Source organism: Flavobacterium sp. YO64 (genome assembly GCF_004119505.1).
GTDB classification, from domain to species: domain Bacteria; phylum Bacteroidota; class Bacteroidia; order Flavobacteriales; family Flavobacteriaceae; genus Flavobacterium; species Flavobacterium oncorhynchi.
On record NZ_NRQV01000003.1, the window covers coordinates 1 to 57,671 of the forward strand.

Annotated in this window: 45 protein-coding genes (1 of these 45 running past the window's edge); 11 read left to right on the top strand and 34 right to left on the bottom strand. The window is 32.9% G+C overall.

Going from position 1 to position 57,671, the window contains the following annotated elements:
* Positions 1 to 492: 492 nt before the first annotated feature.
* Both BOW57_RS02630 and BOW57_RS02635 read right to left on the bottom strand, forming a co-directional pair.
* Complete coding sequence (locus BOW57_RS02630) at positions 493 to 1,728, bottom strand: ABC transporter permease (protein WP_129052951.1); 1,236 nt, start codon at positions 1,726 to 1,728, stop codon at positions 493 to 495.
* 112 nt (positions 1,729 to 1,840) lie between these two features.
* The gene (locus tag BOW57_RS02635) at positions 1,841 to 2,335 is read right to left on the bottom strand and encodes a YkgJ family cysteine cluster protein (RefSeq protein WP_089054237.1); all 495 of its coding nucleotides are present in this window, start codon (positions 2,333 to 2,335) and stop codon (positions 1,841 to 1,843) included.
* Between the two features lie 74 nt (positions 2,336 to 2,409).
* Between BOW57_RS02635 and BOW57_RS02640 the strand changes: the two genes are divergently transcribed.
* Entirely contained in the window at positions 2,410 to 3,117 is a 708-nt protein-coding gene (locus tag BOW57_RS02640; protein WP_129052952.1) for a bifunctional 2-polyprenyl-6-hydroxyphenol methylase/3-demethylubiquinol 3-O-methyltransferase UbiG, read from the top strand.
* An 18-nt stretch (positions 3,118 to 3,135) separates the two neighbouring features.
* On the top strand, positions 3,136 to 3,681 hold the full coding sequence (locus tag BOW57_RS02645) for a YfiT family bacillithiol transferase (RefSeq protein ID WP_129052953.1): 546 nt from the start codon (positions 3,136 to 3,138) through the stop codon (positions 3,679 to 3,681).
* 81 nt (positions 3,682 to 3,762) lie between these two features.
* Here the strand turns inward: BOW57_RS02645 and BOW57_RS02650 are convergent, their stop codons facing one another.
* The 8 genes from BOW57_RS02650 to BOW57_RS02685 form a co-directional block, all read right to left on the bottom strand.
* Positions 3,763 to 4,395, bottom strand: coding sequence for a 7-carboxy-7-deazaguanine synthase QueE (locus tag BOW57_RS02650; RefSeq protein ID WP_129052954.1), 633 nt, complete (start codon positions 4,393 to 4,395; stop codon positions 3,763 to 3,765).
* Positions 4,396 to 4,497: 102 nt separating this feature from the next.
* Positions 4,498 to 6,165: a tetratricopeptide repeat protein gene (locus BOW57_RS02655; protein WP_129052955.1), complete on the bottom strand. Its 1,668-nt coding sequence runs from the start codon at positions 6,163 to 6,165 to the stop codon at positions 4,498 to 4,500.
* A 16-nt stretch (positions 6,166 to 6,181) separates the two neighbouring features.
* A complete protein-coding gene (locus BOW57_RS02660) occupies positions 6,182 to 7,105 on the bottom strand; it encodes a PstS family phosphate ABC transporter substrate-binding protein (protein ID WP_129025692.1) in 924 nt (307 codons plus the stop codon).
* Between the two features lie 2 nt (positions 7,106 to 7,107).
* Entirely contained in the window at positions 7,108 to 7,338 is a 231-nt protein-coding gene (locus tag BOW57_RS02665; protein ID WP_089054243.1) for a hypothetical protein, read from the bottom strand.
* Positions 7,338 to 8,141: an energy transducer TonB gene (locus tag BOW57_RS02670; RefSeq protein ID WP_089054244.1), complete on the bottom strand. Its 804-nt coding sequence runs from the start codon at positions 8,139 to 8,141 to the stop codon at positions 7,338 to 7,340. The genes BOW57_RS02665 and BOW57_RS02670 overlap by 1 nt, the downstream gene beginning before the upstream one ends.
* 37 nt (positions 8,142 to 8,178) lie before the next feature.
* Positions 8,179 to 8,733, bottom strand: coding sequence for a biopolymer transporter ExbD (locus BOW57_RS02675; RefSeq protein WP_089054245.1), 555 nt, complete (start codon positions 8,731 to 8,733; stop codon positions 8,179 to 8,181).
* Positions 8,734 to 8,752: 19 nt separating this feature from the next.
* Positions 8,753 to 9,379, bottom strand: coding sequence for a biopolymer transporter ExbD (locus BOW57_RS02680; RefSeq protein ID WP_089054246.1), 627 nt, complete (start codon positions 9,377 to 9,379; stop codon positions 8,753 to 8,755).
* A gap of 58 nt (positions 9,380 to 9,437) precedes the next feature.
* A complete protein-coding gene (locus BOW57_RS02685; protein ID WP_089054247.1) occupies positions 9,438 to 10,262 on the bottom strand; it encodes a MotA/TolQ/ExbB proton channel family protein in 825 nt (274 codons plus the stop codon).
* A gap of 379 nt (positions 10,263 to 10,641) precedes the next feature.
* On the opposite strand from BOW57_RS02685, the gene BOW57_RS02690 reads away from it, so the two are divergent.
* A complete protein-coding gene (locus tag BOW57_RS02690) occupies positions 10,642 to 12,159 on the top strand; it encodes a helicase HerA-like domain-containing protein (protein WP_129052956.1) in 1,518 nt (505 codons plus the stop codon).
* A gap of 95 nt (positions 12,160 to 12,254) precedes the next feature.
* On the opposite strand, the gene BOW57_RS02695 is transcribed toward BOW57_RS02690, so the two are convergent.
* Positions 12,255 to 13,598 (bottom strand): NAD(P)/FAD-dependent oxidoreductase, encoded by a 1,344-nt coding sequence (locus BOW57_RS02695; RefSeq protein WP_089054249.1) that lies wholly within the window; start codon positions 13,596 to 13,598, stop codon positions 12,255 to 12,257.
* Positions 13,599 to 13,873: 275 nt separating this feature from the next.
* Between BOW57_RS02695 and BOW57_RS02700 the strand changes: the two genes are divergently transcribed.
* The 4 genes from BOW57_RS02700 (at position 13,874) to BOW57_RS02715 (ending at position 18,963) form a co-directional block, all read left to right on the top strand.
* A complete protein-coding gene (locus tag BOW57_RS02700) occupies positions 13,874 to 14,467 on the top strand; it encodes a GNAT family N-acetyltransferase (RefSeq protein ID WP_129052957.1) in 594 nt (197 codons plus the stop codon).
* Between the two features lie 78 nt (positions 14,468 to 14,545).
* Positions 14,546 to 15,340: an AraC family transcriptional regulator gene (locus BOW57_RS02705; RefSeq protein ID WP_129052958.1), complete on the top strand. Its 795-nt coding sequence runs from the start codon at positions 14,546 to 14,548 to the stop codon at positions 15,338 to 15,340.
* Between the two features lie 78 nt (positions 15,341 to 15,418).
* Entirely contained in the window at positions 15,419 to 16,927 is a 1,509-nt protein-coding gene (locus BOW57_RS02710; RefSeq protein WP_129052959.1) for a serine hydrolase, read from the top strand.
* A 584-nt stretch (positions 16,928 to 17,511) separates the two neighbouring features.
* Positions 17,512 to 18,963, top strand: coding sequence for a serine hydrolase (locus BOW57_RS02715; protein WP_129052960.1), 1,452 nt, complete (start codon positions 17,512 to 17,514; stop codon positions 18,961 to 18,963).
* 136 nt (positions 18,964 to 19,099) lie between these two features.
* On the opposite strand, the gene BOW57_RS02720 is transcribed toward BOW57_RS02715, so the two are convergent.
* On the bottom strand, positions 19,100 to 21,490 hold the full coding sequence (locus tag BOW57_RS02720; RefSeq protein WP_129052961.1) for a penicillin acylase family protein: 2,391 nt from the start codon (positions 21,488 to 21,490) through the stop codon (positions 19,100 to 19,102).
* Positions 21,491 to 21,608: 118 nt separating this feature from the next.
* On the opposite strand from BOW57_RS02720, the gene BOW57_RS02725 reads away from it, so the two are divergent.
* Positions 21,609 to 23,165 (top strand): hypothetical protein, encoded by a 1,557-nt coding sequence (locus tag BOW57_RS02725; RefSeq protein WP_129052962.1) that lies wholly within the window; start codon positions 21,609 to 21,611, stop codon positions 23,163 to 23,165.
* A 181-nt stretch (positions 23,166 to 23,346) separates the two neighbouring features.
* Positions 23,347 to 25,158, top strand: coding sequence for a hypothetical protein (locus BOW57_RS02730; RefSeq protein ID WP_129052963.1), 1,812 nt, complete (start codon positions 23,347 to 23,349; stop codon positions 25,156 to 25,158).
* A gap of 57 nt (positions 25,159 to 25,215) precedes the next feature.
* Here the strand turns inward: BOW57_RS02730 and BOW57_RS02735 are convergent, their stop codons facing one another.
* The 11 genes from BOW57_RS02735 to BOW57_RS02785 all read right to left on the bottom strand — a co-directional run bounded on the left by BOW57_RS02735 (position 25,216) and on the right by BOW57_RS02785 (position 41,501).
* Entirely contained in the window at positions 25,216 to 25,656 is a 441-nt protein-coding gene (locus BOW57_RS02735) for a YMGG-like glycine zipper-containing protein (RefSeq protein ID WP_129052964.1), read from the bottom strand.
* Between the two features lie 212 nt (positions 25,657 to 25,868).
* Entirely contained in the window at positions 25,869 to 27,146 is a 1,278-nt protein-coding gene (kynU, locus tag BOW57_RS02740) for a kynureninase (RefSeq protein WP_129052965.1), read from the bottom strand.
* A gap of 269 nt (positions 27,147 to 27,415) precedes the next feature.
* Positions 27,416 to 28,465 carry a tRNA preQ1(34) S-adenosylmethionine ribosyltransferase-isomerase QueA gene (queA, locus tag BOW57_RS02745; RefSeq protein WP_089054258.1) on the bottom strand — a complete coding sequence of 350 codons (1,050 nt, stop codon included), beginning with the start codon at positions 28,463 to 28,465 and terminating at the stop codon, positions 27,416 to 27,418.
* Positions 28,466 to 28,804: 339 nt separating this feature from the next.
* Positions 28,805 to 30,034, bottom strand: a complete 1,230-nt coding sequence (aroA, locus tag BOW57_RS02750; protein WP_129052966.1) for a 3-phosphoshikimate 1-carboxyvinyltransferase — start codon at positions 30,032 to 30,034, stop codon at positions 28,805 to 28,807.
* Between the two features lie 98 nt (positions 30,035 to 30,132).
* Complete coding sequence (locus tag BOW57_RS02755; RefSeq protein ID WP_012022600.1) at positions 30,133 to 30,459, bottom strand: nucleotide pyrophosphohydrolase; 327 nt, start codon at positions 30,457 to 30,459, stop codon at positions 30,133 to 30,135.
* Positions 30,460 to 30,461: 2 nt separating this feature from the next.
* Positions 30,462 to 32,453 (bottom strand): DUF3857 domain-containing protein, encoded by a 1,992-nt coding sequence (locus BOW57_RS02760; protein WP_129052967.1) that lies wholly within the window; start codon positions 32,451 to 32,453, stop codon positions 30,462 to 30,464.
* Position 32,454: 1 nt separating this feature from the next.
* A complete protein-coding gene (locus tag BOW57_RS02765) occupies positions 32,455 to 34,464 on the bottom strand; it encodes a DUF3857 domain-containing protein (protein WP_129052968.1) in 2,010 nt (669 codons plus the stop codon).
* A 21-nt stretch (positions 34,465 to 34,485) separates the two neighbouring features.
* Entirely contained in the window at positions 34,486 to 36,393 is a 1,908-nt protein-coding gene (locus tag BOW57_RS02770; RefSeq protein ID WP_129052969.1) for a DUF3857 domain-containing protein, read from the bottom strand.
* A 64-nt stretch (positions 36,394 to 36,457) separates the two neighbouring features.
* Positions 36,458 to 36,910: a D-aminoacyl-tRNA deacylase gene (gene dtd, locus BOW57_RS02775; protein ID WP_129052970.1), complete on the bottom strand. Its 453-nt coding sequence runs from the start codon at positions 36,908 to 36,910 to the stop codon at positions 36,458 to 36,460.
* Between the two features lie 72 nt (positions 36,911 to 36,982).
* Positions 36,983 to 37,960, bottom strand: coding sequence for a ribosome small subunit-dependent GTPase A (gene rsgA / locus BOW57_RS02780; protein WP_129052971.1), 978 nt, complete (start codon positions 37,958 to 37,960; stop codon positions 36,983 to 36,985).
* Between the two features lie 133 nt (positions 37,961 to 38,093).
* Positions 38,094 to 41,501: a VIT domain-containing protein gene (locus tag BOW57_RS02785; RefSeq protein ID WP_129052972.1), complete on the bottom strand. Its 3,408-nt coding sequence runs from the start codon at positions 41,499 to 41,501 to the stop codon at positions 38,094 to 38,096.
* Between the two features lie 250 nt (positions 41,502 to 41,751).
* Between BOW57_RS02785 and BOW57_RS02790 the strand changes: the two genes are divergently transcribed.
* Positions 41,752 to 42,801 (top strand): exo-alpha-sialidase, encoded by a 1,050-nt coding sequence (locus BOW57_RS02790; RefSeq protein WP_129052973.1) that lies wholly within the window; start codon positions 41,752 to 41,754, stop codon positions 42,799 to 42,801.
* A gap of 232 nt (positions 42,802 to 43,033) precedes the next feature.
* On the opposite strand, the gene BOW57_RS02795 is transcribed toward BOW57_RS02790, so the two are convergent.
* The 11 genes from BOW57_RS02795 to BOW57_RS02845 form a co-directional block, all read right to left on the bottom strand.
* A complete protein-coding gene (locus BOW57_RS02795) occupies positions 43,034 to 44,116 on the bottom strand; it encodes a bifunctional 3-deoxy-7-phosphoheptulonate synthase/chorismate mutase type II (RefSeq protein WP_089054266.1) in 1,083 nt (360 codons plus the stop codon).
* A 12-nt stretch (positions 44,117 to 44,128) separates the two neighbouring features.
* Positions 44,129 to 44,989 carry a prephenate dehydrogenase gene (locus tag BOW57_RS02800; protein ID WP_089054267.1) on the bottom strand — a complete coding sequence of 287 codons (861 nt, stop codon included), beginning with the start codon at positions 44,987 to 44,989 and terminating at the stop codon, positions 44,129 to 44,131.
* Between the two features lie 325 nt (positions 44,990 to 45,314).
* Positions 45,315 to 46,460, bottom strand: a complete 1,146-nt coding sequence (locus BOW57_RS02805; protein WP_129052974.1) for a pyridoxal phosphate-dependent aminotransferase — start codon at positions 46,458 to 46,460, stop codon at positions 45,315 to 45,317.
* Positions 46,461 to 46,650: 190 nt separating this feature from the next.
* A complete protein-coding gene (locus BOW57_RS02810) occupies positions 46,651 to 47,490 on the bottom strand; it encodes a prephenate dehydratase (protein ID WP_129052975.1) in 840 nt (279 codons plus the stop codon).
* 471 nt (positions 47,491 to 47,961) lie between these two features.
* A complete protein-coding gene (locus tag BOW57_RS02815) occupies positions 47,962 to 49,128 on the bottom strand; it encodes a DUF1501 domain-containing protein (protein WP_129052976.1) in 1,167 nt (388 codons plus the stop codon).
* Positions 49,129 to 49,140: 12 nt separating this feature from the next.
* Positions 49,141 to 50,538, bottom strand: coding sequence for a DUF1800 domain-containing protein (locus BOW57_RS02820; RefSeq protein ID WP_129052977.1), 1,398 nt, complete (start codon positions 50,536 to 50,538; stop codon positions 49,141 to 49,143).
* A gap of 307 nt (positions 50,539 to 50,845) precedes the next feature.
* On the bottom strand, positions 50,846 to 51,487 hold the full coding sequence (locus BOW57_RS02825; protein ID WP_164973659.1) for a hypothetical protein: 642 nt from the start codon (positions 51,485 to 51,487) through the stop codon (positions 50,846 to 50,848).
* Between the two features lie 146 nt (positions 51,488 to 51,633).
* A complete protein-coding gene (locus tag BOW57_RS02830) occupies positions 51,634 to 54,027 on the bottom strand; it encodes a ribonucleoside-diphosphate reductase subunit alpha (RefSeq protein ID WP_129052979.1) in 2,394 nt (797 codons plus the stop codon).
* Between the two features lie 266 nt (positions 54,028 to 54,293).
* Positions 54,294 to 55,271 carry a ribonucleotide-diphosphate reductase subunit beta gene (locus tag BOW57_RS02835; protein ID WP_089054274.1) on the bottom strand — a complete coding sequence of 326 codons (978 nt, stop codon included), beginning with the start codon at positions 55,269 to 55,271 and terminating at the stop codon, positions 54,294 to 54,296.
* 336 nt (positions 55,272 to 55,607) lie between these two features.
* On the bottom strand, positions 55,608 to 56,177 hold the full coding sequence (locus tag BOW57_RS02840; RefSeq protein ID WP_089054275.1) for a DUF3109 family protein: 570 nt from the start codon (positions 56,175 to 56,177) through the stop codon (positions 55,608 to 55,610).
* Between the two features lie 90 nt (positions 56,178 to 56,267).
* Complete coding sequence (locus tag BOW57_RS02845; protein WP_089054276.1) at positions 56,268 to 57,068, bottom strand: DUF4412 domain-containing protein; 801 nt, start codon at positions 57,066 to 57,068, stop codon at positions 56,268 to 56,270.
* 291 nt (positions 57,069 to 57,359) lie between these two features.
* On the opposite strand from BOW57_RS02845, the gene BOW57_RS02850 reads away from it, so the two are divergent.
* Positions 57,360 to 57,671 carry the 5' portion of a MarC family protein gene (locus tag BOW57_RS02850; protein WP_129052980.1) on the top strand. Its footprint extends 267 nt past the window's final position, so 312 of the gene's 579 nt are visible here — the first part of the coding sequence; its start codon is at positions 57,360 to 57,362; its stop codon lies off the right edge, out of view.

The window sequence follows — 57,671 nt, forward strand, 5'->3', positions numbered from 1 at the left end:
TTTATTCACTTAAACAAGACTTTTTGCAAAGTTTTTTTAATATTTTTTTACTTTATTTCTTAACTCACTGATAACAGATTCTTTACAGATCAATCTTTTTTGATCCCTTGTGCGGTTTTTCTTCTTTTCACTGCATTTTCTTTATTTTTCGGCCTTTTTACAACTCCTCTTTTGAGGAGTTTTTAGCTTTTTTTGGCGGTTCTTTAATGAAAAACCAAGATTTACAAACCCTTTTTAAAGCATATTTGATCTCTAAAAGAACCTAATTCTTCTTTTCCACCTGTTATTTCCTTTAATAACTCATACCCCAGCCCTGATAAAAGGAAAAAGCTGCTTATAAATACTAATACCGAAACTGTTTCAGCTTCCCCAAAATAAAACAAACCTTCTCTTATATATTAAAGTCTCGTTTTATACTTAATATATATGTATAAAAACAAACCCGGCAAACTCTGAGAATTTGCCGGGTTTGTTTTTAAAGTCAATTAGAAGCTAGTCATAACGAATAGCCTTTACAGGAGAAATCTTTGTAATCAAATATGAAGGCACTATTAAGACTAAAAAACAAACTGAAATCGTCAACAAGTTTAACAATACAATATATCCCCAATTTAAATACACCGGTGCCTGATTCACATAATAGTTCTCAGGATTAAGCTGAACAACCCCGAACTGCTGCTGAATTAACAACAGAGCAACTCCAATTAAATTACCCCAAAACAATCCTCGTACTATTAAGTAAAATGCGTTGTACAGAAAAACTCTTCGAACAACCCAATTATTAGCGCCTAAAGCTTTTAAAATTCCAATCATTTGCGTGCGCTCTAAAATAAGAACCAACAATGCTACAACCATATTTATAGTCGCAACCAAAATCATTATACCAAGAATGACAACTATGTTAAAATCGAACAACTGAAGCCAATCAAAAATATAACTATATTTATCTGTTATTGTTTTCGCATCTAAGTTTGGCGGTATTTGTTCATAGATTTGATTACCAGTTTCTTTAATTTTACTAAAATCTTTCACAAAAACTTCAAATGCTCCTATCTGGTCAGGCTCCCATTTATTAATTCGCTGAATATGTCGAATATCTCCTAATATATAAGTAGCGTCAAAATCCTGAAATCCCGAAGTAAATATCCCAACAATTTTAAATCGACGACTATTTGGCAATTTTCCCTCTTCTTCTTTTATAAAAAAGGTATTAAAACTATCTCCTAATTTTAAATTAAGCCTATTAGCCAAAAACTTCGAAATAATAACATCTTCATTTATCTTTTTTGAAAAATCTGGCAAATGCCCTTCAACTAAATATTCTTTTAGATTCTCCCATTTATAATCTGATCCAACACCTTTAAAAATAATTCCTTCAAAAGCATTTTCCGTTCTAATAATTCCAGCTTTACTAGCCACGGCTTGAATATGACTAACCTCTGGAATCGATTTAAAACTTGGATAAAAACTCTCAGTCTTTAAAATCGGAGTTAAAGTTGCTTCAGAGTTATTATTATCTAAATTAGAAATTATTATCTGCCCATTAAACATTGAAACTTTTTCACGTATCTTTTGCTGCAAACCAATTCCTGTTGCGACAGAAATAATCATCATGATCATTCCAATTGCAATAGCAGAAATAGCAATCTTAATAATAGGTGCCGATATACTGCTTTTATAATCTTTGGCAGTTATAAGTCTTTTAGCTATAAAATATTCTAAATTCAATTTATCAGTTCGTATTTAAACGTTTAATTTTTTTCTTATTCTAATTATTCAAAAATACGTTTAAAAAAACGAAAATGAATAATTCAAAAACACTAAAACAACTTCCTACTCTTTACAGCGGAAGTTTTTTCTTCATTTCCTCTACAATATTGTAGGCAGCAGGACAAATCGCAACATTTTTTAATGTAAGATCTGAGATTTGATGAAACTTTTTACGATCTGTATGCGGAAACTCTCTACATGCTTTTGGTCGTACATCATATATCATACAATAATTTTCATTATCCAAAAAAGTACAGGGAACACTTTTCAAAACATAGTCTTTATCTTCATCAATTCGAAGGTATTGATCTATGAATTGCTGCGGTTTTTGCCTAAATGATTTTGAGATTCTTTCAATATCAGCCAAAGTAAACAATGGCCCCGTTGTTTTACAACAATTAGCACACTGTAAACAATCCGTTTTTTTAAACTCTGCATCATGCAAATCCTGCATTACATAATCTAAATTCTTTGGTTGCTTCTTTTTAAGCTTATCAAAATACTTTTTGTTTTCGATATGCTTATCTTTGGCTAACTTATTTAAGTTATTTAAAATTTGTTTCAAGTTTAAAATTTAAAGTTGATCGGCAAAATTAAACAACTTTAAACTTGAAACCTCAAACTTTGAACTAAAATACTATGAAAGATCTTTTTGGGAAAGCGATCTACGATTTCCAAACCAATAATTCTCCAGAAGATATTATAACTGAAACTTCAATTTCTGAAGAAGACGAAATGAGCATTGAATATTTATTCCGTTCTTATAACGAAATGCCAAAATTAGAACAGAAAGCATTGCAATTAGCTTATGGAAAAACATTAGACGTAGGATGCGGCGCCGGAAGCCATAGTTTGTCATTACAAAATGATCGCAATTTAAATGTTACTTCCATTGATATTTCGGAAAAAGCAATTGAGACTTGCAAATTACGCGGATTAAAAAATGCTCAGGTTCAAAATATATTAGATTTTGATGGAGAAAAATTTGACACGATTATTTTATTGATGAATGGAACCGGTATTTTTGGAAAATTAGAAAACTGCAACAAGTATTTAAAAAAGTTAAAATCTCTCTTAAATCCGTCTGGACAGATTTTACTTGATAGTTCAGACATTATATATATGTTTGACGAAGATGAGGATGGAGGAAAATGGATCCCTTCAAATAATGATTATTATGGAGAACTGACTTTTAATATATCCTACAAAGGAGAAAAAGAAGATACTTTTGATTGGCTGTACTTAGATTACAACACACTTCAAAATGCCGCCAATGCGAATGGACTAAAATGCGAATTAGTTTTGGAAGGAGATCATTACGACTATTTAGCTAAACTTACTCTATAACTTAAACGATTTTGACCAATGGAAAATTTAGATCTAGAAAAATTAAAATATCCTATAGGTAAATTTACAATTCCCGACACTTATACATCTGAATATATTTCTCATAAAATTGAGGAAATTGCAGCTTTTCCTGAAAGATTAAAACAAGAAACAATTCACTTAAACGACGAACAACTGGATACACCATATCGACCTGACGGATGGACTGTTCGCCAAGTAATTCATCATTGCGCGGAAAGCCATATGAATTGCTATATTAGAATTAAATGGGCTTTAACAGAAAACAATCCTGTTATAAAAGCTTATGATGAAACGCTGTGGTCTGATCTGCCCGACAGCAAAATGATGCCTATCGCACCATCATTAAATTTACTGTTAGCATTACATTATAGATTGACCTATATCATGAAAAACTTATCGGAACTTGATCTTGAAAAATCCTTCATTCATCCTGAAAACAATTCTGAATATAGGATTAAGCAAATTATTGGAATGTATGCCTGGCACGGAAACCATCATTTAAACCATATCATAGCATTGAAAAAATACAAAAACTGGAATTAAGTAATCATTTACTTTTTCAATAGCCGATATAATAATCACTCTAAAGCAAAAAAATCTCTTCGTTCGAAGAGATTTTTTTATTTATGGTATATTTAGATATTTATGCGTTTGTAATGAAACTCTCCATTTTGGATTATTCATAACATAATCTACAATAAGAGGCGTCATTTCTTCTTTCTTACTCCACTCTGGCTGTAAAAACAGGATTGCATTATCATTTACCAACTCAGCTTGTTCTTCTGCAAAAATAAAATCATGCTTGTTATAAATAATCACCTTTAACTCATGAGCATTTTCATAAACATCTTGAGTTGGCAGTTTATTCTTTTTAGGCGAAAGACAAATCCAATCCCAAGTTCCTGATAACGGATAAGCTCCAGAAGTTTCAATATGAACTCTAAGATTTTTCTCTTTTAGTTTATTCGTCAACAATGTCATATCCCAAGTCAAAGGCTCTCCACCTGTCACAACAACAGTGTTCGCATATGTCGCAGCATTATTAACAATTACCTCAATACCTGTTGGAGGATGTAATTCTGCATTCCAACTTTCTTTTACATCACACCAATGACACCCAACATCGCAACCTCCAATTCTAATGAAGTAAGCAGCAGTACCAGTATGAAATCCTTCTCCTTGAATGGTATAAAATTCTTCCATCAAAGGCAGCATTGCTCCTTTATTTACTTCTAATTGTATTTCTTTTGATAACATTATTCTAATTTAAAGTGCAAAGATAGTCAATTAAATACGGAACAAAAAAACCCGATAGTTCACTTTGAACTATCGGGTTTTATAAATTACTTTAAAGCTATATTATTTTAAAGCTTTCACTGATTGCGAAGCGTAAGCGTTTGCTGGATCTAAAACTAAAGTTTTATTAAAATACTCAACTGCTTTTACTTTATCAGTATTAGCATAACTTGCGCCAATACTATTGTAAGCCTCAATCATTTTTTTCACTGTAGCAGGTTTAGCCAATTCTTCAGCTCCTTTTGCAGTGGTTCTTGTGATATATTCTTCGTAGTTTTTGATAATTAAATCATCTTTCTCTAACAAGTTGTTGATTCTACCTTTATATAGGTAAGCTTCATCATAAGTTGGAGAAGCAACTAAAATTCTATCAAAAGCTTCTTCAGCTTTAGCTAATTGAGCTGCATCAGCTGCTCCATTAGTTTTATTTGCGTTTGCATAGTAAACTGAAATACCATAATAAACATTATCATCTAAATAATTTTTAGATTCTTTATTAAGAGCACCAAATTCAAAAATAGCTGCTGCTTGTGCAAATTGTTTTTTACCAAACAATCCTTTTCCTAATTCATTTAGTTCTTCAACTACTAATGGCTCTAATTCAACTGCCTTTTTAATATCAGCAATACCAGCATCAAATGAAGCTTGATCTACTGCACCTTCAGCATTTGTCCCTTTTTTAATTTTAGACAAACCTAAATACATATAATCACTTCCAATAACTTTATTAGTAGGAACTTTAACGTAGTCTTCTAGAGATTTAATTGCTACTTCAACATTACCGTTCTCATAAGCTGCATAACCTAAATATCTAAAAATTCTAGGATTAACTTTGTCTTCAGCGATCATTTTATTAGCAACAGTTTCTAAACTTTTATAATCTTTTACCAAGATTAAGAAATCTGCGTGACGCATTTTAGAATCTAAAGAATAATCTGTTAAGCTTAAGTATTTCTCGTAGTTTGTGATTGCATGCTGTAAGTTAACTTTTGCTGTAGAAGGTTTATTTCTTCCCCATTTGTAGTAAGTCTCTGCTAACTCTCTATAAACTGGACCATAATTTGGATTCAAAGCGATAACTTCATTAAAAGATTTAATCGCTTCATCGTATGATTTTGCACCTTTTAATAAAACTCCTAATTGCATTTTAGCTCTCAAAAGTGTAGGATCTGCTGTAAAAGCATCACGGTAAGCTTTGTAAGCTTCATTTTGATTATTTGCTCCATAATAAGCATCACCAATAGCCAAAAGTGCACTTGCATTTTGAGGATCAATCAACAATGCTTTTTTCAAACTAGCAACAGCATTTGTATAATCAGGATTAACTGAATTAGTATATGCTTTACCAATGTAGATAAATTCATCTACATCTTTACGTTTCATATCTTTAGTAGCCAAAGTAAAATTAGCTTGAGCTCCAGCAGTATTTTTATTATCTAGTTCTAATTGTCCTAAACCAATATAGTTTAAGTTTTTCTTATCTGATGCTTCAATTCCTTTTGAATAATAAATTTTAGCTGAATCAGCAACTCCTTGATTTAAGTATACGTTTCCTAAAATGAAATCTGCTTCACCATCAGACGGTTTATCTTTGATAATTGATTTAAGCAATGATTTTGCTTTTTGAAATTGCTCAGCATCAACTGCCTTCTTAGCTTCTTTAACATCTTGCGCTTTTACAACAGAAGCTGATGCGACAAATGCAAGACTGAAAATTTTAAATTTATTCATCTTTAGTGTAATTAATTTATTCGTTATCTTTTAAAAGTTCATTTCTTATTTGAAGTTTTCTACCAGGTGTTTTTATCGGTAATAACCCTGATTTTAAAACTATTCGCTGTCCAATATCTCCGGCGATAAACGAACCAAAGCCCATTCCTAAACCATTATATCCTTGACAGTTTATAATAAACAATTCACGTGCCAAAGGATACTTTACTTCAGCAAGATCATTTTGTGTTGGACTGTAATACTCATTACTGTTTAATCCTTTTACGCTTAAAACATTAATTTTTTTCACAATGTCAACCATACTTGGAGACGGCTGTGACAACCAATTAACTCCCACTACACCAATCATTCCGTCATTTTCAGAAACAAACTTAATTACTTCCTCATTTGTTTTGAATGAAAAAACGTTTTGTGAAGGAACATTTTTAACTTTAGCCAATTCTTTCATAAATCGAACTGTACTAGAATTTGGGTTGTCAAATACAAGACCTTTAATCCCTGTATTAGAATTACCCTGCATAAAATCAATTACCGTTTTCAACGCAATTAATGTATCATTATTGTTTTTGCTCTTAATAAAAGCAATTGCATCAGTTGCAAAAGGAGTTACACGCGGTTTTATTTTACTTTTTTCAAACCTTGCAAGTTCTTCTTGAGACAAATTTCTTGCCGTTACTGCCACTTTAGTTTTCTGATTTAACAAATCATTTATTACCTCTGCTTCAGATTCTGGCTTAACATTAATTTTAGCGCCATAATAAGTACCCTCAAAAACAGCCACCTGATCATCAACGATCGGCTTCACCGTTTCGTCAACCGCAATATCTAACGACCCTTTCAAAATTGTTTCTTTACCAGACTCATTCTTACTTTTTTGGTTACACATGGCAAACAAAAAAACAAAAACCACCAGACCTAAAAACTTACTATATTTCAGCATAATTATTCTGCGTTTGAATTAATTAATCTTAAAAAACGTATTGCTGAATAAACGATAAGCAATCCGCCAAAAGCATATCTGTATTTTGGCTCCATGTCTAACGGAAGTTTTTCCCAAAACATGATCATTAAACCAAGCACAAGATATATTAAAAAAAACAGTATTCCTAAAACAAGAAGAAATCGCTCTTTGAGCGATTTCTTCTGAATATTATTAAGCATATCTTTTAACATTATTCTGCAGATTGAATAGTAATAGGCAGAGAGTAAAGAACCCTAACTTTTTTACCATTTTGCTCGCCAGGAGTCCATTTTGGACATTTTTTAAGAACACGAATTGCTTCTGCTCCTGTACCGTAACCGATATCCCTTAAAACTTTAATGTCGGTTAATGAACCGTCTTTTTCAACTACAAACGTAACGTAAACTTTACCTTTTAAACCTTCTTCTTCTGGAGTTTTATAATTGTTTCCTACGAATTTGTAGAATTTCTCCATCCCTCCAGGGAAATCAGGTTTTACTTCGATACCAGCTGTGTTATATACACTGTTATCTTCTTCTACTACCTGAGAAACTGGTCCTTTACCTACCGGCTCATCAACAGTTAAAACTGCATCTGGATCTCCTTTGATAGTTTCTGCACCAACTTTTTTGTCCTTAAGTTCCTCAATTTTTGGAGGATCTTCAGTTACTTCATTCGCTTTAGCAACAACCGGCTTCACAAACTTAACCTGATCCACTTTTGGTGGTGGTGGTGGTGGTGGCGGTTCATTTGGTTTTACCTCCTCTTTTTTCTTAGGAGGTAATTTTACTGTTGCAATTTTAATATCTGTATTCGCATCTTCTGTACTAGAATCTGGCAAAAAGCTAGCAATAAGAGGAGCAGCAACAGCTAAACTGAAAATAACAGAACCTATGATAAGCGCTTTTACCGTAGTTTTTCCGTTTGCTTTTCTTAGCTCATATGCACCATATATCTTATTACGTCCTTCGAATACGATATCAAGCCACTGATTTTTTATAATATCTAATTTCATTTTTCTTGATTATTAGGATGTTCAAACAAGACAACAATTATTGTTTATCTATCAATTTTGTTTCCTCTGGCGTAAACTCTGGAACAATAGCATAAGTATCAACTCCTGTAATAGCCATCTCATCTAACATATCAACCAAATTACGATAATTTGATTTTTTAGTTGGTTTGATGATTACTATAATTCCATTCTTAGGTTTTCCTAAAGCTGCAGAATAAGCTAAAACTTCTTTCTTTTGCTTTAATAATTCTCTACGAATACCGTCTTTACCATATGCGATATCTTTTGGACCAACTTTAGGAGTTGCCAATAATCCCATATAATAAACCATTTTATTGTTCTCACCTAACATTACAGTCATCGTACGATTTTCATCTACTTTAACAGGAGGTGTTTTATCATCCGGATCTTTATCTGGCAGAGACAAATCCATCGATTGAGGTTTTGACAACGATGTGGTTAACATGAAGAATGTGATCAATAAGAATGCCAAATCCACCATTGCCGTTAAATCGACTTTTGAATTCTGCTTTTTACTTCTTACTTTACCACCTTTTCCGCCACCACCGTCGCCGGTATTTAATTCAGCCATTTTAGTGTATCTTTTTTAATTAAAAGTCTTTTCCTCTCATACCTGTAACTAAGTTAAAGGAATTGATTTTTTGATCTTGTAAAATATCCATAATCTTTTTGATTTTAGGATACTCTTCTTTTGCATCTCCTTTAATTGCAATCTGCAATTCTTTATCATCAAGGTCGATTGCAGCTCTTCTTGAAACAAGAAGCCACTCTTTTAATTGATTATCCAAAGAATCGATTGGAATTCCAGGTTGATTTGCTTTAGTTCTATCAGCAGCTTTCATGTCGATGATTTGCTTTAAACTTGCTAAAGGAACACCAAAGTCATCCATTAAAGCAAATTTCTCTTTATCATCTTCTGAAAAAGTCACGCCTAATTTTGCACCCATACCTTCAAGACTTCTTTTACGAAGCTCTCTTCCTTTGATATCAAAGAACACTTTGCTCTTTCCGTCTGCTCCTTTACCAATGGTAATAATTGCCAAATCAGAATCTGGTAATTTACTTTGTACAGTAGAAGAAGGCATATCAACAGGCAATGCTTCAGGCACCTTAGCAGTAGCGGTCAAAATAAAGAACGTAAGCAAAAGGAACGCAACATCACACATGGCAGTCATATCTGTCGATGATGACTTTTTTTTCATTTTTATTTTAGCCATTCTCTTTTATTTTATTGTGAAATAATTAATTGTAATTATAGTAATAATTAAAAACTAATTATTGCTTCAAGCTTCCTCTGAATTTTCTGTAAGTGTTTACGATTGTAGTACCTGCCTCATCGATAGAGTAAGTTAAATCGTCAATTTTAGCTGTAAAGAAGTTGTAAGAAACAATTGCAAAGATAGAAGTCGAGATACCTGTTGCAGTGTTGATAAGTGCCTCAGAGATACCTGTTGCAAGAGCAGCTTGATCTGGAGTTCCAGCAGAAGCTAACGCACCAAACGCTTTAATCATACCTGATACTGTTCCTAATAATCCTCCTAAAGTTCCTAATGATACTAAAGTAGAGATGATAGTCATGTTTTTCTCTAACATTGGCATTTCTAATGAAGTTGCCTCTTCAATTTCTTTGTGGATTACTTCTGAAGCTTCTTCACTGTTGAATCCTTCTTTTTTAACATCTTGATATTTAATCAAAGCAGATTTAATTGCATTTGCAACTGAACCTTGTTGTTTGTCACATGAAGCGATAGCAGCCTCGATGTTTCCTTCTTTAATACTTCCTTGAACGCTTTTCATAAATTTATCTAAGTTAGCTTTTCCAGCTGCTTTACCGATAACAATGAATCTTTCAATAGAAAAAACAACAACCATTAAAAGCATACCTAATAATACTGGTACAATGAAACCTCCTTTGTATACCATACCTAGAGTATTGATTGGGTGACCTGTCTCTGGGTTACCTCCCTCGAAGTTAGCTGGGCTACCCATGATTACTTTCCAAATAAACACCCCAACTAAAATACACGCTACAATAATGATTCCAGTAATCATTCCTCCTCCGTTTGAAGTGCTTTCTTTTTTAACTTTAACGTTTGCCATTTTTTTTAATTTTAATAGTTTTAAATAATTTTTATTTTTTAGTTATATTTAACTTGTAGAGGAGCAAATTTATATTTTTAGTTTAAATAAAAAAACTTTTTTTAATTTTATTGAAGCAAATTTAACGTCAAAACAAAAAATATCGCATTAATTTGCAGGCGTTGTTTTTATGATAAAACAAAAAAAAGGGCGAATTATAAAAAAATTACAACGTTTTAGTAAATATTCAAACATTCCTTTAAAATCTTCTTAAAAAACTGCGAAATTATTTTTTATGTACTTTTCAATCAAAAACCGCTTTTTCCTACTAAAAAAACAGCGTTTAAACTGTTAAAACACAAACAAAACCTTTACAATCATCTAAATTACAAATAAAAACATGAATAAAAAAGATAATTTCATTCAAGAAATAAATACCGGTTATTCAGCAAAAGGCGATACAATCACACTAGGCGGCGCCATTTTAGACGGAGAAGCCATAGCAGAAGCTCATGTCAAAATTCCCTTAAAGACTTTAAATCGCCATGGACTTATAGCAGGCGCAACCGGAACAGGAAAAACTAAAACAATCCAAGTTTTCTCTGAACAGTTATCAAATGCTGGAATACCTGTTTTAATGATGGATATTAAAGGTGACTTCAGTGGTATTGCTAAAGAAGGAAAAGAAGAAGGTTTTATTACCGAGCGTCATGCCAAAATAAATGTACCTTATAATGTAGCAGCATTTCCTGTTGAATTAATGTCATTATCTAAACAAGACGGAGTTCGTTTACGCGCTACGGTTTCTGAATTTGGCCCCGTTTTATTCTCGAGGATTTTAGATTTAAATGATACTCAGGCTGGAGTTGTTGCAGTAATCTTTAAGTATTGCGATGATAACCAAATGCCTTTATTGGATTTAAAGGACATCAAAAAAGTAATCAATTATATTACGGAAGAGGGTAAAGATGAAATCGCAGCAAACTATGGCAAGATTTCAACGGCAACAACTGGAACAATTCTACGCAAGATAATTGAACTGGAACAACAAGGCGGTGATTTGTTTTTTGGAGAATTGTCATTTGAGACTGACGATTTAATGCGAATTGATGAAAACGGTAAAGGCTACGTAAACATTATACGTTTAACAGATATTCAGGATAAACCAAAATTATTCTCGACTTTCATGTTAAGTCTTTTAGCCGAAATTTATCAAAAAATGCCAGAAAAAGGAGATTCAGGACAACCTGAATTAGTCATTTTTATTGATGAAGCACATTTAATTTTCAATGAAGCAAGCAAAGCGCTTCTAGAACAAATTGAAACTATAGTAAAGTTAATTCGTTCTAAAGGTGTTGGTGTTTACTTTGTTACGCAAAACCCAATGGATGTTCCAAGCGGTGTGTTGGCACAATTAGGTTTAAAAATTCAGCATGCCCTTAGAGCTTTTACAGCAAATGATCGTCAAGCAATAAAAAAGACTGCTGACAATTATCCAACTTCGGACTATTATAAAACGGATGAATTATTGACAAGTTTAGGAATTGGGGAGGCTTTAGTTACCGCTTTGAACGAAAAAGGTATTCCGACGCCGCTTGTTGCAACTATGATGCGTGCACCAATGAGCCGAATGGATATATTATCTGCAGAGGAAATCGAAGAAATAAACGGCAAATCTAAACTCGTTAAAAAATATAGTGAAGAAATTGACCGCGAAAGTGCTTATGAAATTCTGACCAAAAAAATTGAAGACGCAACTCAAGCTGCTGCCGAGCAAGAAGAGCAAACACCAACAAAATCTTCAAAAGCAGAACCAAGCACTACAGAAGTAGTTACAAAATCAGTTTTGAAAGTTGTAACAAGCGCTACCTTTATAAGAGGTGTTTTTGGAGTTTTGAGTAAAATCTTTAAAAAGTAGAAAAAAAAACAAAACCATATAAGTTATATAAGTTCATTTAAGTTTATGCGCAAAGCATCTTATATAGACTTATATAACTTATATGGTTTAAAAAATTATTCGTTTTGCAACAGCTCCAGAATTTTATTCTCAACTTCAGGAGTGTTCCAGATATTTTCGATATTATCAAGTTTTAAAACTTCTTCCATAATTCCGTTTTGGAAATCTCCTATTGCCAAAGCTTCGGCATAAGGACGATCACTAAAAGTAACTCGACTGTAAAGCGGAATCCATTTTTCTGGGTGTTTATCTGAAAAGACTTTTTCAATCTTCTTTTGCAATAAGAATTTTTCATCTGCCGTTTTGGTACTCATCTCCATGAAATTTCGGTATGAAAGTTCGGCAATGGCATCTGCATTTGGTTTTCTTGAAATTTGATATTCTGAGAAAATCTTTTTCCAGTCGTCTCCAAATTTTTCCATCATCTCATTCAAAACCGTAATATCTTCAAAACCGGCATTCATTCCTTGTCCGTAAAACGGAACAATAGCGTGACAGGCATCTCCAATCAAAGCGATTTTATCTTCGTATGTCCACGGAAAACATTTCATCGTCACCAAAGTACTGGTTGGGTTTTTAAAGAAATCATTTGCCAGTTCTGGAATTACTTCGATAGAATCTGGAAAGTTTTTCTCAAAAAAATCTTCTACCATTTTGCGATCCGTTAATGATGCAAATGAATTTTCACCTTCAAAAGGCATAAATAAAGTACAGGTAAAACTTCCGTCAAGATTAGGAAGCGCGATTAACATATACTCGCCTCGCGGCCAAATATGAAAAGAATTTTTATCTAATTTATGTGTTCCATCAGCATTTGCTGGGATATTCAATTCTTTATAACCCATATTTAAAAATTCCTGCGAATAATTAAACATGCTCTGACGCTGCATTCTGTGGCGGATTCTCGAAAAAGCACCATCGGCACCAAAAACCATATCATATTTTCGCTCTTCCCACTCGCCTCTTTCGCTTTCACCAATATGCAAAGTCGCATCACTCAGCGTAACATCCCATATTTTTTGCTCAAAATGAAATTCAGCTCCAGCATTTTCGGCCAAATCAATCATTTCGCGATTTAGTTTCCCTCTTGAGATCGAATAAATTGATTCGCCTTCTTGACCATAATTCTGAAAATTGAGTTTATCTACCAAATGAATTGCACGTTTGTCCATCGGAATTGCAATTTCTCGAACTGCATCACCAACTCCAACTGCATCCAGCGCTTTCCAACCGCGGTTAGACATTGCTAGATTAATAGAACGACCAGAGAAATTTATTTTGCGAATGTCAGGGCTTCGATCATAGACATGAACGGTGTGACCTGCTTTTTTAAGATAAATTGCCAACAGCGATCCTACAAGTCCAGAACCTACAACAGCAATTTTTAGTGAAGTTTGCATCAGGGAAAATCTAATATATAAGGTCGTAAAAATAAGTAATAATTGTACATAAGCTTTAAAATAAATGAATTATTTGCTCTTGCACTACTTGACAGAGCTTTTATAATCTTTTATTTTAAAAAAGCGAATGTACCCATTTAATTATGTCATTATAAAAACCTCATCTCTGACGGCTTAAAAAAATATAACAAAATGTTATTTTACTTGGTTTATTAAAAAGAATTAAACAATTACTTTAGTTCTTCCTTTTTAACATCAATCTTTAAATTAAAATCATGAACAGTGAAATTTTACAATCAGAAATTATTCTAGAAAACGAAAAAGTATTATTAATTCCGTTTGAGAATAAAAGAAACATCGAACTGAAAGAGATTATTTTTAATGATGAAATATGGAAATACATGGGAATGTATGTTCGAAATGATCAAGATTTCGAAAGTTACATTCAAAATACATTAAAACAAAAAGCTGACGGAATTTGTTATCCATTCCTAATTATAGATAAAGCAACAAATCGAGTTGCCGGAAGTACACGTTACGGTTATTTAAACCATGCGAGCCAAAAATGTGAAATTGGCTGGACTTGGTACGGAGTAGCTTTTCAGGGAACTGGTTTAAACAAAGCCTGCAAATATGAATTACTAAATTTTGGTTTCGAAGAAATTCAATTTAAAAGAATACAATTCAGTGCAGATCTAGAAAACGAAAAATCGCAAAGAGCGATTGAAAAACTAGGTGCTTTAAAAGAAGGTTTGTTTAGAAATAATTATATCGATTCTGAAGGAAACAGCAAAGACGATGTTTATTACAGTATAATTTTGGAGGAATGGAAAAATACTAAACGAGATTATTTTGGAGAGTTTATTTAAAATATTATGGTAATAGAAAAAATCTTATTTTAGTCTGCGATTTTTAAGATGATAAATACCAAATAGACAAATCCTACAATGCAATTATACTCAGAACATTACGTAAGTCAAAAAGCGGAAAGGTTTGTCAATAAAGTTTGGTGTTTGGATAACAGCATCGGCGAAAGCCTGATCGAGAACAAACTTGTTTTACCAAACGGCTGTTTTAATCTTGCATTTGTAACTGGAAATATAATTGAGGTTCACACTAGTAAAAACAAATACGAAATGAGCGAAGGAATTTACTTTTGCTCGCAAATGACCAATAAAGTTTTAGTTCATATTCAGCCCAAAACAAAAGTTACTATTGTTCAGCTTCATACTTGGGCATTATCGATGTTTCCAAAATATGATTTAACTGATTCTGCCGATTCTATCGTCAAAATTAATGCACAAGAATTGCCTTTTAACGTTAAAACAAATTTTGATATTGACGAATTTTTAAAAATTCTAAATCTTTATTTTGAAGAATTAAATGTTTTGAATCCTGACAAAAATGCAATTGAAAAAATATGCGAATTTGTAAAAAGCAAAGAAGAAGATATTTCGGTTTCGGAAATTAGTGAAGAGTTAAAATCTTCACAGCGTTTATTACAAATTAAGTTTAAAACTGCGACAGGACTTACTATTAAAAAATACATTCAGATTTTGAAGTTCCGGAAATCAGTAGATCAAATGATAAATACTGATGTGGAAAAACTGAGTTTGACAGAAGTTGCGCTTTATAACAAATACTTTGATCAGTCGCATTTTATAAAAAAATTTAAGGATGTAACTAAAACAACTCCAAAAATGTTTAAGCCCGATTCTTATTTTTTATCACAAAAAAGATAAGTTTTCGCATTTGTACAATTTTGTGAACTAGAGTTTGAATTATTTTTGCCAAATCATTAATCATCAATCAATCACAAAATGAAAATCAAACGCACTTTATTTCAATTAAAAATTCTATTAATTGGAATTTTACTTTTTCAAACCCAAATTGGGCTTTCACAAGAAGATAAAACCTCAGCCTTGTACAAAACTATTATGTCAAAAGACAGTCTTCTGTTTAATGTTGGTTTTAATACTTGCGATGTAAAACAGTTCGAAAATCTTTATACTGAAGATTTTGAGTTTTATCATGACAAAGACAGTATTTCGGATAAAGCACAATTTTTAAAAAATTTAAAAAATGGAATCTGTTCTCCAACAAAAAAATACAATTATCGAAGAGAATTAATTGACGGAAGTACTGAGGTTTATCCGTTGTTTAAAAATGGTATTTTATATGGCGCTATACAAATGGGAATGCATCGCTTTTATGAATATACTGCGGGGAAACCAGAGCAAGCAGGTAGTTATGCCAAATTCACACATCTTTGGCTGTTGAAAAACAAAGAATGGAAACTAGCAAGATCATTGAGTTATAACCATCAAATGACAAGCTCTACAGCAGGTAAAACAGATCTTTTTGATAGTGAACAGGAAACAGAAAAATGGCTCAAAGAAAATAATATTCCAACTTTAGGAATTGGAGTTATTACGGACGGAAAACTGAAACAGATTAAGGTTTTTGGCGAACTTAAAAAAGATATTTCGGCACCATATAATACCATTTGGAATGTTGCCTCTTTAACTAAACCTATAACTGCAATTGTAACGCTAAAATTAGTAAGTTCAGGTAAATGGGATTTAGATGAACCGCTTTATAAATATTGGACTGATCCGGATATTGCAAAGGATCCGAACACAAAACTTTTAACTACAAGAATTATCTTAAGCCATCAAACGGGTTTTCCGAATTGGAGATTTATGAACGAATCTGGTAAGCTGGATTTTAAATTTAAGCCTGGAACTAAATACCAATATTCTGGCGAAGGATTAGAATATTTACGAAAAGCTCTTGAAAAAAAGTTTCACAAAACACTAGATCAATTAGCGGATGAATTAATTTTTCAGCCTCTAAAAATGACAGACACTCAATTGGTTTGGAATGATAAAGTAGATCTTTCTAGATATGCGATTGGCTATGATAATAAAGGAAATGCTTACGAACCAACCAAAAACAAAACAGCAAACGCTGCCGATGATTTATTAACTACTATTGAAGATTATGGTAAATTTTTATGCAGCGTAATGAATAGTGAGGGTTTGAGTAAAAAAGTCTTTGACGACATGACTTCACATCAGGTTGAAACGAAGAAAAACAAATACTTCGGACTTGGTTTTGAAATCTACGATTTAGGAAATAATGATTATGCTTTATCACATGGCGGTGCTGATAAAGGTGTTCAGACTATTTTTATTTTGCTTCCAAAAACAAAACAGGGTTTAATCATTTTTACCAATGTTGATGATGGTTACAAAGTTTATGAGAAAATAGTAAATCATTATTTGGGCGAAAATGGTCAAAAAATAATTGATATCGAAACGAAGTAATGCTTTAATTCTAAAATATTATGATCAAACTACTTATTCTTATAGTACTGCTGATAAGCAAAATCATATAATTAAAACCCTTTGGATGTAATTACTCTCGTCTGATCCTAAATATTTTTTTTAAACACATAGAAGCATAGGTTTTCTGCCTACAAAAAGAATACAAAAAAGGAATACATTTCTTTCACATAAGCATGTTATGTTAATTTCAATTAATTGAAACGCCTTTTATGAGAAACCAAAATCTATATTTCTATGTGTTAAAATTAATTACACTCAACAGATCAATTTAAATAAGTTCAAAATAATTAATGGTAGGTAAAACGAATTGTTAGTTACGAGCATAAACCTCTAATAGCATCTTTATGTTTATGCTCAAAATTCGTCTTGATTTGAAATAAAATGAAAAAAAATGATTGATGTTGAAACCAAAATCTAAATCAATCGTCTAACCTTTTAACGGTATCTTTTTTTTGGAAAAACGTTGTAATAAAAACACAACTTACTAAAATAAAATACGTTACATAGTTTCAATCATCAATCAAAAACGAATTATTCATTAATCTTAATCCTTATCATTAATCATGAAACAATCAATCAAATCTATAGCAGTCTTTGCTTTGCTGCTTCTTTTTACAGTAAGCCTTTTTGCTCAGAATAAAGCACAGCAAATCGAGCAGCTTTTAGCAAAATATAATGAGTACGGGCAATTTAACGGTTCCGCTTTGGTAGCAGAAAACGGAAAAGTAATCTTCAAGAAAGGTTTTGGTTCCGCGAATATGGAATGGAATATTCCAAATCAAACTGACACTAAATTTAGACTGGGTTCTATCAGTAAACAATTTACGGCGCTTTTAATTGTAAAACTGGCCGAAGAAGGAAAAATAAAACTAGATGTTCCTATTACAACCTATTTGCTAGATTACCCAAAGGCAAATGGCGACAAAATAACGATTCATCAGTTGCTTACGCATACCTCTGGAATTCCAAATTATACATCGCTTCCAAATTTCTTTAAAGACAAAAGCCGAAATCCATATACTCCCGAAGAATTTGTAAAAACGTTTTCTAGTCTTCCACTTGAATTTACTCCTGGTGAAAAATTCAATTACAGTAATTCCGGCTATTTTTTATTGGGTTATATTATCGAGAAAATTTCAGGAAAAACATACGAGCAATATTTACAAGAAATCATTTTTACCCCCTTAAAAATGGTTAATTCTGGTTACGATCACAGTGATATTATTTTAAAAAACAGAGCCGCTGGTTACGAAAAACAAGGAAAAGCAATTAGAAATGCGCCTTATCTTGACATGAGTCTTCCGTACGCTGCTGGGTCTTTGTACTCAACTGTAGAAGATTTATTTTTATGGGATCAGGCTCTTTATACTAATAAACTGCTTACCCAAAAAAGCATGGAATCTTTATTTAAACCTTATATTAAAGCTTGGAATGGTTTTTACGGATACGGATGGTCTACTTATGAAGTGCCAAATGGAGAGAGTGGCAAATTAAGCATTATTGAACATGGCGGCGGAATTAACGGATTTAACACTATTATTTCGCGAATTCCCGCTGATAAAAATTTGGTTGTTTTATTGAATAATACGGGTGGAACTGCTTTGGGTGAAATGAATAAAGCTATTCGTTCTATTTTGTACAATCAGTCCTTTAATCAGCCTAAAAAATCACTGGCACTAGATTTATTAGATATTTATAATGAAAAGGGAGCTGCGAGTGGAACTGAAACTTATAAAAAGCTAAAAAATGATCCTTCGTATGCTGTTAAAGAAGGCGATATGAACCAAGTTGGATATGAATTGTTACAATCTGGAAAAAAGAAAGAAGCGATAGAAGTTTTTAAAATCAACGCAGAAACTTTTCCAAAATCAGGAAATGCTTATGATAGTTTAGGCGAAGCTTATTTAGCTGATGGCGATAAAAAAGCGGCTATTGCTAATTATAAAAAAGCGGTAGAGCTTGATCCAACAAACGAAAACGGAAAAAAAGTATTAGCCGATCTTTTAAAAAAATAGAATTATAAAAAAAACTTCCCATAAAACTGTTTTTATGGGAAGGTTTTTTTAGGTTCAAAGATGCATAGAGGCAAAGGAACAAAGGTTTTTAAAGCTTACAACTTGAAACCTGAAACCTGAAACTTGAAACTTGAAACTATCTTTCTTTTGGTTTTAAAACTAGTTTTGTAGACGTTTTTATGATTTCGTCTTTGTTCAGCTTCATTTTTCTAAACTTTCCTTCATTGTACATTTCTGCCTGATCGCTGTAATGTTTACTAAATGGATTTCCAGATTGTCCCGTTGGTAAAATACTCCAGCTGTTTTCAATATCCGAAAAATCAACAATTCGTCTGGTTGATGGGCCGCCTTTTACATAATACTTCCCTTCATTGTTTAAACCAAAAAATAAGTTATTAATTACTTCATTTGATCCCGGAGATCCAAAAGGCCCCACATTAAATAAACCTCGAAGTGCAGCAACTTTTCCAAGCGGATGTTCATGTTCAACTGTATGCACTTTCTCCCATTTCCAATCAACAACAGTATTTCCTAATTGTTTTTGAAGTGCTGTAACAGTCTCATGAAATGATTTTACAACAATATCCTTTCTCGTTTCTTTTACATTTTTAGTTTTAACATTATCCCACCAAACTGAATTTTCATTTTTAATTTGATTGGCTATAACTTGTTTTCCTATCGAAATTCCTAAAAACAAATTAAAATTGTCCTCTCCCATTTCATCTTCAAAAGTATTCTTTAAATACAAATACACCCATTTATTATAAATCGTTGGTGCAACATCTTCCAGATTGGTTGTTCCTTTCCACGTTTTTAAAACATTTACAGCTTCCTTTTCTTCTGCTGAAATAGTATTTAGATCAATATTTGAAATCAGATTTTTAACCGTTTCAACCGCAACATCAGAAGTGTTGTCGTAAATCATTTTGCTGATTGCTTCTTTATCCCAATCTGATTTTGCATCCATTAACCCCGAAATTCTTTTGGCACGATCTTCTGGCAGATAATATCCTGGATACAAATAACCATCGATTGCTTCTGGCTGGTTATTGGCCGAATAAACATATCCCCATTTTGGATTTTCGGCAGATGGATTCTTCGAAAAATCTAAATATTCTACAATATCCTCCTTTCCTGTTGAGCCGTCTAAAATTAAATGCGTATTCACACCTTTATTATGTTTATACAATTTTCCCGTTGCCCACCAAGCCACATTTCCTTTAGCATCGCCGTACATCACATTTAATCCCGGCGCAGCAACTAACTGAGTCGCTTTTCTAAACTCCTCTTTATTTTTTGCGTGCGAAAGCCCATAAACAGCATCAAGAATCTGAATAGGCTGCTGCGTATATGTCCACAACATTGCAATTGGAGTTTTCTTATCCAAATGATCCAGTAAATCATTCATAATTGGTCCGTGTCGACTTGATTTAATCGTTAGAACAACATCCGAAGTATCTTTTACCTTAATGGTCTTTTTTCTAACTTCATAAGTTGCAAAACCAGTTGGAGTTTGATATTGATTTAAATCTCCCGTTTTGTTCTTTTCTTGATAAAAATCGATATCATCATTTTCAAACATGGTTAAACCATATGCATATTCTCGATTGTGTGCCAATAACGGAAACGGAGTTCCTGCCAAATAACAACCGTAAAGTTCATGTTCTGGCGTTACAATATGCGCTTCGTACCAAGTTGCAGGCTGTGAAAACCCAATATGCGGATCATTCGCAAAAATTACTTTTCCGCTCTTCGTTTTGTTTGGACCCGCAACCCAGCTGTTACTTCCTATAAATGGCGGAATTGGCGATTTATCTAATAAAGCTGTTATCGATTTTGAAATCGCTGTATACTCTTCAATATTCTCTTTTGAGCTTTTAATCTGCGTAGTATTAAATTCGCCTTCAATTCCTAAATCTTTCAAATAAGCGGCGCCGTATCTATTGCGAATATCTGTTAGTAATGGATCTGTTTTTTGAGCCATTGCAAAACTAAAAGACATATATCCAAAAATATTATAGACATCATTTATAGTGAATTTTTGCTTTTTAACACCAACAAGAGTAAATTCAATTGGCGTAGTTCCCTCATCCAAATATTGATTAATTCCATCTAAATAAGCCTGCGTTAGTTTATAACTCACACTATTCTTGTCTAATTTTGAAATGGCTTTTGCCGAAGCTTCTTCAATTCCAATTCCAGAGAAAAACTTATCATTTTTAAGCGCAACAGATCCGAAAATTTCTGATAACCTGCCCGGAGCAATTCTGCGAAGCAATTCCATCTGCCACAATCTTTCCTGAGCATGAACATATCCAAGAGCAGTCATAGCATCTTTTTCAGAATCGGCATAAATATGAGGAACGCCGTATTCGTCAAAATAAACAGTTGTTTCTTTTTGAAGGTTTTTCAATTGCAATTCTCCTTCATATTTGGGTTTTAAATGAAAAATACAGGCACATAAACCTATTCCAATTACAACAACAAGTACTAATAAAACCAGTAGAAATTTTTTAAATCTTCTCATATTTTGCAAAAAGTATAAATAATTAGGGTTTGTAAAATGATGTAACCAAAAAACAGAATAATGTAAAATACATTCTCTTTTAAAGTCTAAATTTATGTATTTAAAATCAATAGTATAAATGTCTGTCTATAAAAAAATAGCTATTGGAGTAATTTCTCTTTTTATTCTTGTAATTCTGATCAACATTGGTCTGAATTACTGGATCAAAAAACAGCTTCCAATAATTATTCACGAAAAGAACAAAACGGCTTACAACATCAATTACGAAAAAATTGAAGTTTCTCTTTTTTCTCGAAATATCAATGCCCAAACATTATTAGTAAGTCCGAAAAACGAACCAAAAGACAGTAAAAACGGGCTTTTTTCTAAAATCGAATCAGTTACAATTAAACATTTTAACATTTGGGATTTGGCTTTTAGAGATATTATTCAGGCCGAAAGTATAATTATCAATAAACCTCGGGTTATTTTATACAAAAAAGGCGAGAAACTATTGAACAACAACAAAAGCATCAAAACCGAAATCATTGAACCTTTTCGAAAAATAATTGCTGTTTCAAATATCTATCTTAATGACGGAACGGTAGATGTTGTTTCTTTAGATACAGAAAAACCAATTTTAAGCATCAAAAAAATTATTCTAAAATTAGAAGGAATACTGCTGACAGACGCTACTTTAAAAGAAAAAATTCCACTGCAATATAAAACGTATGCATTGGTTATTGATAGTTTATTTTATAGACCAAGCGCTTTTTATCATATCAATATTGGTAAAATAAGTACCGAGAAAAACTTTTTAAAAATCAACAACTTCTCTCACCTTCCGCAATTTAATCGACGAGAGTTTATTAAACGATTAGACAAAGAAAAAGATATTTATACCTTAAAATTCGATTCAGCACAAGTGCAAAAAATGAATTGGGGTTTTAAAAACGATCGCTTTTTCTTCAAGGCAAATTCAATTGTAATCAATCATTTTGATGCCAATATCTATCGCGGAAAAATGCCAAAAGATGATCTGAGCAAGAAATATCTTTACAATCATTTATTGCGAAATATTAAATTTCCTCTTCAAATTGATACTTTACAAGTTCTGAAATCGAAATTAGTTTATGAAGAAGAAATTGATTTTGCTAAAGGTCCTGGAATTTTAAATTTCGACAAATTTAACTTGCAGGCCGTCAATCTAAAAAGTGGTTTTGGATTGAAAAAAACCGATGATGTCAAAATTAAAGTGAAATGTATTTTCATGAAAAACTCTCCGCTGGATGTTGATTGGAGTTTTAATGTTTTAGATAAAAAAGACAGTTTTCATATTCAAGGCGTTATTTCAAACTTTAATGTTGCCGCTATGGGAAAATTCAGCAAACCTTATATGAACGCTTCCTTTACAGGAAATTTTAATAAATATCGCTTTGATTTCTATGGAAACGACAATATCTCAAAAGGAAATGCATCTCTAGATTATGATGACTTAAAAGTGAAATTATATAAAAAGGAAAAGCCTGAAAAAGAAGCCAAACTCAAATCTGCCATTGCCAATTTATTGGTCAAAAACGACTCAAAAGACAAGGCAAAAACCGCTGATGTCGAAATTGAAAGAATTCAGGAAAAATCATTTTATAATTTTCTATGGCGAAGCATCGCAGAGTCTTTGAAAAAGATTTTGATTTAGTTTCTCAAACTTTTTCCGCCGCGAATTGCACAAATTTTCACAAATTAATCATAGAGCTTGATTGAAAAAAAAATGGCGCGAATTCGTATAATTCGTGGCAAACAATCTACAAACCTGATAATTATCAGGTTTTTAAAAAATATTTTTTTTTTCATTTGCTTTTATTTTAACCTGAAAACAAATGACAAAAACACCTTTGCATACTTTCCATATTCCGGTAATGGGACTTGCCTATACGATAGACAGCCCAATAAGAGTGGCTCAATACGGGATTTCGTCTGTGGTTTCAATCGCTGATGACGATCTAATTGAAAAGATGCGTAATTTCTACAGCACTAAATTCAACATTCCATACGAAGAAATAAGTCAGAAATTTCACGATTATCGCGCTGAAAGAATTACTTCTTACTTAAATTTAGTTGACAAAATTGTAAAAGAAAAATTTGAAACTTTTAAAACTGAATTAGCCGAAAGCAAAACAGCTCTTGAAAATTTCATGTCGATGCTGCCTAATACTTCTGATATCAAAAAAGGTTTCCAGAATTTATTGGATGATGGTATTTCTTTTAAAGAAAACATTCAAAGCTATATTGAATCACATCTTTTTCCAGGAGAAATTGACGTTAACATTATGACAAAACTGGACAAAGATAATTTTATTAAAAACGAACAGCTTCCAATTGAATTTAATGACGCTCACGCAGCTTTAAGAGGTTTTGCAAATAGTAATTTAGAATCGTCTGTTGTACTATCTGCGGGAATGAATCCGAGATTGTACAGCTACTTTGAAAACTTCAAAGATTTTTTTCCAAATGAAAAAAACGAACTAAAAAAGAAAATCATTCTAAAAGTAAGTGATTTTAGATCGGCTATGATTCAGGGTAATTTCCTTGCTAAAAAAGGACTTTGGGTTTCTGAATATCGAATTGAATCTGGATTAAACTGCGGCGGTCACGCTTTTGCAACTGACGGACTCTTATTAGGGACTATTTTAGAGGAATTCAGACAGAAAAAAGAGCAATTGGTACAATCTGCTCACGATTTAATGATTAAGGCACTACAGCTAAAAAATCAAGCTTTTCCAGAAAATCCTTTAGAGTTAAAAATTACGGTTCAAGGCGGTGTTGGAACTGCTGAGGAGCATGAATTTTTATTAGACCATTACAAAGTTGATTCTGTGGGCTGGGGAACTCCATTTTTATTAGTTCCAGAAGCTACATCTGTAGATCAGGAAACACGAAATTTATTGATGAAAGCCAAAGAAGATGATTTGTATTTAAGTCATATTTCGCCCTTGGGAGTTCCGTTTAATACTTTGCGCGGCACTTCAAACGAAATCTTAAAACAAAAACGTATTCACGAAAACAAAGCGGGAAGTTCATGCCCAAAGAAATTCTTAGCCTTAAGCAAAGAATATGATCCTCATGGAATTTGTACGGCTTCAAAAAAATATCAGGATATAAAATTGGCAGAATTAGAAAATGTAAAAGATACTTTATCTGCTGATGCATTTGAAAAAAGCAAAATCAAAATCACAGAAAAATCATGTTTATGTGTTGGTCTAGCAAATGCTTCTTATCTTGAAAATGATATAAAAATAAAAGGTCAAGCGCAAGGCGTTGTAATTTGTCCAGGACCAAATATGGCTTATTTTGACCATGAAGTTTCATTAAAAGAAATGTTACAGCATATTTATCAAGGAAAAACAATTTTAAGAACAAATGACCGTCCTAATTTATTTGTGAAAGAATTGAAAATGTATGTTGATTATTTTAGAAATGAAATTGAAACAATTTCAGGTGAAGTAAGCACAAATCAGCTTAAAAAATGGAATTCTTTTAAAACAAATATTTTAGATGGAATTGAATACTATCAAAATCTATTTTCATCTACTTTTTACTTTAAAGCTGAAGAAGAAAAAATCAAAAAACAATTCGATTTTTATAAATCCGAATTAAACGCAATTTCAATACCAACTTTACAATTAGCTTAAAGCAAAACCCCGATCAAGATTTCTTAATCGGGGTTATTTATTTAAACAAAAAAGCAGTTACTCCTTTTTCTTTTTACTATCAATAATAGCACCTGTTCCGGCTCCAACTCCTGCTCCCGCTAATCCTCCTATAATTGCACCTTGCCCTTTTTTCTTACTGACAATTGCTCCAGTTGCTGCACCAACTCCTGCACCAATTACGGCGCCTTTAGCTGCAGAGCTCCAACCTTTCTTTTTAGCTGGTGCTGCTGTTGTCGCTGCAGCAGTTCCATTTGCTTGCTGATGCACAACAACAACTTTTTCTTTTTCAGATTCAATTTTTTGTTCTTCTTTAATCTTAGCCATTTCAGTCTTCATTGAATCGATAACTCGCTGCTTGTTAATCTCAACTTTCATTGAATCAATACTGGCTTGTTTGGCTTTATTTATATCTTCTTTATTTTGATTCTGACAAGAAGTTAAAAGTATTACCGCTAATAAAATATATAAGCCTTTCATGATTGTAGTTTTTAATAATTATACACTACAAAATAAAGAATATCTGCTATAATGTTTATTACAGAATTTTTTGGAAAATTTATATGATTTGAAGATTATAGGCTTATTGACAATTTTATGTCATTTCGAGGAACGAGAAATGACAAACTGTATAGAAACTTTGCAAAAACTTTGCACCTCTGCGACTTTGCGACTTTGCGAGATTCTTCTTTTTACTTCCCTAAAATTCCTTTTTTCAAAATTTGCCCAAAGTCATACATATCCTCATAAGAGCAATACAAAGGAACTGGCGCCAGACGAATTACGTTTGGTTCACGCCAATCTGTAATAACTCCATTTTTCATTAAATAATCAAACAAGCTTCTTCCTTCTCCATGTAGAAAAACAGACAATTGCGAGGCTCTTTCTTCTGGATTTACAGGTGTAATAATTTCAAAAGTACTTTCAACCTCCTTATCAATTTCGTGCAGAATAAATTCTAAATAAGATGTTATATGATCACGTTTTGCAATTAAAGCATCCATTCCAACCTCAGCAAACATTTCTACAGATGCCAAGTAAGGTGCTAATGACAAAACCGGAAGATTACTAATCTGCCATCCTCCTGCTCCGTGAACGGGATCAAAAGTTGGTTCCATTTTAAAACGGCGTTCTTTATTGTGTCCCCACCAGCCAGCGAAACGTGGTAAATCTGGATCATTGTGATGTCTTTCGTGAACAAAAACTCCAGAAGCATTTCCTGGTCCTGAATTCATATATTTATAACTGCACCAAGCAGCAAAATCTACATTCCAATCGTGAAGTTCTAATTTGATATTTCCAGCTGCATGTGCTAAATCCCAACCCACTTTTGCTCCAGCTTTATGTCCAGCTGCGGTAATAGTTTTTATATCGAAAACCTGCCCGGTATAATAATTTACTCCGCCAATTAAAACTAAAGCTAATTCATCGCCAACTTCTTCAATTTTTGCTAAAACATCTTCAAGACGAATATTATGCTCACCTTCGCGGCGTTTGATTTCTACAATAGCATCTTCTGGTTTATAGCCATGAAAATTCACTTGACTTTGAAACATATATTGATCTGATGGAAATGCTTTTTCTTCGCAGATAATTTTATAACGTTTGCCTTTTGGCTGATAAAATGAAACCATCAATAAATGAAGATTTACGGTTAAAGTATTCATAACCGTAACTTCTGACGGAAGCGCTCCCACAATTTTACTCAACGGTTCTGCAAATCTTTCCTGATAATCCCACCAAGGTTTATCTGCATAAAAATGACCTTCTACAGCTAATTCTGCCCAGTCATTCATTACCTCATCTATATAAGCTTTTGTGCGTTTTGGTTGTAATCCTAAAGAATTTCCTGTAAAATAAATTACTCGTTTGTCATTAACCTTTGGAAAAATGAATTCTTGTTGATAGTGACTCAACGCATCTTGTGCATCAAGTTGTTTCGCAAATTCGCGTGTATTTTGAAAAGTCATTGTGTTTTTGTTTTGGATGCTAAAATAACAAAAATTGTTTATTTTGTTTCAAGTTTAAGGTTTCAAGTTGATATGCTTCCTGGTATTTAACCGCAAAGTTCGCAAGGTTTTTTGTTCCGTTTGTGTTTGCCAAATGCATAAGAACGCAAAGCTTTGCGAACTTTGCGGTTAAATCGCATAACGAACATCAAACTTGAAACCATTAAAAACAGAAAACCCGACAGATTCTAAAAAAACTGTCGGGTTCTTATTTTGAAAATAAATTCTAATTAAAGAATTAACATCGCATCTCCGTAAGAATAGAATTTATATCCTTCTTTGATCGCTTCGTCGTATGCTTTTTTCATTAAGTCATGACCACAGAAAGCAGAAATCATCATTAATAATGTTGATTTTGGTGTGTGGAAATTAGTAATCATACAGTTTGCAATACTAAAATCGTGAGGAGGAAAAATAAATTTATTTGTCCATCCTTCATAAGGATTTAAAGTATTTGCAGAAGAAACAGAACTTTCGATTGCACGCATAGAAGTTGTTCCTACAGCACAAATACGTTTTTTCTTTGCTTTTGCTTCATTTACGATGTCACAAGCCTCTTGTCTGATAATTAATTCTTCTGAATCCATTTTGTGTTTAGATAAATCTTCAACCTCAACTGGATTAAAAGTTCCTAAACCTACGTGAAGTGTAACCTCAGCAAAGTTTACTCCTTTGATTTCTAATTTTTTCAAAAGGTGTTTTGAAAAGTGTAGACCAGCAGTTGGTGCCGCTACAGCTCCTTCTTCTTTTGCATAAATGGTTTGGTATCTTTCAGCATCTTCGGCAGTAACCTCTCTGCTGATATATTTAGGAATTGGAGTTTCTCCAAGTTCTGTCAATTTGTTTCTAAACTCTTCGTAAGAACCGTCATATAAAAAACGTAATGTTCTACCACGAGAAGTTGTATTATCAATTACTTCGGCAACTAATGAATCATCATCGCCAAAATAAAGTTTATTTCCAATACGGATTTTTCTAGCTGGATCAACTAAAACATCCCATAAACGCTGCTCAGAATTTAATTCTCTTAATAAGAAAACCTCAATTCTTGCACCCGTTTTTTCTTTGTTTCCGTACAAACGTGCAGGAAAAACTTTTGTATTGTTAAGAATTAAAACGTCTCCGTCATCAAAATAATTGATAACATCTTTAAACATTTTATGTTCGATTGTTTGTTTTTGACGGTCAATTACCATTAAACGAGATTCATCTCTATTTTCTGCCGGAAATTCAGCCAAAAGTTCTTTCGGTAAATTGAAATTGAAGTGTGATAATTTCATATTTGAAGTTAGATTTTAAAATATCAATCTTAGACTTTTTTATCTAAAATTTTAAATCGCTTGCAAATATACGATTGTGAGATAGGCGTTGTCAAGTGTTTTGACGTTTATTTTCAAAAGCCCTTGATTTAGTGATGTTTCGGAAAGCATTAAAAATGTTTTTTTTCTTACACAATCCTAATTTAACGAATTATTGTCATTTCAACGAAGGAGAAATTTTGTGGTTATACCCAAATTCAACCATAAAAAAACCTCTGGTTGAAACCAGAGGTTATGTGATCAAGTTTTGTATAAAGCCTCTTTTATGAACTTATATAACTTATATGGTTTCAAAAAATTTTATAATTCTGAAATCTGAAAGTTTAATGCTTTTAAATCATTCCAAAAATCTGGATATGATTTTGAAACTACTTCAGCATCATCAATAATAATTGGCACTTTTATAGCAAGCGGAGCAAATGCCATTGCCATACGGTGATCGTTGTAAGTTGCAATATGAACATCCTGATTAATTTCTCCAGATGGCAATAAAGTCAAACTGTCGTTAGTTACAGAAATATTGGCTCCTAATTTTGTAAGCTCAATTCTTAAAGCCTCGAGTCTATCCGTTTCTTTAATTTTCAACGTATGAAGACCTGTTAAATGGCATCCGATTCCTAAACCTAAACAAGTTACTACAATTGTTTGCGCAATATCTGGTGTATTATTCAATTCAAAATTTACATCTTCATATGTAAAACCTGCCTGTTTTTCCAATGTCATTTGATTATTTTGGAAAGTAGTTTTTACACCCATTTTTTCATACAGAGAAACTAATTCTGAATCTCCTTGCAAGCTGTTTTCTTTATAGCTGCTTAAAGTTATTTTTGCAGCATCGGCCAAAGCCGCAAGACTGAAGAAATACGACGCAGAACTCCAATCAGATTCTACAACCATTTCTTTCGACTCAATAGATTCTTTAGGATAAACTTTTATTACATTTCCCTCAAAACTAGTTTGAATATCTAAATCTTTCAGCAAGGCCAAAGTCATTTTGATATACGGAATCGAAGTAATTTCTCCTTCTAAAGTCAATTCTAAACCATTCTCTAATTTTGCCGCTACTAACAATAACGCCGAAATATATTGGCTGCTAACATTTGCTGCTAAAGTAACTTTTGAAGCAGTTACTTTTTTTCCTTTGATTCGAATTGGCGGATAACCAACTTCTTTTTCATATGAAATTTCAACTCCTAATTGTGCCAAAGCTTCAACTAAAATTTTAATCGGACGTTCTTGCATTCTGCTTGAACCTGTCATTACCACTTCTCTGCCTTCGTTAACTGCAAAATATGCTGTTAAGAAACGCATTGCGGTTCCAGCGTGATGAATGTCAACAATTTCGTCATTTCCAGCTAGAGCTTTCTGCATTACTTCGCTGTCATCAGAGTTAGAAGTATTAGCTAATGTAATATTTGGAAATAAAGCTTTTAGTAATAATAAGCGATTTGTTTCGCTTTTAGAACCCGTGATATTTAGTTGCGAATTATCAATCGTAAATTGTGAATTCGTGCTTAATTTTAAATTCATGATTTTAGTTATGTATTGCGAATTGTGAGTGACATAATTCGAGTGCGCAATTTACCACTCCTCGCCCGTAAATCAAAATCTGAGTTAAAATTTCACAATTATTTCAATTTATCGTTGTTTTTGTGACGATCTTTATCTCTAACTGATTTTAAGTCCATTTTTTTATCAAAAGCGGCTTGTAAATCGATTCCTGTTTGATTCGCAAGACATAGAACAACAAAAACAACATCGGCTAATTCTTCGCCTAAATCTTTATTTTTATCACTTTCTTTTTCTGATTGTTCTCCATAACGACGAGCAATAATTCTAGCCACTTCGCCTACTTCTTCTGTAAGCTGAGCCATATTGGTTAATTCGTTAAAATAACGAACGCCGTGTTCTTTTATCCAAGTATCAACATCTAGTTGTGCATTTTTCAAATCCATCTTTAAGCTTTTTTTAGAACAATTTTTTCATTTTGACTAGCAATCATTTTTTGAAACAAAGTTTTCAATGCATTGTAGTCTTCAGCTGCAAAAATACTATTGTTAATGTCTTTTGAAAAGCTAAATTGGATTTTGTTTCCTTCGTTTAAAATATTTAATGATAAACTTATAGACTTATCTTCGAGCGAAAGTCTGGTTGATTTTGGAAGCATTTCTACAATATAACCTTGTGGTATTTCCAAAATTGCAAAAACTTTTTCTTGTGTAGGATATCCAAAATAAACTCCCATTTGTCTATCTTCCTGTACAAAAGGATTTTTTGACTGCGTATAGAACAACATGGGATTTACATACAATTTCTCTCCTATCCTTTCCACAAAATTATCAGTTTCAAAAGTAAAAGTTTCTACAAGCGGATCGGAAATATTGGAAATTTTATTAGTTACTAAATAATCAGAAATCTTTAGATCACCAAGCTGCTGCTCCAATTTTTCGAGATAATTCTCTTGATTTTGTTTTCCGTTTTCTACTCTAAATCTATAAGCTTTATAATCTGTTCTTTGAATTCTAATTTTTCCATCGATTTTTCCCTCTTCATTAATTCTAAAGCTTATATTAACATTTTCTCTTGAAGGTTGTCGCGGAACTAAATCAATTTCTTTAGAAGTTCCGTCACTCTTAATTAATCTTCCTTTCCAATTTAAAACATTTAAAGGAAGTATATCTGGTGATGTAAATTTTCTAGATGCATCTAATAAAATTTGCTTTCCATCAATTTCAACTGCTGCAATTACATAATTAAACCCGGTTCTTGTAGGATAAATTGGAATTCCATTTTCAATTGTACTCACCAAAACGGGATTTGCTTCTATTCCTGCCCATTTCAACATATTTAACAGTATGAAATTGATTTCTACAATATTTCCAGTTTGATCTTTATATGCTTTTTCAATTCCTTTATCTGTGTATAAACTATTAATTTCATTCCAGTTCATTTTATTCTGAACGAACTGAAAAATAACATTCATTCTATCTTTTTGAGACGGAACATTTGCAACTATCTTTTTTACGTCTTCCAGCAAAAAACTATTATTATTGAGCTCTTTCCCAAAACGATCATCTTTAAAAATAGTAGAAGCTACACCTTCCCATGTTATTGTATAATCCTTCACAGGCTGATCCGGCATTCGAACACGTTCTAATTCATGTTTGATAGAGCCTCGATAATTCTCTATATTATTGACATAAGGTTCTTCTTTTAGCGCAGAGATATTTTTCCCCGAATAAAATGCATTAATCTGCTTGTAAGTCATTGAACAATCTTGACCATATTTATTTATAAAACCCTGACTTCCCGTCACAATTTTAGAATTGTTTTCTAAGGCATGATTACCTACTAAAAGAGTTTTATAAATATAATATTCTGGAAACTCTGTTTTATATTCAAAATAATTTAAAGGAATACTATATTGAAAATCAAAATCGGGAAATTGAACAATGTTTTCAGTCTTTAAAATATATTTATATTCTATTATAGACCCAACTTTTACATTTGGAAATGTAATTGATTTTTCATTCCAGTATTCATTAATTTTCTTCTTGAATTGTGCTTGATTTTCAAGCTTTATTTTTTCAATTTTACCATTTTCAAGATTGTAGGTTACCGCATTTGAAAATGTCAACAAGTCTTCATTTAAATTCTGATATCCAACATAATACTGCACCTTCTGATTTGCCCATTTGAGACCTTCTTTTTTGTATATTTTGATTTTAAATTCATAAGTATGAATTGCAGAAAAACCGATTTTCTCACTATAAGTAAAGACCGTTTTCCCTTTTTTAAATAAAATTGCCGCTGCGGCTGAGGAATCTGCAGGATGTATTTTTTCCTGCAATTCATCAACCATAACTTTTCCAAGCTCATAATTTTGAGCGTTGGTTTTTACAATTCCAAAGATTAAAAAAGCAATTATTACTAAGGTTTTAAAATTCATATTATATTCTTTTTAAAACTATTTTCTCCGTTTCTTTTGCAATCATTCCTTTATAGTATTCTTTCAGCATTTCATATTGATCAGTTGAAACAATTGCTTCATTTATCTGGTGCTGAATATTTAATTGTAATGTACTGCCATCTGAAGCAATATTAAATTTAAAGCTTCCTAAATTATCCTCCATATTAATAATGGCTGCTTTTGGAAGAGTCTCAACTGCAAAACCATCTGGAATCCTAATAATAATATTATATTTATCTAAAAACGGATACCCAAAATCTACTGGATACTCTCTTACTTCTTGTTTAAATGGATTTTTTTCGTTTGTAAAAAACAACATTGGGCTAACGTATATTTTACCCCCTATAACTTCACATAAATTATTCCCTGCAAACGAATATGATTCTGTAATTGGCATCAAGAGATCTTTTTCGTTTGCTTTCGAGTATTCAGAAATTTCTATTTTATTATTCTCATTCTCTAGTTTTTCTAAATATTCTTCTTCTTTTAAACTAAAAATATTCTTTCTGGTAATCATCGCATTATAATCAGTACACTGTCTTCTGGTTTTCCCTGTAACCTTACCTTCTGGATCAATACTATAATTTATAAAAACAATATCATTTGAAGCCTTTTTAGGCATTAAATCAACTTCTTCAGAACTACCGTCTTTTCTAATTAATCTTCCTAGCCAGTTTAACGCTCTAAATGGTAAAACATTTGGAGTTGCAAATTTATCTGAAGCGTCTAATAAAATATTTCCATTTGGTGTTTCAACAGCAGCAATTACATAATTGAAAGCGGTTCTGTTTGGAAAAACTGAAATTCCATTAGAACGTGTACTTACTAAAACCGGATTTGCTGTTAATCCTGCATTGCGCAGCATGGCCGTTAACATCAAGTTGATATCGGCAATGTTTCCTGTTTTTTCTTTATACGCTTTTTTTACTCCATTATCACAGCCATATCCGTAATAATCATTCCATTTCACATTTGCTTTAACGTGATCAAAAATTACCAGAATCTTTTCTTCCACAGTATTTTTATCGGCCAATATTTTCTTCAAATCCTCCTCGAAATAACCTGTTTTATTCAATTCCGGACCAAAATCATCATAATCATAAATTGTTTTTGCTACAGAATTCCAATCTGTCGAAAAAGTCTTTAGTGGTGAATTTGGAAATCTGGTCATCGATAATTCGTGTGCTATACTTGATGTGTAATTATCAATATTATTAACATAAGCTTCTTCTTTCATTGCTGGAAAATCTGTAGCAACGTAAGTAGTTTGCGTTTCTTGATAAGCTACTTTTTCTTGAGAAAAACTAGTTCGAGAAACACCATCAGATCGCTCTTTACTAGTAAAAACAATTTCTTTCAAGTTCTTCGCAGTTGTGATTTTTGGATAAACGTATCCTCTTTGTTTTGTATTAAAAACATAATACTCAGGAACGTACGTTTTAAACTCTGAATAATTCACTGGAATACTACTCTGAAAATCCCACTCTCTAATTGACTGAGCACTCGGACTTCTTACCGAATAACTAAATTCGATAACTGACCCTTCTTTTACGTTAGGCATCGTAATCTTTTTTTGACCTCTAAATTTGTTTATGACTTCATCAAAAGCTCCATCGCTTTTTAGCTTTGTTTTTTCAATTTTACCATCTACAAGATTATAAGTCACTGCATCAGAAAAACTAACTTTTTCTTTAAAACTACCGTTATTATAATACCAAACTTTTTGGTTTGCCCAATCGTACCCTTCTTTTTTGTAAATCTTAATTCTGGTTTCGACGTCTGTCAAAGTAATAAACCCGTCGTTTATATCATATTCAATTCTCGCTTTTCCTCTTGTGTACAATACAGCTGCCACTGCCGATGAGTCTTTAGGATGAACTTTTTGTTCTAGTTCTGCAATTGACACTTTTCCTAATTTAAATTCCTGCGCGTTTATTTTTGAAACAAACAACAACAGAATTGATAAACATAATGGTTTACTAAATTTCATTTTGGTTATGGTTTATTTGGGTTAGTTTTTGGTTAATATAATTTTTGCATTGTCGTTTCGCGAAACTTGCTCCATAAAAAGTCTATATTCATCATATTCTTTACTGGAATACTTTCCGTTATTTAGAAGCATAGATCTTTTATAGATTAGTTTGTTATTATCTTTTTTAATTATCTCCGTTTTGTATTCTCCGAATTTTCCTTTAAGCTCATAATTTTGAGGAAGAAATTCGATACTAAAACCTGCAGGAAGATTTATTTCAATTTCATCTGCATCTAAATAGCCGCGCTGAATTTGAAATGGATTTTTACGATTTCTAATTCTGTTTACATTTCCTGTATATTGGTTAAAAGCATCTAAGACAAAAATTATTTTGTTTCCTGAAATCTGACCATAATTTGAAGCGCTTATTTGAACATCTTCTATAAAACGAATATTTTCTTTATCATTAGTAAACGTTATTTTACCCAACTTCAAATTGTTGATATTATCCCAATACTCTTTGTAGTGTTTTTCTTTTTCATTTGGCTGTAAGGTTTCGACTCTGGATTTCGCATCATATTGACTTCCTTGCGAATCTATTTTTAAAACCCCTGAGAAATCACCATTTTCATTAACAGTATACGTCCCTTTTCCTATTTGAGTATTTCCTTTATCATCATAAATTTTAGTTCTAACAATTTCTCCGCCTTCAGGTTTAACCACCAAAACATCTCTATCATCAGTAAAAGTACCTTGGTAACCAAACGGGGCATCTTGACTTGTGCATTCCAGCCAAGTATAAGTATCACCATTGGGAATTGCTAATATCATATGATTTCCCTGCATCGAAACAAAATCAGATTGGATATTTGCCTTATCAGCATCACCATATAAAATTGTATTATAAGACGGCACATCAACTGCCTGCAAAAGTGCTTTGGTATAATTTGACAAAGCCTTGCAGTCGCCATAACCTAAACGATCAACGTCGCTGGCAAGCATTGGTTTCCAACCACCAATTCCAACCGCAATATTTACATATCTTGATTTCTTCTGTACGTAATCATAAATGATTTTTGCTTTCTTGATTGGGTCTTTTTCATCGCCAACAAGCACTTTCATTTTCGCTTTGGTTTCTTCTGGCAAAATGGTTGTTCCTGTTAAAACCTTCTCTCCGTACCATTTCCCAAATGCTTCCCAAGTTGTTGCTGTACCATCAACGCCTTCTAAATGAAATTTTTCAAGCCCCATCATGACTCTTGGAAACAAAACTTCTGAAGATGGACTTAAATCTTCTAATTTCTGTGCTAATATATTCTGTGCTATATAACCGAGTTTTGTAGTAGACTCTTCTGATTTTTTTATATTATATCCAGAAAACTGAAATTCCTTTTTTTTGAATCCTAAATCACTTGGGTAAGAAACATTGAGCACACATTTTTCGACGCTTACATTGTAACCGCCCAAGAAATACCATCGTGGTATAAAAGCCGTATTTGAAGTTTCTGTTTCACAGCTGTACGCAATTGTAAATGGATATAAAATTGGAGTGTAACTTAAAAAAACAACACGGCTGTCTGAGAAAAGCGTGCTCCCACTTACAGCGCTCTGATCTTTAAAATCTTTTCGTTTGATTTTTTTTATTTCATTTCCGGCCGCATCATAAACAACAGCTTCGATACTGCTGATTGAAGTGGTTTTATCATAATGCTGATAAGCATCAATATGACTAAGTCCTTTTTCATTTAAAACCGTTACAACTCTTTGTGTTTTAATATTCATGCTTCGTTGCGAAGCAATCATAATATCAATTTGATCTAATCGAACAACTGCATTCGCATTTTGTTTTAGACTATCTGGAATTAAGGCAATACTGTAATTAGCCTTTTGTGCAAATGAAATAAGGGTAAATAAGAAAAAAACTAACGATAATCTCGGGCTTCTCATTGGTAAGTAATTTCTTCAAATATATATTTTTTTTAGAAATTCTTAACATTTGTCTAATGATTTTTTAATCTCTGTTTTTACTGTCTATTAAGATAGTAACAGGGCCATCATTTATCAGACTTACCTTCATATCAGCGCCAAAAATTCCAGTTTGTACTTTTTTATCGAACTCTTTTTCTAAAGATTTTACAAAGTTCTCATACATGGGAATCGCAAATTCAGGTTTTGCGGCTTTTATGTAAGATGGTCGGTTTCCTTTTTTTGTAGAAGCGTGAAGTGTAAATTGACTAACGACAATTATATCGCCGTCGATGTCTTGAACCGAGCAGTTCATAACGTCATTTTCGTCTCCAAAAATTCTCATTTTTATTATTTTTCCAGCAAGCCAGTCAATATCTTCCTGAGTATCGGCATCTTCAATTCCAACTAAAACCAATAACCCTTTTTTTATGTTGGCTGTTTTTTCTCCGTCAACAGTAACGGAAGCTTCTGAAACTCTTTGAAGAACAATTTTCATGAATTAAAATATTATTTTGGTAGTAGAGTGACCTTTTTAAAGTGTAAAATACTGGCTATTAAATGCAAATGGCTATTTTCTCGTTTCATCACTCGCTGCACGATCATCGCCATAAATATCAGTTCGGTAATGTTCCTCATCGCCTTCTAATATCTTAAGATAACTGTTGTAGCGTGACCAGGCGATTTCATCTTTTTCTAAAGCAGCTTTTATAGCGCAATGCGGTTCTTCTTTATGCAAACAATTATTGAATTTACATTGATCTTTAAGCTTAAAAAATTCAGGGAAATAACCGCTGATTTCTGTTGGCTCCATATCAACAATTCCGAAACCTTTAATTCCTGGTGTGTCAATAATTCGGGCATCAAAAGACAGATCATACATTTCAGCAAAAGTTGTTGTATGCTGCCCTTGTTTACTTTGTTCTGAAATTACGGTCGTTTTTAAATGTAAACTTGGTTCCATTGCATTGACCAAAGTTGATTTTCCAACTCCGGAATGTCCTGAAAACATGCTTACTTTACCTATCATCATTTCTTTCAATTTATTAACTCCTTTATTTTCTGTTGAAGAAATTCTTAGGCATTTATATCCTATTTCGGTATAAATATGTTGTAAATAAAGCTGATCGTCTAAAGTCTGTTCATTCAGCGTATCAATTTTATTAAAAATTAGAACAGCTTCAATTCCGTAAGCTTCGGCAGTAACCAAAAAGCGGTCGATAAAACTTGTTGTTGTTGGCGGATTATCAATTGTAACCAACAAAAACACCTGATCGATATTCGAAGCTATAATATGAATCTGCTTTGACAAGTTAACCGATTTACGAACGATGTAGTTTTTTCTTTCGTGAATATTATGAATTGTTCCCGTTAAAGCATCCGAAGTTTCTTCTAATTCATAATCGACAATATCGCCTACAGCAATAGGATTGGTACTTTTAATTCCTTTCATCCTAAACTTCCCTTTCATACGGCATTCGATAAAATCGCCTTTTTCAGATTTTACGGTATACCAACTTCCTGTAGACTTATAAACGGTTCCTGTCATTCTTTAATTTTAGATTGCTTATTTTAGATTGCTTTATAAACCTAAAAAAATAAAAGGCAAAATTACGTTTTTAGAATGGAACAACGCAATTTCGCCTTTTAAATTTAAAAGACATCCGTTTAATTAGAAGACTTTACCAAATAATTTCGGCTAAAGCTTGATTCTCTTTTATTTTCCCTAACTGAATTGTTTTTAAAGTCCTAGAAGTTTTTCCTGCTTTGGTAATATAAATTTCGACCATTAATGTTGCCGGACCATTTTCCGTCAATGTCGTTTCTCCAAAGAAATTAGTTTTAATTTGATATTTTCCTTTTACAGCATTTCTGATTATATATTGTTCCGGGCCATAACCCTCTGTAAAATCTTTAGAAAACCTTCCTCCAATTTGTGTAGAAGTGTGGCTATAATAACATTCTTCATTTGTTGGTTCAATTACATGCAAATCCAAATCAACATCCATTTGGTTCCAGTTCATAATGATTCTGATATCAACAGGCATTTTTGCAAGGTACTTTTTATCAAGCTTAGCCGTTTTTATACCAGAATGTGCCGTTATCATTCGATTAATATCCATTAAAACAATATCTTCTACACCTTCATACTGACCGCTCATTTCTCCATAATAATTTACTTCAAGGGCTTTAATTAATTCATCAAAAGCTTCTTGATATTTCCCTGCATCTTCTAGTGTTAAAGCATAATCTCTAAAACTCTGTGGTTCATGCTCTCTCCATTTTACGACTTGTTTTGCGGTAAAAACGGCATCATTATAATCTTTCCATTGACGTAAAGTATAAGTCAACGTTTTATAAAGCTGATGATTCTCTAAACCTAAATCTGCAATATTACTAATGATCAGCAGCGCTTTTTTAAGATCGCCCTGATTGTAGAAAAAATGAGCTACATCAAAATAAAAACTCGGATTTCTTTCTTGTGCTTTTCTTAAATCCAAATACAAATCGTATTGTTTTTCTTTTGGTGCTGATGCTAATGCCTTTAAATACAATCTGTCTGGATTCCAACTTTTTGTTTGCACAACTCCACTATTTGAAGATTGCTTTTTCGTTGTTATAATAATAACTCCATTTGCCCCTTTGCTGCCATAAGCAGAAATTCTCGACGCATCTTTCAAAACATCAACTGTATCAATATCATCTGACTTTAAATCAGTCAATTCACCCTCATAAAACTGACCATCAACTATAATTAAAGGCTTTTTTGAATCTCCAGCTAAATAACCTCTACTGAAATTTAAATCTTGTGAAAGGTCTTTGTTTTTTGAAGCATTTTCCGGAAGATAACCCACTAAATCTGATTTTTTTTGAGTACCGTATCCCACTACAACTGTTTCTTGTAATTTAGTAGAATTTGAATCTTCCTTAATTACTTCACTTCCAACTTTCTTATCCTTTAATTCCACAATTACTGGTATATCTTCAGTAACTTCTTGTGCTTTTGCAACTACTGGTGTAACAAATTTTACCTGATCAATTTTTGGCGGAGATGGCGGAGTAGATGTATTATACACAGCATTATCTTCCACAATAACAGTTGAAACTGATCCTGCTCCAACAGGTTCGTCTACTGTTAAAGCAGCATCAGGATCTCCTTTTATAGTCTCAGTTCCAATTATGGTGTCAGTTCCAATTCTTAAATCCCCATTTCTGCTTTCAGCACTTGACGGCGGCGGTGGCGGAACTTGTCTTTTGTGTTTGTACTTAGATGCTATTTTTTGCCCATTATACTTAAAATTCTTTTTCCACCAAACATCTAATCCCTTAAAATAACTTTCTATATTGTCCCAATTACTTTTTTGCTGAGCCAGATTAGCATCATGTTCTTGTTTTTTAATTCTGTCAAATTCAGCACGTAATTCTGCTGGCGGAATAATATCGTACATAATATAATCTCTCACATTTTCCAGAACAATCAATGAAGTATTTTTGGTTACAATGCCAAATTTCTTTCCAAGAAACTCTATTTCATCTGCGTTTTTAGCGTATTGCAATTCAAGATTGGCAATTTTTTTCTGCGCCCAAAGTTTCTCCACATTAATATCTCCTGCATTTTGAACAGCAACATCAAGCGTAATTTTTCGTTCCAAAACTACCTCATTTTCGTAACCAAAAAGAAGCGTAATTTCGTTTTGAGGATTTAAAGAAATACCCGAAAAACTAAAATTCCCAGAAACCGAAGTTCCTTCCATTGGAAATAAATCAGTTACGGTCAAATTCTCTTTTATGCCAAGAAACTTCAAATTAGCATTTGTCAATTTATCCAAAGCTGTTTCCGAATTTACCTGATTTAAATTGATAAAATTCCCTCCAGTTTTAGTTGAAGAAAAATTCAGAAAAGCAAAATCTGCAGAAACTGAAGACGTAATTGTGTAAACAGCTTTCTTAGTTTTTGGCATAACATTTTCACTTAAAGAAGATAATCCGTCAGAGAAAAATAAATATTCATCTTGATTTTCAAAACTGATTTGCGAATAACGTGTTCCGCCATCGTATTTTGTTTTTTCTAAAATGGTTTTTAATTCCGACCAATTTCCATTAGAAACCACAAATTCTTTTTGTTTTTCGAAAGTATAATTTAGAAAATACAAAGTCACTTTTGTGTTTTTTATCTTTTGAAAATACGCATCCAACAAATCCAATTCTTTCTTGATATCTCGATTTTTACAACTCAAAGAATTATCCCAAATCAAACCAATTGAAGCCGGTGTTTTTTTAGTCGTTTTGTTTCCTTCGATAAAAGTATTTCCATAAAAATAATATTGACCGCCAACATTCTGCATCAAAACACTTGGGATATTTTGCTGTATCGGAATCTTAAAAACCAATTTTTCTTCCGGCTGATAATTTTCTTTTTTTACCGAAGCCTGAAAAGCTTGATTCCATTTTGAAAAAGCAATTTCGTTTCCTGAATTTCCAGTAACAATTGGCGCGGTTGAAGCCCCTAATACCGAAACATTAATTTCAAACTGATCTAATTTTTTCGGGAATCGGCTCACCAATTGATACGCCAAATTATCTTTATCAAAAGCGGAAAGTTCCTCTTCATAGCCAATAACAACAGTTCGTTCGCCATTTGGCATCAACGGATAAATTCTCGTTTTAAAATTATTTCCGTCGACTTTCTCTAATAATCCCGGATCAACACGGCGATGTTCGATGGCTTCAAAAACCTGTTTCCCTTTATTTTTATTCACTGGAACGGCTTCTCTCAATTTCCCATTTATATCAATCGCATATCTTGAAACTGAAACATTTTCTGGCAGCGGAAAAATAAGTTCCGCTTCCATTTGTCGTGTCCCCGAATTGAAAAAATGCATTTCAGCAGTCGTATAAGCAATGTTGCCCACCACTTTTACATTAACGAAAAGTTTATTCATTCTCACTTTTTCCGCTTCTTCTCCTTTAACGGTAAGTTCAGGACTTTGTGCAAAAGTTTTTGTTCCAACAAAAACAAGAAAGAAAAGAAATACATTCAAATTCATTTGAAAAATGCCCGACGCAGACAAAAACAATTTTAATTTCATGACATAAAAATTAAGGTTCATATTGTTATAGAGAACAAAAAACAACAAAAGGTTGGGAAGATAATTATTTTATTTTTATCTGTTTAATATGAATTCAATATAGCAATAAGTTTATCTTTAGTGACATTGTAAATCATATCAATTTATTTAATTATATTCAGCGAGTAAACGAGTAAATAATAGTAAAATGTTAAATGATGGTTTTAAAAATCTGCATCATTTTTCTATTACATCTCAAAAAAAGAATAAAATGATATTGAAAACAAAATGTGCTGTAACAGCTTTATTGGTAACCTTTCTTGTTTCTAACGGATTGAAAGCACAGACAAAAGCAATTAATATAGAAAGCAGTTATATTGCAGATCCACCCGTGACGACAAACAGCCACGCATCAACTTTAGTGGAATACAAGCCAAATGAGATCTTAGCTGCTTGGTTTGGAGGAAAATATGAAGGATCAAAAGATGTCGGAATTTATATTTCAGCTTATAAAGAAAAAAAATGGTCGGCACCAAAAGAATTGATTCAGCCCTTAATAAAAGGTACTGATACACTGCCTTGCTGGAATCCTGTTCTTTTTAAAGCTAAAAGTCAGAATTTATATTTGTTTTACAAAGTAGGAAAAAATCCAAGAGAATGGTTTGGCGCTATGATTGTTTCCAAAGATAATGGAACAACTTGGGGAGAACCAAAATACCTTCCAGATGGAATTTACGGTCCAATTCGTAATAAACCAATTGAAACTATTCCAGGAGTAATTTTATGCGGGAGCAGTACAGAAAGCGTTAACACTGACGAATGGAGAATCCATGTTGAAGAATACACAGAAGCAACTGATTCTTGGAAGAAAATAGCGGTCGAAAACAATCAGAACTTTAATGCTATTCAACCGACATTTTTAATTCATAGTGCGACTGATATTCAGATGTTATCACGAAGCAAACACAATAAAATAGTTTCAAGCTGGTCTGGAGATAACGGAAAAAGCTGGATAAGAACCAATACAATCAATGTAATCAATTCTAATTCAGGAATAGATGCTTTAACCATAAATAAAAACCTTTTTTTATTGGTAAACAATCCCTTACCGCAAGGAAAAGACTGGTTTAACGGAAGAAATATTTTGGACGTAGAATATTCAAAAGATGGTCTGAACTGGAAAAAATTATTTGATTTGGAAAAACAGGAAAAAGGCGAATTCAGCTACCCAGCAATCATCCAGACTACTGATAAAAAAGTACATGTTTTATATACTTACGATAGAAAGTACATCAAACATACCGCATTCGATTTGAATTAATCAGTACAATATAAGAACTCTTAAATCGTATCATCTTAATGATCAGATTTTGCAGATTAGCAGATTTATTTACCATTTAAAAGAATCAAAAAAAAATCCCCAAAGCTCGAAAGCAATGGGGATTTAATATAAAAAAACAATCTACTTTTAAACGTGTGACATAATAAAACTTTGCAACACCTTTTTGGTTAAATTCAAGTTATCTTATATCACTTGTATATTTTGAAAAAAATTATGCGTTGAAAATTTTCTCTTGGTGACCAATACTTTCTTGGTGAATTGCTTTAAACATTCTTAAAACGAATTCTTCAGTAAGACCTTTTTTCTCACCTTCCAAAATCATTTTTCCTAAGATTTCGTTCCAACGGTTGTTTTGAAGAATCGCTACGTTTGCGTCTTTTTTCACTTGACCAATTTCGTCAGCAACTTTCATACGTTTTCCTAACAATTCTAATAAGTTAGCATCAAGTACGTCGATGTTAGCTCTTAGTTTTGTCATTTTTTGGCTGTACTCATCTGTAGTATCATCCGTTTTTCTAATCGTCAAATCTTTAATGATTTGTTTCAAAACATCTGGAGTAACTTGCTGCGCAGCATCAGACCAAGCGTTGTCTGGATCGATGTGTGTTTCGATAATCATACCGTCGTAATTCAAATCTAAAGCCTCTTGAGTTACTTCGAAAATCATTTTACGATCTCCTGTAATGTGAGATGGATCAATGATTAATGGTAAATCAGGGAATTTATTTTGCAATTCGATAGCAATCTGCCATTCTGGAATGTTTCTGTATTTTGTTTTTTCGTAAGTAGAGAAACCTCTGTGAATAACTCCTAATTTCTCAATTCCAGCCATGTGCAAACGCTCAACACCACCTAACCATAAAGCTAAATCTGGGTTTACAGGGTTTTTAACCAAAACGATTTTATCAGTTCCTTTCAAAGTATCAGCAATTTCCTGAACTGCGAATGGGTTTGCAGTTGTACGAGCACCAACCCATAAAACGTCGATATCATGTTCTAAAGCCAGTTTACAGTGAGCTGCAGTTGCAACTTCAGTACCCATTAATAAACCAGTTTCAGCTTTTGCTTTTTGCAACCATTTTAATCCAATTTCTCCAACACCTTCAAATCCTCCTGGACGTGTTCTTGGTTTCCAGATTCCTGCTCTAAAAACACTTACTTTTGAATCTTTCAATTCATGAGCAATTTTCAATACTTGATCTTCCGTTTCTGCACTACATGGTCCAGCTATCACAAGTGGGTGATTTAAATTGAAATCTTCTAACCACTTTCTCATTTCTTTCTTATTTTCCATCTTAATTCTAATTTACTTTTTAGTTGTTGTTAATCCGTTTAGTATTTCTTTTATTTTATTTGTGCTTTCCATTTCTTCAAAAATGGCATTATAATTTTCGTCTTTCAACAAATCCCTAAACCGACTGAGATTTGAGATATATTCTTCTAATGTTTCCAGAACATGTTCTTTATTCTGCTTAAAAATTGGCGTCCACATTGCCGGTGAACTTTTTGCTAAACGAACGGTACTTTCAAATCCACTACCCGCCATATCAAAAATATCCTGTTCGTCTTTTTCCTTATTCATTACCGTTTTCCCGAGCATAAACGAACTGATGTGCGACAAATGCGAAACGTAAGCAATGTGTTTGTCGTGCGAAGTTGGGTCCATATATCGAATCCTCATTCCGATTTCGCTGAAAAGCTTTAACGCCTTTTCCTGCAATTTAAAAGTGGTTTTTTCCACTTCGCAAATAATGTTTGTTTTTCCTTTAAACAACCCTTTTATCGCCGCCGAAGGTCCTGAAAACTCCGTTCCTGCTATCGGATGCGTGGCAATAAAATTTCTTCTTTTCGGATGATTGGCAACGGCATCACAAATTGGCTTTTTCGTCGATCCAACCTCAAAAACAATCGTTTTATCTCCAACCGAATCCAGCACCTTAGGCAAAACCGTAAGCGCCACATCCACCGGAACCGAAACGATTACAAAATCGGCTTCAGCCAAATCTTCAAAACTTCCTGCTTCGTCGATAACTCCTAAATCAATGGCTTCCTGCAAATGTTTTTCATTGCTGTCGATTCCAAAAATCGTCGAATCAGGATGTTGGTCTTTGATGTCCAGCACCATCGAACCGCCTATTAATCCTATTCCTATTACGTATACTTTCATATTTCTTTTTATTAGAAGCTATTTCCTGCTATCCGTTTCAATCTTTTCCGCCGAACCCCGGCGCAAAAGGATTTCCACTTCTATCAGGGCTAGGGCTTCTCGTTTTTTTCAAGACCTTTTACTTTTTCCGTCTTTTTGTCATTTCGACGAAGGAGAAATCTTCGCAAGTAGCTCCGTAAAGCAAATCTTTGTCGAGTTTCTCGTGGAGATTTCTCCTTCGTCGAAATGACAAACTGTGGCGAAAAAATCTAAAATCTACATTCTAAAATCTACATTCCAAAATCTACATTCCAAAATCTACATTCCAAAATCTACATTCTAAAATCTAAAATCGATCTATCGCTTCTTGTACTTTTTCTTCTTTCACACACAATGAGAACCTGATATAACCTTCGCCGTTGCTACCAAAAATGGTTCCCGGTGTAATAAAAATATGTTTCTCATATAATATTTCGTCAATGAACTTTTCCGCTGATTCGATTCCTTCTGGCAATTTTGCCCAAACAAAAAGTCCAACTCCTTCTTTATACACTTTACAGTTTAACTTTTCAGCTAATTTTTCTGTTAGTTCTCTTCGGCGTCTGTAAATTTTGTTTTGATCTTCGAACCAGGATTTATCACAATTTAAAGCGGCGATTGCACCTTTCTGAATTCCGTAGAACATCCCGCTGTCCATGTTGCTTTTTACTTTTAGGACCGCATCGATAATTTCAGGATTTCCTAAAACCATCCCGACTCTCCAGCCTGCCATGTTGAACGTTTTACTTAGCGAATTCAATTCTAAAGCCACATCCTTCGCGCCTTCAACTTGCAATAAACTCATCGGATTATCATTCAAAACAAAACTGTACGGATTGTCGTTGATCAATAATATGTTGTGTTTTTTAGCAAAAGCAACCAATTTTTCAAATAACACTAAACTTCCTCTCGCTCCTGTTGGCATGTGCGGATATCCCAGCCACATAATTTTTACTTTCGAAAGATCCAATTTTTCAAGAGCTTCAAAATCCGGTTCCCATGCATTTGCTTCTTTCAGATCATAATAAACCGGAACTGCTCCAACCAAATTAGTTACCGAAGTATAAGTTGGATAACCTGGATTCGGAATTAAAACGTGGTCGCCTTCATTTAAAAACGCTAACGAAATGTGCATGATTCCTTCCTTTGAACCCATCAGAGGCAAAATCTCATTATTCGGATTCACTTCAACACCAAACTGATCTTTATAAAAATCGGCCATCGCTTGTCTCATTTCTGGCAATCCCTGATAGCTTTGATAACCATGCCCGTTTTCGTCTTGAATTGCGGCAGCGACTGCTTCAATTACTGCTTTTGACGGACTCAAATCAGGGCTTCCAATTCCCATATTGATGATCGATTTTCCTTCAGACATCAACTGACGAACTTCTCTTAATTTTGATGAGAAGTAGTATTCTTCAACTGTGTCTAATCGTTTTGCTGTTGTAATCATTTCTGTTTTTTATTAAAAAATGCTTTAGGCTTTAGGCCGCAAGCTATATGCTTTCTTTTCTTTACTTTAAGACTTGTCACCCTGAGCGGAGTCGAAGGGCTTTCCAATTGGAGCTGGCTTCGACTTCGCTCTGCCTGACAATCTAAAATCTTAATTCGTTAATCTTAAATCAAAAATCAACTTTCCATCTCTAAGCCTCGCTTAAAGGTTTTGTATTTTTATATTCTCCTAAGACTTTAAAATATTCTGCCATTATATTTAATAACGCTTTGGCTTTTGCAAAATCTTCGTATTTCTCGAATGTTACATCTACGAAAAATGAATATTTCCAAGGTGTTTCGATTTTTGGAAGCGACTGGATTTTTGTCAAATTCAGCTTGCAGTCACTCATTACATTTAAAACCGCTGCTAAGCTTCCTCTTTTATGATCCAATTCAAATTTTACAGAGGCTCTGTTGATTTCGCTTTCCGGCAAAAATGAATTTTGCTTTTTAATGATTACAAAACGAGTCATATTATTTTTAATCGTTTGAATCGATGATGCAATAATATCCAAATCATACATTTCAGAAGCTGTTACACTTGCAATTGCAGCAATACCAGTCAATTGTTTTTCCTGAATTCTTCTTGCTGTTTCGGCAGTATCTTTATCCTCAACCAATTTGATATTTGGATATTGTTTCAGAAAATCCATGCATTGCAAAAGTGCCATTGGGTGCGAATGAACTTCTTTTATGTCTTCCATTTTCTGACCTTTTAAAGTCATTAAATTTTGTTGAATATTTAAATAATGCTCTCCAATAATGTGTAAATTATTCTTATCAATCAAAGCATAATTCGGAATAATTGGCCCCGCAATTGAATTTTCGATCGCCATAACAGCTTGATCAGATTTTCCAGAAAGCAGGCTGTCAATCAATTCTTCAAAAGACAAACACTCATCAATTTCCACATTTTCAGAGAAATACTCCTTTACAACCTGATGATGAAAAGAACCTTTGATACCTTGTATTGCAATTTTCGTTGTCATATATTCAAAAAAAAATCCTGATTTGCATCAGGATTGTATATTAGTTTTATTTGTCTTAAAATTTTCTCAAATAACCATAGCACAATCCTCACTTCTACTAAAGAAGAAATAAAAAGAGTTGCTAAAATAAAAACGGTTACTTGCCATTTTGTTTGTGTTTTTAAATAAATTCTCTGCGAATGTATAAATTATTTTTACTGCACCAAAAAAAAGATTGCATTTTATGAAACAAAAAGGGATTTCTTAACAAATTTAGGATGATTTGTATGATAATATAAAAATATCCGTTTAAAATGAGAATATTAAATTGAGGTTCTAAGGTTCTGAGATGCTGAGACGCTACGTTTTTTTGCCACGAATTACACAAATTTCCACAAATCATACCTTTTAAAATCTAACTTATAAATTTATTATACAGAAAAAACAAAATAAAAATTCGTGAAAATTTGTGTAATTCGTGGCAAACTATTCTCAAAACAACCCAGACACAGGCTTATTCTTTATCCCAATTTTAGAATAATCAAAATTCATTTTTTGTTGTAATAATGAAGCGTAGACACTTCTAAAATCAATCTCATGTTTTAAATCGCCATTATCCAAATTAGATAAATCGGGATTATTCCCTAAAACTGTTCCTTTATTATTACCTCCAATTATAAACATCGGCGCAGCAGTTCCGTGATCTGTTCCGTTTCCATTGTCTTTTACTCGTCGTCCAAATTCTGAAAAAACAACTATTGTAACATTTTGCAATAACTGTGCTTGTTTCAAATCTTGATAAAAACTATATAACGAATCATTTAAATCAGTTAATTTTTTCTCGTGTATGGCAAGTTGATTGTCATGCGTATCAAATCCGCCAAGCGAAGTGTAATATACTTTTGAATTTAGATTCCCTTTTATTAATCGCCCAATCCATTCCAGATTTTTGGATAATTCTGTTTTTGGATAACTAATTTCAGATTTTGATTTTGCCAAAGCTTTCTGAATTTCATCCGATCCTTCGGTAACAGAATTGGCGATTTTTCGAACAAAATCCAATTGCGGATTGTCTGACAAGGTTACATTTTCTTCTTTATCTGATTTTACTTTAAATCGGTTTGGATCTTTTACGGTTATTGAATTTGGCTCCATTCCTTTTAAAGCCAGATTATCGATCGAATCCAAATTTATTCCCGCAGTTGCTTGATGTCCGTTACACTGCAAGTCTAGATAACGCCCTAACCAGCCTTCGTTAATATATTTATCTGAGTCTGCTGCGGTTTGCCAAATTTCCTGACTGCGAAAATGAGAACGAATAGGCTCAGGATATCCAACATTCTGAATTACGGTTAAATCTCCGTTTTGCTGCATTTGAGCAAAATCTTTTAAGGATGGATGAAACGCCATTCCTTTATTTTTACCAATAACTACATCTTTACTTAAAGCTATTTTTGTTCTCAGATCATAATACAATGAATTATCGTAAGGAATAAAGGTATTCAATCCGTCGTTCCCACCATTCAATTGCACAAACACAACACACTGCTCGCCGATTACCAAATTATTCTGCGAGCCAAAAGCATGTAAAAAATCAGGAAGCACCAGCATTCCACCGGTAAAAGTTCCTGTAAGCGTTAGAAAATTTCTTCTGTTCATAACTGCAGTTTTCTAAATTAATTGATATTCGGGTAGTTTTGTAATGTAATCAAAGAGTCTTATTACAGCGAAATTGGCGTGCGTTTCTTTTGGATCAAAATCATATTTCAGCAAACTCTCCATATCTTTTTGCGTGGCATCGTTTACATTAAATAACAATCTGTTCGACAATTCAGCAATAATCGTTTTGTTATTTCCATTAGAATCAAAATCTATCTTTATGTTGAGCTTTTCAAATTCTAATTTTGGTTTTTCTGTATCAGAATTCATCGTATTTAACACTTTTCTAGTAATACTTCTTCCGCTGCAAAGCAAATCGGATGTATTGTTGCGTTGTAAATAAATTTGCGAAGTCAGCCAGGAATTCCCACCGCCCCATCCTTTTACATTTACCTGATTGTACAAATCCATTCCTTGCTGCTTAATAAAAAACAGAATCATAGCATCGTCCAGATCATCGATATGTAATTCATCCAAAAGCTGCAAAATATAAACCAGAGGATCTTTGATCTTTGTTCCTGAATTTTCCTTTTTGTATTCTTCGCTAAAAATTTTAGTTAATAAAGGTTGAATTTCAAACTTTACCTTTCTAAAATAATCACCATAATACGTCACCAAATCTTCTGACGGATTATCATAAATAAACCATTCTAGTATTTTTCGAGTGATGAGATACGGTATGTTTTTCTGCTCAAAAATAATATCAACTAAATCATCTGCTTTCCAGTTTCCGGTTTTTCCAAAGTAAATTTTATCGCTATTATCTTCAGCAAAACGCCTGTAAACTGCACCATCGTCTCCATAATTTAATCCTGCCAAAGCTCTTGCTCCATTTTTAATGTCGCTTTCGGTATAATTTCCAATTCCGATCGTGAATAATTCAAGCAATTCACGACTTAAATTTTCATTGTATTTTCCTTTTTTATTATCTACATTATCAAGGTATTTCACCATTGCATTCGATTTTATGATTTGCTTGGTCAGCTCCTTGAAATTCCCGAACGCATGTTCGCGTAAAATCATATTGTGTTGGTAAATCCAGTAATTGACTTTTACTTTTTGAGAAGTGGAAACAAAATGATTGTGCCAAAAACAAACCATGTTTTCGCGTAATGGAAATTCATCGTTACGCATTTTACCAATCCACCATTTTTTTAATTCAACTGCAGAGTAGATTTCTTTTTTAAGAGCTTTCTTTTTCTCTTCTGAATCAGCGGTTTTTATAGATTCTCGAAGTTCTTTGAGCTCTAGTAGTGTTTTAGGATCATCGTTTAAAAAAGCGGGAAGTTGCGTGTCGAATTTTGAACTATAGGAATGTTTTAGAAATTTTTCTAATCCTAATTTTTCTATTGCAGCGGATTCTTTTCCAGAAAAACCCAACCGTAACGACCAAAGATTGCTTTTTTTCATAACACAGGAATTTGTTTAGAAATAAGACTCGACTTTCTCCTAAAGGTTTAATTTCGAGAAAGGTTCTGAGATTCTTAGATGCTAAGGTGCTAAGTTTTGAAAAAGTTTTTGGTAATAATTAAAACGGGGAATTTATCACGATATTGTCAATAATAAAACCGACGATTATTATTGCGAAGAATGCATTAAAATCCACCCCTATAATATGATTCCGGAAAGTTATTTATAAGTTCAAGAAATTAAACAGTCCTGATTAAAGAGAAAATAGCTTCTAAAAAAGCCGAATAACAATAATACTTTGAAAATACTACCAGATAACACCCCAATAAATCAACGTTTTTTTTCCTCTGTTAACAGCTATTCCTTTTGAGTATCCATTCTTCCAATTTGCTGGCATTTGGGGATTTGGTATCATTTTAAATTCTTTAAACCAATTCCCTTTTTTAGCCTCTAAAACATAAATATCAAAATTATTCTCTAAATAAATTCCATTCTTTCCCTTAGAAAATTCATTCTCTATAAAATTAGGTATTGGATACAAATTCCTAAAACAATCTTGATTTATTTTAGCACTATCAGTAATAGCAACATCTTCAACATTTTCGTAAGTTTTAAGTGTTTCAAAACGATTGACAATTAACAAACACGAATCATTCGAACTATACTTAGCCAATGATTTCTTTTCCAAACTTCTAACAACTGAATCTACATTTTTTAGATCTTTCTCATGTTCATATAACATAAAACGAACATCATTCTTTGATATGTTCTTGCTATTAACAGTTTGAAATGGATATGATGTCACCTTTTTAGGAAAGTGATCAATAAGCTTTCTGTTAAAGCTACTTTTAGCCTCAATATATTTTTGATTATCTAGAGAATCTACAGATTTATTATTACAACTCAAGATGCAAAGAATAGACACATTCAATAAAATTATCTTCTTCATCATTTATGTTTTAGTATTTTAAAAGCCAGTTAAATTGAAAAAAAACTCCAAAAAACAAAAGCAGTTATCATTACAATAACTGCTTTCTATAAAATTAAAGATATAAATCTTTCTTCTTTATTCTATTCTCTTTCCTCTAAAAAAAATTAAGACCCACACATTTCACAATCCTCAGGATCTCCAGCTTGTGCTTTTAGCAGCATTGCTTTATAATCCTCAACACTGATAGCTTCAGTTTCTACAACTGCCGCTGGTGCATTTTCTTCTTTTTTATCATTGTTTAGAGTAAACTTAATTGCATCTACTGCCGATTTTGTTCTTAGGTAATACATTCCTGTTTTTAAACCTGACTGCCAAGCATAGAAGTGCATTGACGTAAGTTTAGAATAGTTGGCATCTTGCATAAACAAGTTCAACGATTGTGATTGATCAATAAAATAACCTCTTTGACGAGACATATCGATAATATCTTTCATCGACATTTCCCAAACTGTTTTGTAAAGATCTTTTAAGTCTTGCGGAATAACATCAATATTTTGAACTGATCCGTTATGACGCATGATTTCTTGTTTCAAATCTTCGTTCCATAAACCTAGTTTCACTAAGTCTTCTAGTAAATGTTTGTTTACTACGATGAACTCTCCAGACAATACACGACGTGTGTAAATGTTTGATGTATATGGTTCGAAAGCTTCGTTGTTTCCTAGAATTTGAGAAGTTGAAGCTGTTGGCATCGGCGCAACCAATAATGAGTTACGAACTCCATGTTCCACCACTTCTTTTCTTAATGAAGCCCAGTCCCAACGTCCTGATAATTCCTCATCTTTCATTCCCCACATATTGTGTTGGAATTCTCCTTGTGACATTGGCGAACCTTCAAAAGTTGAATATGGTCCTTCTTCTTTTGCCATTTCCATAGAAGCGGTTACAGCTGCGAAGTATAATGTTTCGAAAATTTCTTGATTTAGAACTTTTGCTTCATCACTTGTAAACGGCAAACGAAGCATAATAAAAGCATCTGCTAAACCTTGCACTCCTAATCCTACTGGACGGTGACGCATGTTTGAGTTTTCAGCCTCTTTTACAGGATAGTAATTTCTGTCAATTACTTTGTTCAAGTTACGAGTTACACGTTTTGTAACATTGTAAAGCGCTTCGTGATCGAATTTTCCGTTCTCAATAAACATCGGCAATGAGATTGAAGCTAAATTACAAACTGCAATTTCATCTTTAGAAGTGTACTCCATAATCTCTGTACACAAGTTTGAAGAACGAATTGTTCCTAAATTCTTATGGTTCGATTTACGGTTTGCTGCATCTTTGTACAACATATATGGTGTTCCAGTCTCGATTTGCGATTCTAGGATTTTCTCCCATAATTCACGAGCACGGATTGTTTTTCTTCCTTTTCCTCTAAATTCATAATCCATATACAATGCTTCGAATTCTTCTCCGTAAACATCATATAATCCTGGACATTCGTTAGGACACATTAAAGTCCAAGTTGTATCTTCCTGAACACGTTTCATGAACAAATCTGAAGTCCACATTGCGAAGAACAAATCTCTTGCACGCATTTCTTCCTTTCCAGTATTTTTCTTTAAATCTAGGAATTCAAAAATATCAGCATGCCAAGTTTCGATGTAAATCGCAAAACTTCCTTTACGTTTTCCACCACCTTGATCTACGTAACGAGCCGTATCATTGAAAACTCTCAACATTGGAACAATACCGTTTGAAGTTCCATTTGTACCACGGATGTAAGATCCTGTTGCACGAACATTATGAATAGAAAGTCCAATTCCTCCTGCTGATTGAGAGATTTTTGCTGTTTGTTTTAATGTATCGTAAATACCATCGATACTATCATCTTGCATTGCCAAAAGGAAACAAGAAGACATTTGCGGTTTTGGAGTTCCTGCATTAAACAACGTTGGCGTTGCATGCGTAAAGAACTTTTTAGACATTAAGTCATAAGTTTCAATTACCGATTTTAAATCGTCTAAGTGAATACCAACAGAAACACGCATTAACATGTGCTGTGGACGCTCAACGATTTTTCCGTTTATTTTAAGAAGATAAGAACGCTCTAAAGTTTTGAAACCAAAGTAATCGTAATTAAAATCTCTAGTGTAAATGATATGCGAATCAAGGAAAGCAGAGTTTTCCTGAATTACTTTAAATACTTCATCCGAAAGTAACGGTGCATCTTGACCATTTCTTGGATTTACGTAATTGTACATATCTTTCATCGTTTCAGAGAACGATTTTTTTGTATTTGAATGCAGGTTTGAAATTGCCACACGAGCTGCTAATTGTGCATAATCTGGGTGTGCAATAGTCATAGACGCAGCAGTTTCTGCCGCAAGATTATCCAATTCTGAAGTCGAAACTCCATCATACAATCCTTCGATAACTCTCATCGCTACCTTAACGGGATCTACAAGCTCATTTAAGCCGTAGCACAATTTTTTGATTCTTTCTGTAATCTTATCAAACATTACCGGCTCTCTGTGACCATCTCTTTTTACTACATACATAAGCTTACTATTTTAGTTATTGAAAAAATGAAAGACACTGAAAAATAAATCTCAGCACTTAAACATTGTGTGTTTTAAAAATTATTTTTTTTTGAGAATTGCAGGATTCTCAATAGTTATCTGTTTCCAGTTTGAAAAACAAACCGAAAAGGCATTAAAAAATGTCATTGAATCTTCGATTGGGGAAAGAGATTCAATCTAAAAAAATACTTGTAAAAGTTTTATTCTTTTCAGGGTTTAAATAACACTGAAATTATTTTTGTTGTCTAAAAATCTGCATCAAATGAAATTTTCTGAGCATCGCTGTCTGTGTTCATCACACCCGATTTTTGATACTCTGCAACACGTTTTTCAAAGAAATTGGTTTTTCCTTGAAGAGAGATCATGTCCATGAAGTCAAACGGGTTCGCCGATCCATAAACACGTTCACAGCCTAATTCTACTAATAATCTATCAGCAACGAATTCTAGATATTGCGTCATTAAAGTAGCGTTCATTCCAATTAAACTTACCGGAAGAGATTCTGTTACAAATTCTCTTTCAATATTTAAAGCATCAACAATGATTTCTTTAATTCTGTCTTTTGGAACTTTATTCACTAAGTGATGATTGTGCAGGTGAACTGCAAAATCACAATGTACGCCTTCGTCACGAGAAATCAATTCATTAGAGAAAGTTAAACCTGGCATTAAACCACGTTTTTTCAACCAATAAATAGAACAGAAAGCACCAGAGAAGAAAATACCTTCAACAGCAGCAAAAGCAATAAGTCTTTCAGCAAATGAATCAGATTCGATCCATTTTAAAGCCCATTCTGCTTTTTTACCAATTGCAGGAAAAACTTCCAAAGCATTAAACAATTCTGCTTTTTCTGCTTCGTCTTTTACGTAAGTGTCAATTAATAAAGAATACGTTTCACTATGAATATTTTCCATCATGATTTGAAAACCATAGAAAAACTTAGCCTCAGCATATTGAACCTCATTTACAAAATTCTCAGCAAGATTCTCATTTACGATTCCGTCAGAAGCTGCAAAGAATGCCAAAATATGTTTGATGAAATATCTTTCATCATCACTTAACTTGTTATTCCAATCTGTCAAGTCTTGGTGTAAATCGATTTCTTCTGCAGTCCAGAAACTAGCCTCCATTTTCTTATACCATTCCCAAATATCATGATGTTTGATAGGAAAAATAACGAAACGATTTTTATTTTCTTGTAGTATTGGTTCGACTTGTGACATGACAATTTTTTTAATAATTTTTACTGAATTTTTTCTAATTCAATACACTACAAAGATTGTTAATTGCTGCCAAAAATAAAAGCCAAACTTATTCACAATCGGGCGTAGTTTTTAACAACGATGAAAAATTGAAATGTTTTTCATACAACAATCAATTCTCTGTAAATGAATGATTTAAATACTGAATATACATCTTGAAGCCCTGTAAAATATAGACTTTTTGAAATAAAAAGCAAGGAATTCTAAAATGTTTTTAAAGTTTTTTTTGAGGCTCGGCTTTCCTTTTTGTGAGTAAAAACGAATCACTTTTCAACAACGATAAGCCTTGCCGAATTTTTACGAATTTTTAAGTTCTTCGGCTACTTTTTCAAGCTCCAAATACCAATCTTCTCCAAAGCGGCGAATCAATGCTTCTTTAACAAATTTATACACGGGAACTTCTAATTCTTTACCCAAAGAACACGCATCATCACAAATATCCCACTTATCATAATTGACAGCAGCAAACTCTGTGAAGTCTTTTACACGAATTGGGTATAAATGACAAGAAACTGGTTTTTTCCAATCTACGATTCCTTGATTATAAGCTTGCTCAATTCCGCAAAGTGCCGTTTTCCCGTCAAAAATAACATAAGCACAATCCTTGTTATCAATCAAAGTCGTTTCTAGATCTCCGTCAGTTCCTTTTACCCAAGTACCTTGCGCTTCGATTGCGTCAATTCCTTCTTTTCTTAAAAAAGGTTTTACTTTAGGATAAATTTCTTCTAAAATCTTAGTTTCAGCTTCACTTAAAGGCGCACCTGCATCGCCGTCGACGCAGCAAGCCCCTTTGCATGCTGATAAATTACAAACAAATTCTTTTTCGAGTATATCCTCTGATACGATGGTTTTTCCTAGTTGAAACATTTTGCAAAGGTAACTAAAGATTCAGGAAATAAAAATCACTCCCACACTTATGTTCTTAAACCAAACTAATTTAGAATGTTACTATTTTATCTACATAAATTTGTAGTCAGCCTTATTAAATACGTAAGCACTTTTTTCTAAACTTACACATTTCATTGTAGTCACTTTTCCTTTATTCTTCAAATCCTTCATCGTCATATCCATTAATAACGTTTTATCTTCTGGTTTAAAATAATTTGTAAAAGCCTCGGGCATTTTCCAGCCTTTTTGATTTTTAAACATATCACCAAAACTCACTTTAGCTTCGCTTGTGTAATAGCAAATAATATCATGCTCATCATTTGTCATTTGAATTCCTTTGCAATTGTACCCTAAAAAAGTTTTGTTAGGCAATGTCTTAATGGTAAATTTAGTCTTCTCACTTTCTTTTTTTGCCATTTCTGAATAATCCGGCATTTTTGAAGCCGAAGCCATTTTTTCTTTACCGTTACCAAAACCTGTCACCGTTATATTATTCTTAGAATCCATAATCATCAACATACTCTGCCCTTTTCCCTGATCGATATTCATTGCAAAATAAGCCGCATTAGGTTCCAAAAAATAATCAGCATTCATTGCCTTTCCTTCGCCGGTTTTAATTTCCATAACATATTTCCAGCTAAAATTATAGGAATTTGGCACAACTGACGGATCTACTTTATTTTTTCCATAATTCAAGATCGCATCATTCATATTTACATTTTGATCAACAGCTTTACCACTGTCGCTTTGGCCTTTTTTACCAGCCTTATCTTCTGCAGCTTTTTTAATTTGCTGCCAAATTTGAGCTTGCGAACTATTGAATGAAAACAACAGAACCAAGAGTACTACAACCAACCGCATTCTTTCCATGATCAATAAACTTAAAATTACAAACAAATTTACTAATTGATTTTCAGTAAGTTATAATTTTTAACGTTTGATTTTATTCGATTTTTTAAAAACAAGCTGAAAAAAATTAAGTTCAAAAATTATCCGTCTCTTTCTCTCTAAATCAACAATTGAAACATAACATTGTTATAAATATCACATTTTACACGTATAATATGTGTTTTTATAACAAAAATACAACGTAACAAAAAATCACATAACTTTATTACCTACTTTTGCAGCAAATTATTAATCGCTTAAAATCAGAACTATATGCTAGAAATCGACTTTAAAGAAATTATTACTGTTGGAATGGTCCTTTTTGCCGTAATCGATATTGTAGGCTCTATTCCTATTATAGTAAATTTAAGAGCTAAAGTAGGCCACATCGAATCTGAAAAAGCCTCTATAGTAGCCGGTGCTATCATGATCGTTTTTCTATTTGTCGGCGAAGGTTTTTTGAGCCTGATTGGTATTGATGTACACTCGTTTGCTGTTGCAGGTTCGTTTGTATTATTTTTTCTTGCTTTAGAAATGATCTTAGGAATTAGAATTTACCGTGACGAAGAACCCGGATCAGCCTCA

Coding starts and splice junctions, on each gene's coding strand:
- BOW57_RS02640 (WP_129052952.1), top strand. CDS start 2,410: ATGAAAGATCTTTTTGGGAAAGCGATCTACGATTTCCAAACCAATAAT.
- BOW57_RS02645 (WP_129052953.1), top strand. CDS start 3,136: ATGGAAAATTTAGATCTAGAAAAATTAAAATATCCTATAGGTAAATTT.
- BOW57_RS02650 (WP_129052954.1), bottom strand. CDS start 4,395: ATGTTATCAAAAGAAATACAATTAGAAGTAAATAAAGGAGCAATGCTG.
- BOW57_RS02655 (WP_129052955.1), bottom strand. CDS start 6,165: ATGAATAAATTTAAAATTTTCAGTCTTGCATTTGTCGCATCAGCTTCT.
- BOW57_RS02660 (WP_129025692.1), bottom strand. CDS start 7,105: ATGCTGAAATATAGTAAGTTTTTAGGTCTGGTGGTTTTTGTTTTTTTG.
- BOW57_RS02665 (WP_089054243.1), bottom strand. CDS start 7,338: ATGTTAAAAGATATGCTTAATAATATTCAGAAGAAATCGCTCAAAGAG.
- BOW57_RS02670 (WP_089054244.1), bottom strand. CDS start 8,141: ATGAAATTAGATATTATAAAAAATCAGTGGCTTGATATCGTATTCGAA.
- BOW57_RS02675 (WP_089054245.1), bottom strand. CDS start 8,733: ATGGCTGAATTAAATACCGGCGACGGTGGTGGCGGAAAAGGTGGTAAA.
- BOW57_RS02680 (WP_089054246.1), bottom strand. CDS start 9,379: ATGGCTAAAATAAAAATGAAAAAAAAGTCATCATCGACAGATATGACT.
- BOW57_RS02685 (WP_089054247.1), bottom strand. CDS start 10,262: ATGGCAAACGTTAAAGTTAAAAAAGAAAGCACTTCAAACGGAGGAGGA.
- BOW57_RS02690 (WP_129052956.1), top strand. CDS start 10,642: ATGAATAAAAAAGATAATTTCATTCAAGAAATAAATACCGGTTATTCA.
- BOW57_RS02695 (WP_089054249.1), bottom strand. CDS start 13,598: ATGCAAACTTCACTAAAAATTGCTGTTGTAGGTTCTGGACTTGTAGGA.
- BOW57_RS02700 (WP_129052957.1), top strand. CDS start 13,874: ATGAACAGTGAAATTTTACAATCAGAAATTATTCTAGAAAACGAAAAA.
- BOW57_RS02705 (WP_129052958.1), top strand. CDS start 14,546: ATGCAATTATACTCAGAACATTACGTAAGTCAAAAAGCGGAAAGGTTT.
- BOW57_RS02710 (WP_129052959.1), top strand. CDS start 15,419: ATGAAAATCAAACGCACTTTATTTCAATTAAAAATTCTATTAATTGGA.
- BOW57_RS02715 (WP_129052960.1), top strand. CDS start 17,512: ATGAAACAATCAATCAAATCTATAGCAGTCTTTGCTTTGCTGCTTCTT.
- BOW57_RS02720 (WP_129052961.1), bottom strand. CDS start 21,490: ATGAGAAGATTTAAAAAATTTCTACTGGTTTTATTAGTACTTGTTGTT.
- BOW57_RS02725 (WP_129052962.1), top strand. CDS start 21,609: ATGTCTGTCTATAAAAAAATAGCTATTGGAGTAATTTCTCTTTTTATT.
- BOW57_RS02730 (WP_129052963.1), top strand. CDS start 23,347: ATGACAAAAACACCTTTGCATACTTTCCATATTCCGGTAATGGGACTT.
- BOW57_RS02735 (WP_129052964.1), bottom strand. CDS start 25,656: ATGAAAGGCTTATATATTTTATTAGCGGTAATACTTTTAACTTCTTGT.
- kynU (WP_129052965.1), bottom strand. CDS start 27,146: ATGACTTTTCAAAATACACGCGAATTTGCGAAACAACTTGATGCACAA.
- queA (WP_089054258.1), bottom strand. CDS start 28,465: ATGAAATTATCACACTTCAATTTCAATTTACCGAAAGAACTTTTGGCT.
- aroA (WP_129052966.1), bottom strand. CDS start 30,034: ATGAATTTAAAATTAAGCACGAATTCACAATTTACGATTGATAATTCG.
- BOW57_RS02755 (WP_012022600.1), bottom strand. CDS start 30,459: ATGGATTTGAAAAATGCACAACTAGATGTTGATACTTGGATAAAAGAA.
- BOW57_RS02760 (WP_129052967.1), bottom strand. CDS start 32,453: ATGAATTTTAAAACCTTAGTAATAATTGCTTTTTTAATCTTTGGAATT.
- BOW57_RS02765 (WP_129052968.1), bottom strand. CDS start 34,464: ATGAAATTTAGTAAACCATTATGTTTATCAATTCTGTTGTTGTTTGTT.
- BOW57_RS02770 (WP_129052969.1), bottom strand. CDS start 36,393: ATGAGAAGCCCGAGATTATCGTTAGTTTTTTTCTTATTTACCCTTATT.
- dtd (WP_129052970.1), bottom strand. CDS start 36,910: ATGAAAATTGTTCTTCAAAGAGTTTCAGAAGCTTCCGTTACTGTTGAC.
- rsgA (WP_129052971.1), bottom strand. CDS start 37,960: ATGACAGGAACCGTTTATAAGTCTACAGGAAGTTGGTATACCGTAAAA.
- BOW57_RS02785 (WP_129052972.1), bottom strand. CDS start 41,501: ATGAAATTAAAATTGTTTTTGTCTGCGTCGGGCATTTTTCAAATGAAT.
- BOW57_RS02790 (WP_129052973.1), top strand. CDS start 41,752: ATGATATTGAAAACAAAATGTGCTGTAACAGCTTTATTGGTAACCTTT.
- BOW57_RS02795 (WP_089054266.1), bottom strand. CDS start 44,116: ATGGAAAATAAGAAAGAAATGAGAAAGTGGTTAGAAGATTTCAATTTA.
- BOW57_RS02800 (WP_089054267.1), bottom strand. CDS start 44,989: ATGAAAGTATACGTAATAGGAATAGGATTAATAGGCGGTTCGATGGTG.
- BOW57_RS02805 (WP_129052974.1), bottom strand. CDS start 46,460: ATGATTACAACAGCAAAACGATTAGACACAGTTGAAGAATACTACTTC.
- BOW57_RS02810 (WP_129052975.1), bottom strand. CDS start 47,490: ATGACAACGAAAATTGCAATACAAGGTATCAAAGGTTCTTTTCATCAT.
- BOW57_RS02815 (WP_129052976.1), bottom strand. CDS start 49,128: ATGAACAGAAGAAATTTTCTAACGCTTACAGGAACTTTTACCGGTGGA.
- BOW57_RS02820 (WP_129052977.1), bottom strand. CDS start 50,538: ATGAAAAAAAGCAATCTTTGGTCGTTACGGTTGGGTTTTTCTGGAAAA.
- BOW57_RS02825 (WP_164973659.1), bottom strand. CDS start 51,487: ATGAAGAAGATAATTTTATTGAATGTGTCTATTCTTTGCATCTTGAGT.
- BOW57_RS02830 (WP_129052979.1), bottom strand. CDS start 54,027: ATGTATGTAGTAAAAAGAGATGGTCACAGAGAGCCGGTAATGTTTGAT.
- BOW57_RS02835 (WP_089054274.1), bottom strand. CDS start 55,271: ATGTCACAAGTCGAACCAATACTACAAGAAAATAAAAATCGTTTCGTT.
- BOW57_RS02840 (WP_089054275.1), bottom strand. CDS start 56,177: ATGTTTCAACTAGGAAAAACCATCGTATCAGAGGATATACTCGAAAAA.
- BOW57_RS02845 (WP_089054276.1), bottom strand. CDS start 57,068: ATGGAAAGAATGCGGTTGGTTGTAGTACTCTTGGTTCTGTTGTTTTCA.